Origin of the sequence: Psychrobacter sp. NPDC064578 (assembly GCF_044901245.1) — a bacterium.
Lineage (GTDB): Bacteria > Pseudomonadota > Gammaproteobacteria > Pseudomonadales > Moraxellaceae > Psychrobacter > Psychrobacter cibarius_C.
This window is the reverse complement of the sequence record NZ_JBJDPI010000001.1, coordinates 173,014-230,684: the sequence shown is the minus strand read 5'-3', so window position 1 is coordinate 230,684 and position 57,671 is coordinate 173,014. Positions and strand designations below refer to the sequence as shown.

The 57,671-nt window shown below is 42.9% G+C and carries 47 protein-coding genes; 19 read left to right on the top strand and 28 right to left on the bottom strand.

The features are described from left to right. Nucleotides 1-153: 153 nt before the first annotated feature. Both ACI2JM_RS00935 and ACI2JM_RS00930 read left to right on the top strand, forming a co-directional pair. On the top strand, nt 154-591 hold the full coding sequence (locus ACI2JM_RS00935) for a YeeE/YedE family protein (protein WP_193009234.1): 438 nt from the start codon (nt 154-156) through the stop codon (nt 589-591). Nucleotides 592-690: 99 nt separating this feature from the next. Next, a complete protein-coding gene (locus ACI2JM_RS00930; RefSeq protein ID WP_404641447.1) occupies nt 691-1,110 on the top strand; it encodes a DUF6691 family protein in 420 nt (139 codons plus the stop codon). A gap of 128 nt (nt 1,111-1,238) precedes the next feature. Here the strand turns inward: ACI2JM_RS00930 and ACI2JM_RS00925 are convergent, their stop codons facing one another. Next, nucleotides 1,239-2,903 (bottom strand): AMP-binding protein, encoded by a 1,665-nt coding sequence (locus tag ACI2JM_RS00925; protein ID WP_404641445.1) that lies wholly within the window; start codon nt 2,901-2,903, stop codon nt 1,239-1,241. Between the two features lie 433 nt (nt 2,904-3,336). Here ACI2JM_RS00925 and ACI2JM_RS00920 point away from each other — a divergent pair, with 433 nt between their 5' ends. Then, complete coding sequence (locus ACI2JM_RS00920) at nt 3,337-5,472, top strand: FAD-dependent oxidoreductase (RefSeq protein ID WP_404641443.1); 2,136 nt, start codon at nt 3,337-3,339, stop codon at nt 5,470-5,472. Nucleotides 5,473-5,609: 137 nt separating this feature from the next. Here the strand turns inward: ACI2JM_RS00920 and ACI2JM_RS00915 are convergent, their stop codons facing one another. The 11 genes from ACI2JM_RS00915 to ACI2JM_RS00865 form a co-directional block, all read right to left on the bottom strand. Then, a complete protein-coding gene (locus ACI2JM_RS00915; RefSeq protein ID WP_404641441.1) occupies nt 5,610-6,365 on the bottom strand; it encodes a lysozyme inhibitor LprI family protein in 756 nt (251 codons plus the stop codon). Between the two features lie 61 nt (nt 6,366-6,426). After that, nucleotides 6,427-6,996: a hypothetical protein gene (locus ACI2JM_RS00910; RefSeq protein WP_404641439.1), complete on the bottom strand. Its 570-nt coding sequence runs from the start codon at nt 6,994-6,996 to the stop codon at nt 6,427-6,429. Nucleotides 6,997-7,267: 271 nt separating this feature from the next. Next, complete coding sequence (locus tag ACI2JM_RS00905) at nt 7,268-7,630, bottom strand: hypothetical protein (protein ID WP_404641437.1); 363 nt, start codon at nt 7,628-7,630, stop codon at nt 7,268-7,270. Nucleotides 7,631-7,720: 90 nt separating this feature from the next. Next, nucleotides 7,721-7,990, bottom strand: coding sequence for a PAAR domain-containing protein (locus ACI2JM_RS00900; RefSeq protein ID WP_404641435.1), 270 nt, complete (start codon nt 7,988-7,990; stop codon nt 7,721-7,723). Nucleotides 7,991-8,026: 36 nt separating this feature from the next. Next, on the bottom strand, nt 8,027-8,821 hold the full coding sequence (locus ACI2JM_RS00895) for a tetratricopeptide repeat protein (RefSeq protein ID WP_296240908.1): 795 nt from the start codon (nt 8,819-8,821) through the stop codon (nt 8,027-8,029). A gap of 62 nt (nt 8,822-8,883) precedes the next feature. Continuing rightward, a complete protein-coding gene (locus ACI2JM_RS00890) occupies nt 8,884-9,453 on the bottom strand; it encodes a hypothetical protein (RefSeq protein ID WP_296240910.1) in 570 nt (189 codons plus the stop codon). Nucleotides 9,454-9,456: 3 nt separating this feature from the next. Next, nucleotides 9,457-10,794 carry a PAAR domain-containing protein gene (locus ACI2JM_RS00885; protein ID WP_404641432.1) on the bottom strand — a complete coding sequence of 446 codons (1,338 nt, stop codon included), beginning with the start codon at nt 10,792-10,794 and terminating at the stop codon, nt 9,457-9,459. Between the two features lie 220 nt (nt 10,795-11,014). After that, nucleotides 11,015-12,019: a lipoate--protein ligase gene (locus ACI2JM_RS00880; RefSeq protein ID WP_404641430.1), complete on the bottom strand. Its 1,005-nt coding sequence runs from the start codon at nt 12,017-12,019 to the stop codon at nt 11,015-11,017. Nucleotides 12,020-12,455: 436 nt separating this feature from the next. After that, complete coding sequence (locus ACI2JM_RS00875) at nt 12,456-13,316, bottom strand: hypothetical protein (RefSeq protein WP_404641428.1); 861 nt, start codon at nt 13,314-13,316, stop codon at nt 12,456-12,458. Then, complete coding sequence (locus tag ACI2JM_RS00870; RefSeq protein WP_404641426.1) at nt 13,303-14,700, bottom strand: AAA family ATPase; 1,398 nt, start codon at nt 14,698-14,700, stop codon at nt 13,303-13,305. The genes ACI2JM_RS00875 and ACI2JM_RS00870 overlap by 14 nt, the downstream gene beginning before the upstream one ends. Before the next feature lie 314 nt (nt 14,701-15,014). Further along, nucleotides 15,015-16,613: a GMC oxidoreductase gene (locus tag ACI2JM_RS00865; RefSeq protein WP_404641424.1), complete on the bottom strand. Its 1,599-nt coding sequence runs from the start codon at nt 16,611-16,613 to the stop codon at nt 15,015-15,017. A gap of 416 nt (nt 16,614-17,029) precedes the next feature. Here ACI2JM_RS00865 and trpB point away from each other — a divergent pair, with 416 nt between their 5' ends. From trpB to ACI2JM_RS00850, 3 genes are all read left to right on the top strand, one after another. After that, on the top strand, nt 17,030-18,256 hold the full coding sequence (gene trpB / locus ACI2JM_RS00860; protein ID WP_404641422.1) for a tryptophan synthase subunit beta: 1,227 nt from the start codon (nt 17,030-17,032) through the stop codon (nt 18,254-18,256). A 218-nt stretch (nt 18,257-18,474) separates the two neighbouring features. Further along, nucleotides 18,475-19,377 (top strand): DMT family transporter, encoded by a 903-nt coding sequence (locus ACI2JM_RS00855; protein ID WP_201540872.1) that lies wholly within the window; start codon nt 18,475-18,477, stop codon nt 19,375-19,377. Nucleotides 19,378-19,718: 341 nt separating this feature from the next. Next, on the top strand, nt 19,719-20,822 hold the full coding sequence (locus ACI2JM_RS00850; protein WP_270894634.1) for an alkene reductase: 1,104 nt from the start codon (nt 19,719-19,721) through the stop codon (nt 20,820-20,822). 138 nt (nt 20,823-20,960) lie between these two features. On the opposite strand, the gene ACI2JM_RS00845 is transcribed toward ACI2JM_RS00850, so the two are convergent. Next, entirely contained in the window at nt 20,961-21,920 is a 960-nt protein-coding gene (locus ACI2JM_RS00845; protein WP_404641419.1) for a pirin family protein, read from the bottom strand. 301 nt (nt 21,921-22,221) lie between these two features. Continuing rightward, nucleotides 22,222-23,538, bottom strand: coding sequence for an NAD(P)/FAD-dependent oxidoreductase (locus ACI2JM_RS00840; protein ID WP_404641417.1), 1,317 nt, complete (start codon nt 23,536-23,538; stop codon nt 22,222-22,224). 536 nt (nt 23,539-24,074) lie between these two features. On the opposite strand from ACI2JM_RS00840, the gene acs reads away from it, so the two are divergent. The 7 genes from acs (at nt 24,075) to ACI2JM_RS00805 (ending at nt 31,161) form a co-directional block, all read left to right on the top strand. Further along, complete coding sequence (gene acs / locus ACI2JM_RS00835; RefSeq protein ID WP_404641415.1) at nt 24,075-26,036, top strand: acetate--CoA ligase; 1,962 nt, start codon at nt 24,075-24,077, stop codon at nt 26,034-26,036. 230 nt (nt 26,037-26,266) lie between these two features. Continuing rightward, nucleotides 26,267-27,460: an NAD(P)/FAD-dependent oxidoreductase gene (locus ACI2JM_RS00830; RefSeq protein ID WP_404641413.1), complete on the top strand. Its 1,194-nt coding sequence runs from the start codon at nt 26,267-26,269 to the stop codon at nt 27,458-27,460. 79 nt (nt 27,461-27,539) lie between these two features. Beyond that, nucleotides 27,540-27,968, top strand: a complete 429-nt coding sequence (locus tag ACI2JM_RS00825) for an MgtC/SapB family protein (protein ID WP_055123559.1) — start codon at nt 27,540-27,542, stop codon at nt 27,966-27,968. A 133-nt stretch (nt 27,969-28,101) separates the two neighbouring features. Beyond that, nucleotides 28,102-28,353 carry a hypothetical protein gene (locus ACI2JM_RS00820; protein WP_404641411.1) on the top strand — a complete coding sequence of 84 codons (252 nt, stop codon included), beginning with the start codon at nt 28,102-28,104 and terminating at the stop codon, nt 28,351-28,353. 132 nt (nt 28,354-28,485) lie between these two features. After that, nucleotides 28,486-28,722 carry a hypothetical protein gene (locus ACI2JM_RS00815; protein WP_227675952.1) on the top strand — a complete coding sequence of 79 codons (237 nt, stop codon included), beginning with the start codon at nt 28,486-28,488 and terminating at the stop codon, nt 28,720-28,722. 779 nt (nt 28,723-29,501) lie between these two features. Continuing rightward, nucleotides 29,502-30,173: a CDP-diacylglycerol--glycerol-3-phosphate 3-phosphatidyltransferase gene (pgsA, locus tag ACI2JM_RS00810; protein WP_055123738.1), complete on the top strand. Its 672-nt coding sequence runs from the start codon at nt 29,502-29,504 to the stop codon at nt 30,171-30,173. 214 nt (nt 30,174-30,387) lie between these two features. Further along, nucleotides 30,388-31,161, top strand: coding sequence for a hypothetical protein (locus ACI2JM_RS00805; RefSeq protein WP_404641409.1), 774 nt, complete (start codon nt 30,388-30,390; stop codon nt 31,159-31,161). Between the two features lie 105 nt (nt 31,162-31,266). Here the strand turns inward: ACI2JM_RS00805 and ACI2JM_RS00800 are convergent, their stop codons facing one another. Further along, the gene (locus ACI2JM_RS00800) at nt 31,267-31,761 is read right to left on the bottom strand and encodes a pyridoxamine 5'-phosphate oxidase family protein (RefSeq protein WP_404641407.1); all 495 of its coding nucleotides are present in this window, start codon (nt 31,759-31,761) and stop codon (nt 31,267-31,269) included. A 455-nt stretch (nt 31,762-32,216) separates the two neighbouring features. Between ACI2JM_RS00800 and purL the strand changes: the two genes are divergently transcribed. Then, entirely contained in the window at nt 32,217-36,227 is a 4,011-nt protein-coding gene (purL, locus tag ACI2JM_RS00795; protein WP_404641405.1) for a phosphoribosylformylglycinamidine synthase, read from the top strand. A 111-nt stretch (nt 36,228-36,338) separates the two neighbouring features. Here purL and ACI2JM_RS00790 read toward each other — a convergent pair whose 3' ends face one another. Next, nucleotides 36,339-36,959, bottom strand: a complete 621-nt coding sequence (locus tag ACI2JM_RS00790; RefSeq protein WP_404641403.1) for a glutathione S-transferase family protein — start codon at nt 36,957-36,959, stop codon at nt 36,339-36,341. Between the two features lie 86 nt (nt 36,960-37,045). Here ACI2JM_RS00790 and ACI2JM_RS00785 point away from each other — a divergent pair, with 86 nt between their 5' ends. Next, nucleotides 37,046-37,444: an ACT domain-containing protein gene (locus ACI2JM_RS00785; RefSeq protein WP_404641401.1), complete on the top strand. Its 399-nt coding sequence runs from the start codon at nt 37,046-37,048 to the stop codon at nt 37,442-37,444. 198 nt (nt 37,445-37,642) lie between these two features. On the opposite strand, the gene ACI2JM_RS00780 is transcribed toward ACI2JM_RS00785, so the two are convergent. The 11 genes from ACI2JM_RS00780 to ACI2JM_RS00730 all read right to left on the bottom strand — a co-directional run bounded on the left by ACI2JM_RS00780 (nt 37,643) and on the right by ACI2JM_RS00730 (nt 51,813). Beyond that, a complete protein-coding gene (locus tag ACI2JM_RS00780) occupies nt 37,643-40,729 on the bottom strand; it encodes a DEAD/DEAH box helicase (protein WP_404641399.1) in 3,087 nt (1,028 codons plus the stop codon). A 135-nt stretch (nt 40,730-40,864) separates the two neighbouring features. Further along, nucleotides 40,865-41,056, bottom strand: a complete 192-nt coding sequence (locus tag ACI2JM_RS00775; protein WP_404641397.1) for a hypothetical protein — start codon at nt 41,054-41,056, stop codon at nt 40,865-40,867. Nucleotides 41,057-41,175: 119 nt separating this feature from the next. Further along, nucleotides 41,176-42,201, bottom strand: a complete 1,026-nt coding sequence (gene tdh / locus ACI2JM_RS00770) for an L-threonine 3-dehydrogenase (protein ID WP_404641395.1) — start codon at nt 42,199-42,201, stop codon at nt 41,176-41,178. 77 nt (nt 42,202-42,278) lie between these two features. Further along, nucleotides 42,279-43,469, bottom strand: a complete 1,191-nt coding sequence (gene kbl / locus ACI2JM_RS00765) for a glycine C-acetyltransferase (RefSeq protein WP_404641393.1) — start codon at nt 43,467-43,469, stop codon at nt 42,279-42,281. Between the two features lie 94 nt (nt 43,470-43,563). Beyond that, nucleotides 43,564-44,310 (bottom strand): pyridoxine 5'-phosphate synthase, encoded by a 747-nt coding sequence (locus tag ACI2JM_RS00760; RefSeq protein WP_404641391.1) that lies wholly within the window; start codon nt 44,308-44,310, stop codon nt 43,564-43,566. A gap of 44 nt (nt 44,311-44,354) precedes the next feature. Next, nucleotides 44,355-45,230 carry an N-acetylmuramoyl-L-alanine amidase gene (locus ACI2JM_RS00755; protein ID WP_404641389.1) on the bottom strand — a complete coding sequence of 292 codons (876 nt, stop codon included), beginning with the start codon at nt 45,228-45,230 and terminating at the stop codon, nt 44,355-44,357. 211 nt (nt 45,231-45,441) lie between these two features. After that, complete coding sequence (locus ACI2JM_RS00750; RefSeq protein ID WP_404641387.1) at nt 45,442-46,215, bottom strand: MOSC domain-containing protein; 774 nt, start codon at nt 46,213-46,215, stop codon at nt 45,442-45,444. A 239-nt stretch (nt 46,216-46,454) separates the two neighbouring features. Further along, the gene (rsfS, locus tag ACI2JM_RS00745) at nt 46,455-46,868 is read right to left on the bottom strand and encodes a ribosome silencing factor (protein ID WP_045443355.1); all 414 of its coding nucleotides are present in this window, start codon (nt 46,866-46,868) and stop codon (nt 46,455-46,457) included. 141 nt (nt 46,869-47,009) lie between these two features. Then, on the bottom strand, nt 47,010-47,927 hold the full coding sequence (locus tag ACI2JM_RS00740) for a nicotinate-nicotinamide nucleotide adenylyltransferase (protein WP_404641384.1): 918 nt from the start codon (nt 47,925-47,927) through the stop codon (nt 47,010-47,012). Nucleotides 47,928-48,208: 281 nt separating this feature from the next. Beyond that, nucleotides 48,209-50,365, bottom strand: coding sequence for a phosphate acetyltransferase (gene pta / locus ACI2JM_RS00735; protein ID WP_404641382.1), 2,157 nt, complete (start codon nt 50,363-50,365; stop codon nt 48,209-48,211). A 215-nt stretch (nt 50,366-50,580) separates the two neighbouring features. Further along, the gene (locus ACI2JM_RS00730; RefSeq protein WP_055123535.1) at nt 50,581-51,813 is read right to left on the bottom strand and encodes an acetate/propionate family kinase; all 1,233 of its coding nucleotides are present in this window, start codon (nt 51,811-51,813) and stop codon (nt 50,581-50,583) included. Nucleotides 51,814-52,497: 684 nt separating this feature from the next. Between ACI2JM_RS00730 and ACI2JM_RS00725 the strand changes: the two genes are divergently transcribed. From ACI2JM_RS00725 to ACI2JM_RS00710, 4 genes are all read left to right on the top strand, one after another. Further along, entirely contained in the window at nt 52,498-52,782 is a 285-nt protein-coding gene (locus tag ACI2JM_RS00725; RefSeq protein ID WP_404641380.1) for a lipoprotein, read from the top strand. 93 nt (nt 52,783-52,875) lie between these two features. Continuing rightward, complete coding sequence (lysA, locus tag ACI2JM_RS00720; RefSeq protein WP_404641378.1) at nt 52,876-54,231, top strand: diaminopimelate decarboxylase; 1,356 nt, start codon at nt 52,876-52,878, stop codon at nt 54,229-54,231. Between the two features lie 262 nt (nt 54,232-54,493). After that, complete coding sequence (gene dapF / locus ACI2JM_RS00715) at nt 54,494-55,381, top strand: diaminopimelate epimerase (protein WP_045443366.1); 888 nt, start codon at nt 54,494-54,496, stop codon at nt 55,379-55,381. A gap of 14 nt (nt 55,382-55,395) precedes the next feature. Further along, entirely contained in the window at nt 55,396-56,430 is a 1,035-nt protein-coding gene (locus ACI2JM_RS00710) for a tyrosine recombinase XerC (RefSeq protein WP_404641376.1), read from the top strand. Nucleotides 56,431-56,471: 41 nt separating this feature from the next. Here the strand turns inward: ACI2JM_RS00710 and ACI2JM_RS00705 are convergent, their stop codons facing one another. Continuing rightward, complete coding sequence (locus ACI2JM_RS00705; RefSeq protein ID WP_404641374.1) at nt 56,472-57,371, bottom strand: nitrilase-related carbon-nitrogen hydrolase; 900 nt, start codon at nt 57,369-57,371, stop codon at nt 56,472-56,474. Nucleotides 57,372-57,671 lie beyond the last annotated feature (300 nt).

The following is a 57,671-nucleotide window of genomic DNA, read 5'->3' as shown; positions in this document are numbered from 1 at the left end:
TCTCGTAAGATGTTTTTTAAGTAAAAAGAATACTGAGCCCTTGTAACGAAGGTTCAGTATTTTTTTACCTATTTATTATATTTTATAATATAATGTATTTATATAAATCGATATCCAAAACTGTTTTGATAAAAATTGGCTTAGGTAAATATTATGAGTATACAAATAGATTGGCAGGCCTTTACGCCAATTTCCTTGGTAGGTGGTCTGATGCTAGGCGTTGCAACGGTCATCTTGCTATTGGGCATTGGTCGTATTGCGGGTATTAGTGGTATTTTCTCAAGTCTTCTTAAACCCAAGCGCGTCGAGATGTGGCAGGTGTTATTCATACTTGGTCTTGTTATCTCGCCATTATTTTATGGTCTAGTAAAACCGTTGCCCGATATAGAGATTAGTAGTTCTTTGCCACTGCTTATTGGGGCAGGATTACTGGTTGGTTTTGGGACACGTTTGGGTTCAGGTTGCACCAGTGGACATGGTATCTGCGGTAATGCACGACTGTCGCCACGATCGATGGCGGCGACGGTGACCTTTATGTTATTTGGTATTGTGACGGTTTATATTGGTCGTCATGTCTTGGGTTTGATTTAAAAACCACATAGATATTACGTTGCGAAGATAGCGATGACTATTGTTTATATCGGATAGTTATAACCGCTTGGATTAACACATTAGGTGCGAGAAAAAAAAATGCTAAAAAATATAATTGGATTACTGGCAGGATTATTATTTGGCTTTGGACTGCTGATATCAGGCATGACTGATCCTGTAAAAGTGCAGGGCTTTTTGGACGTCTTTGGTGCATGGGATATTTCTCTGGCACTGGTGATGGGCGGCGGTCTAATGGTAGCGATAGTTGGTGTGCAGTTGGCTAAGCGTCAAAAAACCAGTTGGATTGGGTCATCAATTGAGGTGCCAACCAAAACCACCATTAATAAAAAACTGCTGATTGGCGCGATGCTATTCGGCATCGGTTGGGGTTTGGTTGGTATTTGCCCAGGACCTGGTATTGTGCTGCTTGGTACAGGACAATGGCAGGCTTATGTCTTTATCCCAGCGATGATAGTCGGGATGTTGGTGTATCAGTGGCTAGAACCTAAGCTTAATTAACATTGGCTTGGTTTTTTTAGCACAATAAAAGGGTCAGCCTAAATGTATTAGACTGACCCTTTTTTTATCAATGATGCTTCATTAATATTAACGATACTTCCGTATTATTAAGGCTTGATGATAAAGTCTTACTTAGCGCTAGCCGTTACTTTTGGCGTTTCGTGCGCCAATGACTTGGCCGCTTGACGCAGCTCAAACTTTTGTACTTTACCGGTGCTAGTTTTTGGAATTTCAGCAAAGATAATATATTTTGGCACTTTAAAACCCGCCAAATGCTGCTTGCAATGTTCCATCACATGGTCGCGCTGCAAGGTGCTACCTTCATGAATCTCGATAAAGGCGACGGGCACTTCGCCCCATTTATCGTGCGGCGCGGCGACGACAGCGCAGCTTTGGATTTCTGGCATTTTATATAAAACGTTCTCGACTTCGATACTAGAGATATTTTCGCCACCTGAAATGATGATGTCTTTAAGCCTGTCCATGATTTTGATATAACCGTCAGGGTATTTAACACCCAAATCACCAGTACGGAACCAACCATCAGCAAAGGCTTCTTCGGTGGCTTTACGGCTTTTTAGATAGCCTTTCATCACCATATTGCCGCGCAATGCTAGCTCACCCATTTCTTCGCCATCCGCGGCAACTGGCTCCGTGGTGCCTTGTTTAAATAGCTCAAAGCCAGTCATCAAATGTGACGTTACACCCTGACGTGATTTCTTTTGTGCACGAGTAGCGACATCCAGTTCATCCCATTCTGCTTGTTCCGCGCAGACGGTGACTGGACCATAGACTTCGGTAAGACCGTAAACGTGCGAGATATGAAAGCCCATGGCTTCCATAGCCGCGAGCATGGTTTCAGACGGCGGCGCACCAGCGACCCAGCCCTTTACGTCATGGTTGATGGCGTCTTTATATTCAGGTTTACCGCCAGCAATCATATTGTGCACCACGGGTGCTGAGCAATAATGCGTGACTTTATGCTTGGCAATCAGCTGCAAAATCAAATCAGCATCAATCTTACGCAAGCAGACATTGACGCCCGCACGTTCGGCAATCGTCCACGGAAAGCACCAACCATTACAGTGAAATAATGGTAGCGTCCATAGATACATCGGGTGCTTGGGCATATCCCAATCTAAAATATTGGAGACAGCGTTGAGTGTCGCGCCGCGATGATGATAGACCACGCCTTTTGGCTTGCCAGTGGTGCCAGAGGTATAGTTGAGCGCGATAGCATCCCATTCATCGAGTGGCTTTTCCCAATTATCCAAACTGTCTGAGCTGGCGATTAATGCTTCATAGCTCATTTGTCCAAAACGATCGATATCGAGCGCAGCATCTGTCGCATGAATCACGATGAGATTAGGAAATGCTTCGTCGATAATTTCAGCATGTTCAGCAAACTCGCTGTCTAGAATCAACATTTTGGCTTCTGAGTGTTGCAGACAAAAGGTAAGGGCGTTGATATCGAGGCGGGTATTCAGTGTGCAAAGTATGCCACCTGACATCGGTACACCAAAGGCGCATTCGACCATCGCTGGGGTGTTTGGCATCATGACGGCGACAGTGTCATTTTTATCGATGCCTAATTTGCGTAGCCCATCCGCCAATTGACGACAACGGTCATAAGTCTGTTGCCACGTTTGCATGAGGTTATTGTGTTCTAAATCGTCATAAATGATGGCAGTTTTATCGGGATAGACCTGAGCACTACGGATAATAAAGTCGATAGGGGTAAGCGGTTGATGGTTGGCAGCATTTTTGCTGAGACCTGTGTGGAAGTCTGTCATGGGGATAGTCCTTTATCTTGCTGTTATAATTCGGTGAATACGCTACAAACCTGCTATAAAGTTGGCTTCGTTATTTATCACGATTTGATAAGCCGTTAATATTTTTGCTGACCTTCCTTGTAGCAACTTGCCGATAGGTGACTCACGGTAAATATTTGTTCGTCCATTATAGACAATGCTCTGTGAAAAGCGAGTATGTTTTTAGCGCTTGCTTATATTGAATCGCATGATCAATTAGTCTAATTCACATAGTGTTCACTCATCAGTCGCTTGTCTGCATAGCTGATGATAATAGCGGTGTGTTACGATACCAGTGATGTTAAATCCTATCGCTTAACTATTTCTAAAAGCCTCATTTTTAAAAATCTTAACTTTTAAAAAGCCCGGCTAGCTTTAATAAGCATTTCCACAAACCATTCATAAGGAAAATGATATGTCCGCCAGCCGCACTGCCAATACCATCGAGACTGCCAGCACCAACGAACACTATCCGCATTTATTTGAGCCATTAGACTTGGGCTTTACGACGCTTAAAAACCGCATGGTGATGGGCTCAATGCACACGGGGCTTGAAGACCGTTTTTATAACTATGGTAAGCTGGCAGCGTATTTTGCTGAACGTGCCAAAGGCGGCGTGGCGATGATGATTACGGGCGGTATTTCACCCAATCGCGAAGGCTGGTTGCTCCCTGCTGGTGGCACGATGAATAGCAAAGCGGACGTGATTAACCATCAGCGTGTGACTCGTGCGGCGCATAAATATGACAGCAAAATCATCATGCAAATCTTGCACAGTGGTCGTTACGGCTATCATCCGTTTGTCGTCTCCTCTAGTCCAATAAAATCACCAATTTCACCATTTAAGCCGCGTAAGATGAGTATTAAAAACATCGAACAAACGGTAAAAGATTATGCCCGTTCAGCTAAACTTGCCAAGCAAGCGGGTTATGACGGTGTGGAAATCATGGGCTCAGAAGGTTATTTGCTCAATCAGTTTTTATCGCGTCATGTGAATCAACGTACCGACGAATACGGCGGTGATATTCAAGGTCGTATGAAGCTGGCGGTTGATGTCGTCAAAGCCGTACGCGAAGCTGCCGGTGAAGATTTCATTATCTTATTCCGCTTGTCAGTGATTGATCTGGTCAAAGACGGTAATGTGATGGAGGAAGTTATCACCGTTGCCAAAGCGCTAGAAGAAGCGGGCGTGACCATCATGAATACGGGTATCGGCTGGCATGAAGCGCGTGTACCGACGATTGTCACCAGCGTACCGCGTGCCGCTTTTGTAGATTTTACCGCTGAAATTAAAAAGCATATTAATATTCCAATGATGGCGGCCAACCGTATCAATATGCCAGAAACTGCTGAAGAGATCGTCGCCAGTGGTCGGGCGGATATGATTCAAATGGCGCGTCCATTCTTAGCCGACGCCCATTGGGTCAATAAAGCTAAAAATGGTCAAGCCGAACGCATCAATACCTGTATTGCATGTAACCAAGCTTGTCTCGACCATACTTTTGAAAATAAACGCTCAACTTGTCTGGTCAATCCACAAGCGTGTTATGAGACAGAATTGGTTTATAAGAAGACCAAAAAACCTAAAAAAGTCGCCGTTATCGGTGGCGGTGTTGCTGGTATGTCAGCCGCTCATGTTGCCGCCTTGCGTGGTCATGAAGTGACACTATTTGAAGCAAAAGACATCTTAGGCGGGCAGTTTAATTACGCCAAAGTCATCCCTGGTAAAGAAGAATTCTTTGAAACCATTCGCTACTATATCAATGAGCTTGAGCACTTAGGCGTTGAGATTAAACTCAATACCAAAGTCGATAAAGCCATGCTCGAGAAAGCCAAGTTCCATCATGTCATCGTCGCTACAGGCGTTGTACCTAGAAGCTTAGCTGGCAAACTGGAAGGCGCGGATTTGCCGCAAGTAATGAGCTATGCTGAATTACTCTCTGGCGAAAAATCTGTCGGTAATACCGTTGCTGTCATCGGTGCTGGCGGTATCGGTTTTGACGTCAGTGAATATCTGACCGCCAAACATGGTCAGCCATTAGATGAGCTAGGTCCTGAACTTTTAAAAGATCCAAGCTATCGTCCAAAAGCACAGTCTATCGAAGAGTGGCGTGAAGAGTGGGGCGTGACTAATGATACTAACTATCAAACTGAGGGTGGACTGATTAAGCCTGAAGCCATCAAACCTATCCGCCAAGTGTACTTGATGCAGCGTACCAAAGGTCGCTTGGGTAGTGGGCTGAATAAAACCTCGGGCTGGGTACATCGTGCTCATGTTAAATCACACGGCGTCATCCAAGTCTCAGGTGCTCAGTACGATAAGATCACTAATGAAGGCATTTGGATCACCAATAACCAAGGTCAAAGCCAGTTGCTACGTGTCGATAGCGTCGTGGTCTGTGCTGGTCAAGAGTCGGTCGTAGAGCTGATGCCAAATGTTGGTGATGCACCAGATGCGCAATACCATCTAATCGGTGGTGCAAAACTTGCTGCTGAGCTGGATGCTAAGCGTGCTATAAGAGATGGTGCTGAGGTTGCGGCTGCGATTTAGGGCTTAGTTCAGAAGTAATGAGAGCGGCAAGATAGATTATCTTGCCGCTTTTTTTGGTTTGGTAGATTTAGTTTCTTGTAATAGAGCTTCAGTTCAGCATAATATTGCTTCAGGCAATATTAAGACACTCGGCTCACTTACTGATGTTCTAATATAATACTGTCAAAATAGCCGCGCACTCCACAACGCCCTGAGCTAAATTGATAATCAACGTCTCTTAATAGTAACTGATTCTTACCTTTATAAGGTGCAGGATATAACCTTAGCCTAACTTCTTTATCTTGGCTATTATCATAAATCACCCAGTGATTTTGTGACCATGTTGCAATGCTTCCTTCAATCTCACAGGTGTGTAAATTATTAAAAATCAGGATGCTTTCAATTACAGAGATATGAGGTTTATTATCAACCTTATTAATCGATAAAGTATTCGTTGCATCTTGAAAAGTATTGTTGCGTTTGCCGTCTACGTTATAGACTGAAATCTGGAAGTTTTTAGAAAACTCTCCAAACGCATTTTTATCAGGTAAATCAGAAGAGCCTAAATCATCGTTCCATTCAGAACCTGTCTTTTCTCCGATATGTTCTTCATACTCACGTATAAGGCAATTGGTATCTTTACAACTATTCCGTTGAAAATTTAACCATAACTTTTGATCTATAATCACATTGTTTTTGTAGATTTCGCTGTCTTCGTCGTTAGCTGCATTATTGAGATCGCTTCTATATTTTTTTGCCATCGCCTTATCAAGCTTAGATAGCTCAGGACTTTCGCAAACGGTTTTTTCTACCCAAGTAGTCGCTTTTTTACAATCAAAACTGGCTGAATTTGCATAAGTGGATAATAGGGAAATACTTAAAATACTGATTGTGGCTAAGGGTAGTTTTTTCATAGAGTTCTCATTGCTTTCAGCTAGTAGGTGTTTGATACATGACTTTATACTTAGTCTAATATTAATTATCCAACTCTATAGCAATAGAATTATCATGTTTTTTTATATTCAAGTCATAACAAGATAAACTGTAATCATACTTAAGTTCTACCAAAGTACGAGCTTTAAATAAATCAATAAGATAATCATTTTGCATTTCGGTCATATACATAAAAATGGTAGCTTTATCCTTACATAGAATACGGACACGTTTGGCTGTTTTATCAGATCTACTTGAGGTATTAGCTATATAATCGTTTTCGTCAATTTTATCAGTCATATCTACCCAGCCTTCTTTGAGAAGAAAGCCATGTAAATGTAACAGTCTATTCTTGTCAAACTCGGGGCTTGCATATCTGGATGTGTACCACACATCCCTATTAGAATAACTATGATCGCTTACTTTGAAGTTCATAAACTTAGCAATTGTATCAAGTTCGGATATAAGCCAGCTTTCTTTCTCAACCAATTCTCGTTGGTATATTTCAAGCTCTTTATTTGGTTCTAAGTCTACAGTCCATACAAATAAAATAACAACGAATGCAATAAGTGAAATATCGGATAATTTATATTGTTTACCTCTTGTTTTCACTGATTACTTTCCTGTATATTCTATTATATTTTTTGCAGCGTTATACTTCATTCCCTTTGCTAATTCCATATTTGTAGAGTCTTGACTAGCGCCGAAAAAAGAGTTACTTCTCATGCTTTCTAAGTATAATTGTCTACCAACGCGAAAAGCGAATAACCCTAGTATAGTCTTAATCTCTCAGAATGTTGATTTTCTGGCAATACAGGGGTTATTCACTTTAAAAGAATAGATAATCTATATTATCGATAAGTTCATCGATAATATAGATTATCTATTCTGTAACTTTCATCTCAATGGTGTACTCTTTTTCAAAATATTTACCAGGAAAGTTAGTTCCATAGGTATTGCCTGATATATAAACTGTCATAGGATTAATAGTAGTGGGTAGGCCACTAATCGTTAAATTGTTATAGTCGTCTTGACCACTCTCCATGACTTCAGGAGTAGTTTTAAAACTAGCGTCTGAAAAAGTTGAATAGAACGTCAAGTCGTCAACTGCTGAATTTATTATATTTATATTTGCCTCATAAGGTTGATTCAGGTAAGCGTCGGGTAGTTTATTAGGCGTTACCTCAACACTGGGAGCACAACCTAATAGCAATGTTGCCACAAAGAGAGCTAAGTACTTATTCATTATATTACTTCTCTATTTTATTTTAGTCTTACCATCTCTCCAGAGTTCTGCTACCGCCTGCTCAACCCCGAAAACCTCAAAGTCCGACTACTAAAACGTTTGCTGACTAGCAATTAACTTAACTCCGCAGCTGGTCACATTACCGCCGCGTGCGATGGGTGCACTATCGACGATAAAGGATGGTTCACCACTAAGAAAGGTGGTAACCTTTTTACATTTTTTACAAATGACTTTATAGCCCTTACGAGCGACAGGGATAATGTTATGAATGGTATGCGGTGAGCCAGTGAGAAGGGTTCCATCACTGCTGGAATTTTTATATTTAAAATAAGGTTTGGGGTAGTATGCTAGTGAGGTCAAAGCTACTTTAGACAGAGTGATTAGGTAACTTATAAGTTATTGGCTCATTTTTTCAATATCGCCTAATGTAAGACCAGTTTCCTGTGTGCTATAAATGACGATATCTTTATCATCGATTTTACCATTCATAACCAATCTACCTATTCGATTGCTTGCTTCTTGGTTTCCCTGATCAGCAGCCTTTTTGTACCACTCAAAAGCTTTGTCATAATCTTGCGGCACGCCATAACCATGTTCGTAAAGATCACCGATATTAAATTGTGCTACATCTAATCCTTGATCAGCGGCTTTGGTATACCACTGCATTGCTTTTTTATAATCTTGTTCCACACCAATACCTTCATGATACATGACGCCTATATGATGCTGAGCGTCGGCGTCCCCTTGGTTAGCAGATCGTTGAAGCCATTTAAATGTTTTTAGATCATCTTTTTCAACAGTGATACCTTCATGGTACATAACACCGAGATTGAATTGAGCTTTAGAATACCCTTGGTTAGCAGCTTGTTGGAACCACTTAAATGCTTTTTTATAATCTTTCTCAACAGCAATACCTTCATAATACATAGTACCGAGATCATATTTAGCAGGAGCATAATCTTGATCAGCAGCTCTTTTAAATAGGCTAAAAGATTTTTCATAATCCTGAGGAACTGAGTTACCCTCATAGTAGGCAAGGCCAAGTTCGTATATCTCAGCAGGAGTGCTTTGATTTGACAGTATAGGAGTGTTTGATGACTCCGCTGAACAAGCAGAAACGATTAATATATTTGATAATAAAGTAGCTAATAGTAAAGACTTAATTAGAGTAGTAGTTTTTCTTTGATACATTAGATATCCTTTTAACAGTTTATTTTTTATATGTTCTCGTTATTAAATTTTAGAAAGTGATACTAATTATTTAGTTCTATATCGCTAGAATTCTCATACTGTTCTTCAATCAAATCATAACAAGGTGAACTATAGTCATAGAGAAGTTCAATCAGTGTTCTAACTTTAGTAGACTTGTAATCAGGGTCTTTTTGCATATCTGTCATATACAAAAGTATAGTGGCTTTATCATTGCATAAGATTTGGATATTTTTAGCTATCTCATCAGATTTTACTGTAACTAAAGCTGTATAATCGTGCTTTTCCATTCGATTAGTCATATCTGTCCAACCTCTTTCGATCAGACTATGTTTTAGCCTTAATAATTTACCTTCATTAAAGTCGTAACCGTAATACCAAGAATAAAACCAAACCTCACGGTTAGTATAATCATACTCACTTTCATCAAAGTTTAGAAAGATCGCGATTTTACTCATTTCGGAAAGCAACCAACCTTCCTTCTCTGTTAGTTCTTGTCGATATACTTCAAGCTCTTTGTTCGGTTCTGTTTTAATAGATAATATGAAGAAAACAAAAACGAAAGCAATAAATAAGATATGGGATAACTTGTATTCTTCACCTCTTATTTTCACTGATTATTTTCCTACATACTTGATTATATTTCTTGCAGAGTTGTATTTCATGTTAGTTGCTTCTTCCATATTTGTAGAGCCTTTACTAGCACCAATAGAAGAGCTGCCATTAGAACCTTTAATGGTCCAACCTTTACCAACACTACCGCTTGCTGCAAAGGTCGTACCATCATCAGTCGTTTCAATGGCAGCAGTTGCTGGACCAACTTCAATAGAATATGAATGTCCTTTACCTGATAGGATGGCATCTGTAGCTCTAGCGTCATCTTTAATGTTACTACTTATAATACGTCCAACCCCTACCTGAACACTAATGGATGGCGCCTTATTAGTATTGACATTAGCATTTGCGATTGCAGGTTCATATACTTTTCCGTTATGAACGTTTACAGACATTCCTATATCAATACCAAAATGTTTAACGCCTGCGCCACCTGCTATATATACAAAGTCTACGTTCGATCTTTGACCGAATCGTAGCATGGCAGTTGCTGCCGAGGCCTTAGTTCTTTGGGGAAAATCCTTTAATCCAGCTTCTATAATACCAAGATTAATAACCATGGCATTTTTAGTGTGCTTAGCAACACCAACTGTGTCTTTTACTAATTTATTTCCTCTATCTTTGTACCCTTCTGCAGTTGAATTTAAGCTTTCAGATATGCCTTTACTAACTTCATCTGCCAGTGCCATTGCTTTGTTTTGATTACCTTCTTGTTCATACCAAGGAAGATTAGAGTTAACGCCATTGCTCTTAGATTTTTGCTTTTTAGACATCATCCGATTTTCAGTGGAATCCCACTGCACATTAGGGTTATGGGGGTTATAATCTCCAAATCCTGAGATATTTGCTGATAAATTACTCGGGTTATCTGCTAAGTTGTAACTACCTAAATAGTTGCCTTCACTATCAAACTCATCGACTTTGATATTGCTAGCGTTATTTTCGGAATAGAGCTCAAGGACTTCAACAGCAAAGTGAATCTCTTCAGGTTCTTCCTCATCATTCTCTACAAATGAACTACTCATATCCGACTTCGGAAACACCAAAGGCGCTTCCTGCGCAATACTACCCACATCAAAGTCAGACTCCGCAAACGACTGCTGACTAGCAATCAGCTTAGCGCCGCAGCTGGTGACATCGCCGCCGCGAGCAATAGGCGCACCATCGACAATAAAGGAGGCATCACCACTAACAATAGTGGTGACCTTTTTGCATTTTTTACAGATAACTTTATCACCTTTACGCGCGACAGGGATGCCGTTATGAGTGGTGTGCGCTGAGCCGGAGATGACCGTCCCACCGTGAGAGGTCTTTGCGCCGACGGTGATATAGGCTGCCATAGTGCTACCTTGCTTAAACGTTTAAAGTTTGGATTGTTATAGCGATTCTATTATTTGCATCACATTATAGATGGCAAAAGCGCAAAATATCAAACTTAAGTTTGTCTAAAGTCATGATTTATACGGCAAGCTCAGTCAGCGTAAAGCATAAAAGCGTTTGAGCAATTGGATACAAGAGGAAATTGAGTCTCTTTATTCATTATTAATAACAAGCAAAAATCTAACCCTCCATCTCCCCAAGTAACCACACAGACACGTCATCAATCTGTGCTGCCAACTCAGGATGTGCTCTACCTAATTCATCAAGCTTTGTTTTGATGTCGACTTGATTGTATTTAATGTCAGTCAGCGTGTTTTTTAATAGCTCAATTAATTCAACGTTTAGCGCATCAGAAAAGATGACAACATCGCGTATCACTGCTTGCTTCACATCAAGGTGCAAATCAATAATGCCCCAATCAAAGCGTGTCTCAATATGATGGGTAAATTCAGGAGTTTTGCCAAAGCGCCAATCCCAATCTGCCATTTGCTGATAGTATTTGTTCAACGTTGGTTGCTTGGCGAGACTGGCTTCATCCAATTCTTCTACCGGAGCAGTATCGCCATAATACTCGCAAAATGCCTCGATAATCGCCTCGGATAAGGTCTCGTGATTAATCGACTCGTTAAACTCTACTAAGTTAGCGACGCGAGCACGCACCGATTTAATACCTTTGGCTTTGAGCTTAAGCGGATGCGGATTGAGATAATCGCCGAGCTTCTGCATGTTAGCGTTCACTAGTAATGTGCCATGATGAAAGCTACGATCAGCCGCGTGTTTAAAGGCGCTACCTGATATTTTCTTATCACCGACTTGCATGTCATTACGACCAGACAAGTCCGCGTCTATGCCCAACTTTTTTAGCGCATTGATGATGATGGTAAAGTTCGCTGCTTGATCGTAGTCGGCTTTGGGTGATAAAAAGGTAAAGTTGGTATTGCCTAAATCATGAAATACCGCGCCACCACCACTCTGACGCCGCGCCAAAAACACCTCGTCGGCTTCCATCTTATCGATTTTGCATTCTACCCATGGGTTTTGCGAGCGCCCAATGACCACGGTCTCGCTATTGCGCCATAAGAATAGTGTGTGCGAGTCTGGGTCGAGTGCTTGGAATATCCAATCCTCGGTGGCGAGATTAAACCAAGGGTTGGTCACGGCAGATTTTAAGATGCGCAGTTTCATTATTTGTCCTTTTTCTTGAATAATTATTCTAGATTGAGTGTTATCAATAAATACTGTCATTGTTGCCGATGCGTGGTTGGAATTCAATGGGTGTGTGGTAGGGAGGAGAGTTTTAGGAATTCAAATATTGTGATGTAGCAGGGAGTTTTGGTTAGATTTTGAGAAGAGGGTTTATAAGTTTTTGATGGATGGTTAGTTGTTGGAGCTAATCCTGCTATCCGCTTGTATCTAACTTGTCGATGTCGTGCGGACTGGTTTGTTTGGTGGCATTCCAACATTCGAGCGAATACCTCCAGCCATAGTCCGCAACGCCATCGTCTGCGTTAGGATACCGCTGCTATCAGGGCTAAAACGCTCCTCAAGTTGACCATTAATGATTCTGTCAAAAATTCGAACCTAGCATAAAACACTTAGTGCGCAACAAAGGCTCTATTAATTATTTGTTATTGATATATTTTTTAGCAGCTACATGCATTACTTTTCTCCAATTATTTGCTGCTAAGTTAGAATTAATAACTGGATTCACTAATACCTCACAAGTCGTATCCGAGCTCATACCCATTTCTTCCATTGTTTTTATTTGTTCTAATAAAATGCTAAGCTCATCTGCTGCTAGTCTAGAAAATCTATTCTTTAAATTAAATGACATGAAATGTGTTTTAACACGTTCTTTCTGAATGGGTTGCCAGTCAATTGGTGGTTTCACGCTATATTCAACAACTATATAGTCGTCTCCTCTATCTAAAAACTCAGCATATATCCATTGTTGATCGAAATAAAAGTCAGCATCTAGGTATGGATGTATTATCTGATTTCCTTGTTCCGCTGCATAATCGCTACCTTTGCTTCCTACGTTACAATCTAGACAAGCAGGTACTAAATTTAAAGAAGTTATAGAAAACTGAGGATAATATTTCTTAGGTAAATAATGGTCTAGATGCTCTGGATTTCCGATTCCACAGTAAGGACACTCTCCTAATGCATTGGCTTTAATTTCATCATAGATCTTTCGAGCTGGCTTATCTAAGTAGGCATAAAAATTTGAATATATCTTTGTAAGTTCGGAATGTAAAAGTTTCGAAGTGACTAATGGGTCTGTACTACTATTCTTTATATATTTCTTCAAAGTATAAAGTTCTTGAATAGTACCTAAATCTCTATACTGCTGTTCTAAATGATGAAAATCGACTGTAGCATCTATTAGGCGGCCTTTTAAATCTACATCTTTAACTATCCCTTCGCAACATCTTCTAATCACTAATCTGCTCGAAGGTAGCGCTGTTTTAATCTTTCTCATTTATTAACTCATTATCTCTAGAATGGACTAGAGACTTCAAAAGTAACCTTCCTTCCATGCCAAGCTGGTTATTGTATTCTTCTAAGATACTTTGATACGAACCGCCATTTGATACTGATTTGTCTAACAAGTTGTAAAAACCAGATTTAGTGACTTCTAAACCAAATACGTCTCTTGTTAGAATACCAACATTCTCGCCGAAGGTTTCAATCTCAGGACGAAAGCATCTTGTAACTTCACCTGATCTTATTATTTTCAATACGCAAGATTTTGGTACCTCTTGGAGTACAACAGGCGAGTGCGTTGCAATTATGGCTACACCATTTTGGTGAATCAATAGATCTGAAAGTGTTCTAATAAAAGCAGATAATAAAGGTGGATGCAGATGACTTTCAGGCTCATCAATCAATACTAAGGTTTTTTCTTCTACAGTAGCTAATAAACGCGTTAAAGTAATTAAGACAATGGCATGACCAGAGCTCATGCCTTTAATCTTCTCTAATCCTATTTTTTCTATCTCACTACCTGTGTAATTAACTAGGTCTTTTAAATTCATTTCAGAGAAATTGTTGTCGGACTCTAAGGTCTGAATAGCACTTAACCACCGGTCCTTTTTTAAGTGAATACATACTTTTAAGGCTTTAATAAACTCATCATGTAACTCATTGATCTCTTTGAGACCTTCTTTATCGTTACTTTTTAAACCTATATAGCTGTAACAGGTGCCTTTTGTAGGATCATCCTGCTCGTCATAAGGTCTGAAAGGATCGAAAGCACTAAATGAGACTGAAACCATTCTACTAAAGTAATCATTAGGAATATCTACTTCTCCCAAAAAGAGGTTTTCAGTGACAAAGCTAACAGATTTTTCTTCACTTCCTATGACGGCATCAATCATTCCATTTAATATAGTAGTTTTACCTATCCCGTTTCTACCAATTAGTACATGAATATTCGTATTAGGTTTAGACTCAGGATATATTTCAAACTTAAGGTCGATATCAGAAAAATCTTTTGAATTTTTGCGCTTAAATTCAAATATAAATTCAGTTAAAGGTGCTCCACCTTTAAGCACCCTAACATATTGGTTCTTTATTGTGGTTAAGCTAGCATCTCTTAATAATGAGTTTTTAACAACATCCTCGTCTAGTATGGTATCGATAATGTCTTTGTTATAAACCATATCATTCAGAGATTTCAGTAAAATATCCCTTAGGTCTTTTGGTAAGTGGCTTACTTTTCTATAATATTCAAGGCTTGCCCCTAGAGAAAAATATTCGCTGTCTAAAACCTCAAATCCTTTTCCAAGTTTTGATGAAGCATGTTCTGACTCTCCTTTTTTCTGATTCGTATAAGCTATTCTTAAAAGCCCAATATCATGCAATTTTCCATTTTATCAAATACTATTAAGCCGAAAGTAGTATAGAATCCATGATCGTTCCAATTATTTTTTACGAGAAAAATAGTATTTACAGCACTTGATGGTACTTCCCAAGGGCGACTTACAATATTTATGGACATTATTCATCTCGTTCAATTTATGAAACATGATTGATAGTATCAAGAAAGTAGATGTTGCAGCTAGTTCTAGTTGAGGTATATAAGATATGGGAGTAAAGCAGGAAATAGCCCCATAAAAGCCAAAGAACGCTCATTGAGAGCATTTTCTATATATCTATATTCTATAGGTTCAAAAACCTACCCAAAATCTTCCTTCAAAATACTTGCCAAATTACGCTCAGCAAGCCCAGTAATAAACACGTACGGATTGACGCCAGCGCTACCGGGGATTAATGCACCATCTTGCACGTAGATATTTTCGTGCCCTTTGAGGCGTCCCACTTCATCAGTCGCCTTACCCAATACGCAACCGCCAAGCGGATGATAACAGAAGTTATCGCCGAAGCCTTTGGTAAACAGTAAACTTGAAGTTGATCCACCATTTACTTTGGCGAGCTTTTCTATCAGCTCTTTAGCAGCATTCACCGAGTATTCGTTTTGCTCGCGTTTCCAGTTCAGCTTGACGGTTTTGCTGGCTTTATCATAGTAATAGTTGCCGCGTTCTGGATTGTCAGTGATGGCGAGATATAGCGTTGTCCACGTTTCAAGTCCCAATGGTAAGGGCGCAAGTTCGGCAAAGATTTTGTACTTTGAGCCACCTCTATCGCCGTCCCACATATTGATGCCTTTGACCGGAATGGTAGATTGGGTGGTGCCAGCAGCATGGACGAAATTGCGCCCTGTCATGATGTTACCGTTGGGTCCCCAATGTTTGCCGATGTGTTCGTTTAGGTTGTTTAGCTTCCCTTCGGCTTGGCTTTTGAGTAGCAGCTCTGAGGTGCCAGTACTGCCCGCATTAAGGAAGAGCTTATCGCAAGTGTAATGCTCAATTTTATCCACGCCGCCAGTTTTATTGATGACATGCACTTCTAGGCGCAGTTGGTCGTTATCGAGCGCTTGAATAGTATTAACTTTGTGCAAGGTTCTGACCGTGACATTGCCCGTGGCTTCAGCGTCTTTTAGGTAGGTTAAATCCAGTGAATACTTGCCAGCGTTATTGCCATAGATAACTTCACCGCCGAGCGCTGATTTATAGACTTCGCCGCGGGCTTCTTTTTGCATATAGTCAAAATCGTAGCTATTACCGAAAAACTCTGTTTTTAGTCCCGCTTTTTCGGCTTGGCGTTCAGCTGAACGAGTAAATTCGTAATGCTCGGACTCATTGAAAAACGACTCAGGAATTTGGCTGACTTTTAATTCTCGCATAGCACGCGGGAAGTAAGTGTCGTACATCTCATCAGCATCAATCCAAGGGAACGTTTCTTCAAAGTGCGAGCGTCTGGGCTGAATGGCAATCGCGCCATTGACGATAGAGCCGCCGCCGTAAGCACGCCCAGCGAAGACTTTCATATTTTCATATTCGATTAAATCTAAAACTCCAGGATATTTTCTGATAGGAATGGGTATCGGAATAGGAGCGTTTGGCATATTGCTAAACCAGCTTGAGCGTTTATCAGCGTTAATCATTTTGCAAAAGGTATTATATTCGCGGCTTCTATCCCAGCGCATACCCATCTCAAGTATCAACACTTTATGACCTTTTTCGCTCAACCGTAGCGCCGATACCGCACCGCCGTAGCCACTACCAACGATGATATTAGGAAAATGTCCAGCTTGAGTAATTTTGCTTGGTAGTTTTGGCTGCTTGGCAAGCGTTTGGCAACCACTCACTGCAGCGGAGGTGCTAATAGCGCCTAAGCTTAAACCCATGGCTTTAATCAGTTGGCGTCGTTGCATGGTGTATCCTAATTTGATATTTAAGCTAAAAAGCCCGTATGAAATAATATTAGCTTTAGACTGCAAAGGTGCGCTAAGTTAAGCGAGCATCATATTAGCAAACATAGGTTGCGTTATTATTTCAGTCACACGATTGCTGTAATACTTATAGATAAATCAGGCTTTCATTCAACGATTATTCTTGCCAGATTTTAGTCAATGTCTTAGCCAGTCACTTAGTCACTTAGTCACTTAGTCACTTAGTCAATTGTTTTTAGAGTGACGTGTAAACTTGACCGAATAGAGAATTTCGCTTATTATCTTGTTTCAATGTACTAGAACACAAATACATTCAATTATTCTTGTCCTTAAAAAAGCTAAATCATTTGGCAAAAATGCCAATACTAATACTCCATTTAAAACGATAAGGCTTAACTATGACAACGCAAAATACCGCCACTGGCTACGGTTTACATCAATCAATTTTGCCCAATGACGATGGTTTATATGGCGAGTTCGGTGGCAAAATTGGTCATCCTGAGCTGGCCAAAGCCATGGCAGAAATCGAAGTGGGTTTTCGTGAAATCATTAAAGACGATGATTTTATCGCTGAGATGAAGCGCTTGCGTGAGACCTATGTTGGTCGTCCAAGTCCTATTTATCATGCGCAGCGTTTGACGAAGCATTGCGGCGGCGCGCAGATTTATTTTAAGCGTGAAGATTTAAATCATACGGGCGCGCACAAGATTAATCACTGTTTGGGTGAAGTGTTATTAGCCAAGAAATTAGGCAAAAAAAAGGTAATTGCCGAAACGGGTGCGGGGCAACATGGCGTAGCGTTGGCAACGGCAGCGGCCTTGATGGGTATGGAGTGTGAGATTCATATGGGTGTTGTCGATATTAAAAAGGAGCATCCAAACGTCAGTCGTATGAAGATTTTGGGTGCCAATATCGTACCAGTCTCGCGTGGCGCTGGTACGCTAAAAGAAGCGGTCGATAGCGCCTTTGAGACTTATTTGAATGAGCTTGATAGCAGTATGTTTGCGATTGGCTCGGCATTGGGACCAGCGCCATATCCTGAAATGGTCAGTTATTTTCAATCGGTGGTCGGACATGAAGCACGGGCGCAGTTCCTAGCGACGACGGGTAAGCTGCCTAATAAAGTGGTCGCTTGTGTTGGCGGCGGCTCGAATGCTATCGGTATGTTTAGCGGCTTTTTTGATGATAAAGATGTAGAAAAAATAGGCGTGGAACCCGCAGGCGAAGGTCTGGATACTCCTAATCATGCGGCGACGATGTCGCTCGGCGTCAAAGGCGAGATTCATGGTTTTAAATGCTATGTGCTGCTCGATGAAAAAGGCGAGCCAGCTCCCGTACATTCGATTGCTTCTGGTCTAGATTATCCAGGGGTTGGACCACAGCATTCGCATCTGCGAGATTTAAAACTGGCTACTTATGAGTCGGCGACTGATGCTGAATGTCTAGAAGCGTTTATGGCATTGTCGCGCCTTGAGGGTATTATTCCTGCCTTAGAGTCGGCACATGCCATCGCTTATGCGATGAAAATCGCCAAGGATATGTCAGCGGATGAGACGATTTTGGTCAATTTGTCAGGGCGCGGCGATAAGGATATTGACTTTATTTTGGATAAAGTGAATTTGTAGAAGAAATCAGCGATAAATACAGAAAATACAACATCAATCGAGCAATTAAAAAGTTATCATCGAGGTTTTTTTATCACACGATACTTTTTACGACTGAGCCTTTTATAACTGCGTTTTTATGATGAATTTATTGATAATAATCATTTCATAACGAGAAGTTCATAAATAGCCATTTTATAAGTAGGGAGCAATCGTCTAACGCTTGATAGGATCACCCCATGTCTAACCGCGACCTCATTATTTTTATCACCTTATCTTTTATGTGGTCGCTGTCTTTTATTTTTTATCGTATCGGCGTGCCTGAATTTGGCTCGTTAGCTTTTGCGAGTCTTCGTGTGGTCTTGGCTGGACTGACCATGCTGGTTTTTGTTTTGATCAGCCCAAAAAACAGAGAGGGTATACGGGATAATTGGAAAGTGTTGACGCTGGTTGGATTATTTTCTGCGGCTATTCCCTTTATCCTGTTTGCCTTTTCAGCGCGCTCGGTAAACGCAGGGGTGTTGGCGGTGCTTAATGCGTCTGTGCCTATGATGAGCGGTTTCATCGCCAGTACATTTTTTAAAGACAGACTGTCAAGAACACAAATTCTCGGTTTAGTCATCGGTGTTATCGGTGTGATTATTTTGATGAGTGAAAACTTATTTGGCGGTAGCGGGCAGGGCGCTGAGTCAAGTTCAGGGTTGCTACCAATGGGCTATGCGTTATTGGCTTGTGTCGGTTATGCTGTCGGTGCCAATATCACCAGAAACTACTTATACAATGTATCACCAGTCGCTATTACCGCAGGTTCGCTCATCATTGCCAGTATTATCATGCTGCCGATAGCAGTCTATGAATTCCCGTATGGTAAAAGCATTAGCCTTACTGCTTGGGTTTCTGTCATTTGTATTGGCGTGTTTTCAACCGCCATTGCCTTGATTTTTATGAATCAATTGATAAAAAGTATTGGTCCTATGCGCGCAACCAGTATTACCTTGGTGATTCCGATTTTTGCGATTATATTGGGTTACTTATTGCTTGGTGAAGCATTGGACACACCTGCGATCATCGGCTCGATGGTGATATTGTTTGGCACTTACTTGTCTTTAGAGTTGTCCATTAAAAAGATGCTCAAATTGTAAAAATCTCGATTGGGTCATCGTTCAACACGCCCTAAGTAGACTTTTGACTGAGAGGTTATGAGTACAGGTTATTGATAAATAATGTTATTTTGCTATTTATGTTTTTCAATGATTAAAGCCATTCGCTTAATAGGCTGATAAGAGGCGTTGAATAATGAGTATTATCAATACCGATATCATGCCATATTGATATTTTTGTTGGTCATTTTTCCTTGGAATTATCACGTTTGCCCCCTATAAAGACTACGGCTTATAAATAGCGTATTGAAAAACGAGCGCGCTATTTATTCATTAATAACAAACCAATCATTATGGTTTTATAACAACAAATAAGGCTTTTTATGGCACACGATAATTTATTTGAACATGTAAAAATGGGTACGCAAACCCTAAAAAACCGCATCATCATGGCACCGTTGACACGTCTGCGTTCGATCGAACCTGGTGATGTACCGACGGCACTTGCTGGAGAGTATTATTCACAGCGTGCGAGTGCTGGGCTTGTTATTACTGAAGCGACGCAGGTATCTTTTCAGGCAAAAGGCTATGCTGGCGCGCCGGGTATCCATACCCAAGATCAAATCACTGCGTGGAAAACCATCGTTGATAATGTCCATGCCAAAGGTGGCAAAATTGTCGTACAGCTATGGCACACAGGATTGGTCGCGCATGAAAGCGTGCAGCCTGATGGTAAAGCGCCGATCTCAGCGTCTGATGTGCATGTCGGTGTGCGTACGTCATTGCGTGATAGCAATAACCACGCCATTCGCGTTGAAGCGACCACGCCACGTCCAGCGACACTTGATGAGATTAAGCAAGTCATTGCTGATTTTGCCCAAGCGACCAAAAATGCTAAAGAAGCAGGCTTTGATGGGGTAGAGATTCATGGTGCACACGGTTATCTATTGCATCAGTTTTGGGTTGAGCAAACCAATCAGCGTGATGATGAGTATGGCGGTAGCCGTGAGAATCGTGCGCGTCTGACTCTTGATGTCATCGATGCTTGTGTTGATGCGTGGGATGCTGATCATGTGGGTATTCGTATCTCGCCACTTGGCACGTTTAACAATGTAGAAGCAGGCTACAACGAAGACGAAAACATCTGGCTAGTTGAACAGATCAACAAGCGTGGTCTGATGTATTTGCATCTCTCTGAGCCTGATTGGGCAGGTGGTACGCCTTATAGTGATGCATTCCGTCAGCGTGTCCGTGATGCTTTTGACAATATGATCATCGCTGCTGGTGGCTATACTGCTGAAAAAGCGGAGAAAAACATCAAGGAAGGCTATATCGATGCGGTTGCTTTTGGCCGTGATTATATCGCCAATCCTGATTTGGTTGAGCGTATCCGAGAAGGGGCGGCGCTCAATGAGCAGCATCCAGAGAGTTTTTATGGTGGTGGTACTGAAGGCTATACCGATTATCCATTCCTTAACCAAGCATAATGGATAATCAGCTGCCCTTATGATTAGCTAACCTTAAGGTGTGTTAAAAACACCCTCAGCGTTAGCCGATACATAAGCACATAATAAAAAGCCACCTGACGCAGACTGTCAGGTGGCTTTTTGATGCCTGTATTTTAACTATTTAACAAAGTTGCCTGTTTGGTAATCCCGAAACGTTTGGCGGAGCTCTTCTTGGGTGTTCATTACAAAGGGTCCATAACCTGCGACTGGTTCACCGATAGGTTCGCCGCTCAATAGTAAAAGCTTGACTGGTGCTTGCTCGCCATTTTCGGTAGCAGGATAATGCAGCTCAATGGTATCGGTAGCCAGTGTTTGCCCATCAGTGCGGTGCTGAGTTGGCGCATCAAATTGAATCAAATTGCCAGCACTGACTGACGTACCATTGACCAGTAGTTCACCTTCTTGTACTAGCAGTAGTGTATTGTGGGTGTTGGGCACTTTTAGCGTCGTCGCGCCCGCAGTATGCAGCTCAATATTCCATAAGTTAATCGGAGTAAAGGTATTTGCCGCGCCTGTGATTTCTTGCCACGCACCAGCAATGATAGCCGCCTTGCCAATCGTCGTTTGGTGGTTAGGGTTGCTGCTGTCGATCAGCTCGACGAGAGGCAGATCTGCCCGTTTGATGCTTTGATAGTTTGGGTCGGTCAGTTTGTGCGCACTTGGCAAGTTAACCCACAGTTGCACCATACTAAAGACGCCACCGCGTTGACCGAAAGCCTCCGAATGAAACTCTTCGTGCATGATGCCACGACCTGCGGTCATCCATTGCACATCGCCTTTTTGAATAATCCCTTGCCCACCTACTGAATCGGCATGACTGATTTCACCTTCGTAGGCGATAGTGACGGTTTCAAAGCCTTTGTGTGGATGCTGTCCGACTCCATGCGGCTGTGTTTTATAATTGGGGTTTGGATCAAAGATTGTTGGTTTGCCATAATCGAATAATAAAAAAGGGTCGGTATGGATATAATTAAAATGAGGATTATCGTCAAGATGGTTGATTAAGGTCTTTACATAGAAGCCGTCACCTACCCAGTGCGGCGCTTTATCACCATGAATATTTTTAATAGGACGCATTTATTACCTCGTCAGACGAAACATGTTTTTTAATAAAAAAGTTCTGTTAAGTTAAGCTACATTTATAGCTACCTATATTGTGTTTATTTTAATAATTTATCAAGGACTAATGTTGATAAAAGGCAACTTAAGTAGAATAAAAATAGGGATATCTCGTTAGGGCGTGGTAGCCATGACACTGTTTATAAATGCTGTCTGTAAGTGCTGTCTGTAAGTGCTGTCTATAAGCGCTATCTGTAAGCACTGCCGATGTAGCACTGCTTATGATTAAACAATGCTACATCGTTATGATTAAATGAGGTTAAACCACTTCACCGCAGACAAAGCCACTGGCCCATGCCCATTGGAAGTTATAACCGCCAAGCCAACCAGTAACATCCAGCACTTCACCGATAAAGTATAAGCCCTCCTGCATGTTGCTTTGCATGGTCTTTGAGGAGACTTCATCAGTTTTTACGCCGCCGCGGGTCACCTCAGCGGTACGATAGCCTTCTGTACCAGAGGGTTTGAGCTGCCAGCCATTCAAAGTCGCGCCAAGCTCCGTCAGCCGTTCATCTTTAATATTGGCAAGTTCGGTGTCTTTGATATCCTCCCAAAGGTGCGTTTGTAGCGCGGCAAGCAGCTTTTTTGGTAGCTTATGACTGTCATCGCCGCTATCGGTATAATCCGCTACGACCGTCCGAATCAGTTGCTTTGGGTGTGATTTTTTGTGCGCAAGGAGCAGCGCTGTCATGTCGATATTTGGCAGCAGGTTGATACTAATGGTCTCGCCAGTGTGCCAATAGTTTGATAGTTGTAGCATAGCAGGGCCTGAGAGCCCGCGATGGGTAAACAACATAGGCAATTTAAAAGAGATTCGCTCATTGCTAGCGATGACTGGCAAACTAATACCAGCCAAAGATCGAATCAGCTCACCCGTTTTATCCGTAAAGGTAAAGGGCACTAAGCTGGCATCGGTTGCAATCAGCGTGTGCCCAAATTGCTGCGCCAATTCATATCCTAAACCACTGGCTCCCATCGTTGGAATAGACAGTCCGCCCGTGGCGACCACGAGTGACTCACAGCGGTAGCCTGTTTGCGGCAGTTTGGTTTGATTGGCGGATTCTTTTCTCTCTTGCTTTTCCTTTTTGCTAAGCTGCTTGGTGGTCAGTAATTCAAATTTGGCGTTCTTGTCATTTTCGATAGCTTGCACACTGTCAATCTGCGCATTCAGCTTTACTTGTACACCAGCTGCCGTACATTCCGCGAGGAGCATGGTCAAAATATCTTGCGCTGAATCATCACAAAATAGCTGACCGTGTTCGCGCTCATGGTAAGGGATGTTATGTGCTGCCACCATACCGATAAATTCCCAGCTGGGATAACGACTAAGCGCGGATTTACAGAAATGCTGATTGGCACCGATAAAGTGCTCAGGCTCCACATAATAATTGGTAAAGTTGCAGCGTCCACCACCTGACATGAGGATTTTTTTGCCCGCTTTATTGGCATGGTCTAATACCAGTACGCGGCGACCACGGCGACCCGCTGTGAGCGCACAGTATAGCCCTGACGCGCCAGCGCCGATGATGATGACATCATAGTGGGTGTATTGTGATGCATTGCGGTGATTGCTCATGGTCGTCTCATAAAATAATAGGTTTAAAAAACCAGCCACCAAATCCGTCATCGAATCAACAACGCCGATTGCTTATCTTTATAGCAGCAGGTCAATAAGAGGGTTTGGTGAAGGGTGTATTTTGGCGTCGTATCTCGCGTGTAGCTATTGTCCATATTTCATACAAGGTTACAAGGATTAAATGTCATATCATTATCTGATATCTGGACGGTGATGCCTTTATTTGTGCCAAAATCAAAACATGTTTTAAATTGGCCAATACCAATACCAATACCAATATCAATACCAATACCAATAGTAAAAGCGAGTAGATGTAAAACCACACCTCGTCAATAAATTTTATTATGGGTGATCAAGTATACCGCTATATAGGCATATTGTTATGAATGGCTGTTGATACCTTGCAACCGTTCTGCTTATTTGTCAAACTAACCGTGAGTGTCACACATTATGGAAGATGACTCTTATCACCTGTACAGGCAGTCGTTTTCGACCGTTATGCGTGCAGGTCATAATAATTAAAAAGGACAAATACGATGACTCAAAAATCATTCCCTATTGCGGCCGAATTTATCGCTGCTGCCAATACTACCGCTGAACAATACCGCGAAGACTATGAAAAATCTATCGAATCACCTCAGGCTAATGATGCTTTTTGGGCGAAGCGTGCCGAGCTGATCGATTGGATAAAAAAACCGACCAAAATCAGCGACGTTAACTATGATTTGGATGATTTTCGCATAAAATGGTTTGAGGACGGCGAGTTGAATATCTCTGTCAACTGTCTCGACCGACATGTCAAAAAAAATCCTTACAAGCCTGCCATTATTTGGGAGGGCGATCACCCTTCACTGCACAAAATCATCTCCTTTAAAGAGCTACATCAAGCGGTCTGTCGCTTGGGTAATTCCATGCGTAAGCTTGGGGTTAAAAAAGGCGATCGCGTGACCCTATATATGCCGATGATACCTGAAGCAATGATAGCGATGCTGGCATGTACGCGTATTGGCGCTGTACATTCTGTGGTCTTTGGTGGCTTTTCTGCTGAGAGCTTGGGCAATCGCCTGATAGACAGTCGCTCAAAAATCATCATTACGGCTGATGAAGGCTTACGTGGTAATAAGCATACGCCGCTCAAAGCCAATGTCGATCGGGCACTAGATATGGATGGCACTGACAGCGTCACCAACGTCATTGTCGTTCATCGTACGGGTAATTCTGTACCGATGAGTGGTCGCCGTGATGTTTGGTATCATAACTTGGTCGATGGCGAGTCAGAACATTGCGAGCCAGAAGTCATGAATGCCGAAGACCCACTATTTTTATTGTATACCTCTGGCTCTACTGGCAAACCTAAAGGTGTGCTGCATACCACGGGCGGCTATATCACCTATGCTCTTTCTACTTTTCGAGATGTGTTCGATATTAAAGACGATGACGTCTACTGGTGTACTGCGGACGTAGGCTGGATCACAGGTCATACCTATGCAACCTACGCACCGCTTGCCAATGGTACGACGACGGTGATGTTCGAGGGTGTACCAGAATATCCCACATGGGCACGCATCGGTCATATTATCGATAAGCACGATGTGACCATTCTGTACACTGCACCGACGGCGATTCGAGCGATGATGAAGGAGGGCGATGTCTTTGTGCGGGAGTCTGATCGTTCAAGTTTGCGATTACTCGGAACAGTCGGCGAGCCGATCAATCCCGAAGCATGGGACTGGTATTATCATGTCGTCGGCGGCGGCAAGTGTCCGATTGTAGATACTTGGTGGCAAACTGAGACAGGCGGCATCCTCATGGCACCGATACCGGGCACGGTCGCCCTCAAGCCGGGTGCAGCGATGAATCCTTTGTATGGTATCAAACCAGAGATTGTTGATAGTGACGGTACTATGCTAGAAGGCTCTGCTGAAGGAAACCTAGCAATTAACAGCAGTTGGCCGGGGCAAATGCGTACTATTTATAATGACCATGAGCGTTTTTTACAGACGTACTTTAGTGAGTATCCCGGTTATTATTTCACTGGTGATGGGGCGCAGCGTGACGAAGATGGACATTACTGGATCACGGGTCGCGTCGATGATGTGCTTAACGTCGCAGGGCATCGTCTGGGAACAGCAGAAATTGAGAGCGCCGTGGTCGCGCATCCTGCGACAGCGGAGGCCGCCATTGTCGGAATGCCGCACGAGATTCGCGGCATGGGCGTTTGTGCTTTTATTATTCTAAAATCGGGTGAACAAGAGACAGAAGCGCTAAAAGCTGAGCTGAATCGACATGTTCGCGCTGAGATTGGTCCGATTGCCAATTTGGATGCTATTCATATCGTTGAGGCACTACCCAAAACCCGCTCGGGCAAAATTATGCGCCGGATTTTACGTAACCTTGCAGCAGGTCAGTATGTTGGTTTGGGTGATTTGTCTACTCTTGCGGATAGCTCGGTGATTAATCAGCTGGTTGAGGTAGTCAAAGCTGCGCGAGGAGAGTAGGCTAAAGTATCGATTTAAAGCACGTTCAGTAAATAGATGACTAGAGTTCAGAAAAGTCATGTTATGAAAACTAGCATGGCTTTTTTACGCAGACGATATTGATATCAAAAAACTTTAAAGGTTCAATACTTTCGATAACCACCTTATCTAACGATAGCTATATTATCTAAAACATTCCTACTATTATCACTCCCTTTTTTATCCAACATTATATGAGGCCTGCTGTCATTATGACCAATCACTCTTTGCCCGCTGTCGCTACAGAATCACCAAAAATCGCTATCATTGGTGGTGGTTTGACGGGGCTGTTTACCGCTACATTATTAGAGCGCGCCTTTGCTCAAAACATAGCACAAGATAGTGCGCAAAGACCCTTACCGCCAATTACTGTCTTTGAAAAGTCACGTAGCGTAGGGCGTTTAGCCACTCGATATCGTACTGATAGCCCCACTGGTAAAAACTGGCAATGGGCATTTGGGGCGCAGTTTTTTACGGCTAAGACGGCAAGTTTTAAGCAATTTATTACGCCTTGGTTAGAGACGGGATTGCTACAGCCATGGTGCGCGCAGGTGATCGATTTAACGCCAGCGAATCATGATACTCAATCGCCTGATATCCAAGCGCCCGATATTCAGAGTAAGGAGCAATGGAACACCACGCAAGCCCGCTATATCAGTACGCCAAAAATGACCAGTTGGGGACGTACACTGGCTGATGAGTTGCAGTACAGCACCATAAAATTTAAAACCCGCGTTGCGCCATTGGCTCAATTTGACAGGTCTATAGCGGCAAAGGTTGAAAAAAAAACTGAGCTATTTGACGAGACTGGTGCGAGTCTAGGTCACTTTGACTGGGTGATATGCACCGCGCCTAATGGTCAGACCATAGAGCTAATGGCAGAGAGCGGCTTTGCTGAGCAAGCCAAGATTTCTAAGCCAAAAATGCTGGCGTGTTATACGCTGATGCTGGGTTGGGATAATTTTGATACATTACCAAAAATGTTAAGCGCTCAAGCAGCGCCACGCTGGGATGTGGCTTATCTCAATCACTCTATACTCGATAGAATATTTATCGAGCATCAAAAACCTGCTCGCGATGACCTGCTACCCAGTGTCACTATTCATGCGCGCAACGACTGGTCAGAGCAGCATGTCGATGACGATATGGAGACGATCAAAGCGCAGTTATTAACAGCTGCCAAGCAAGCATTGAATTGGAATGATGACCATGCTCCTAGCCAAATAGATTGCCATCGTTGGCGTTATGCCGCCACTGTTTCTGATAGTGATAAAGAAGTATTAGGCATCTTGATAGACGAGTCTCATCAATGGATTGTCAGTGGTGATTGGTGCGGACAAGGCAATATCGAAAGTTGCTATCAAATGGCGCAACAGACGGTTGAGGCAATCAACAAAGCAAAATAATGGCGAAAGTTTACTTAGCGACTGCGCTATCCGAAACTGGACTTTAAGGGTGTTTTCTTAATATGAAAAGGTGATAACGATGTTTGGATTCGACATAGATTTAGAGCTGATGGGCTATCATTTTTTCCAGTTGGGCATCGCCTTTATATTGTCATTACCGATTGCCCTTAATCGTGAGATGAAAGACAACGGCGCGGGGTTAAGGACGTTTCCACTGGTAACCATTGCGTCATGCGCGTTCATGTTGGTTGGTATGGATATTTATGATGCTACTGGTGAAGCGAGAATCATGTATGCCATCATCACAGGTATGGGATTTATCGGTGGTGGGGCGATTTTTAAAAATGAAAAAGGCTCAAAGGGCACTGCCACGGCAGCGAGCTTATGGAATACGGGTGCCATCGGTATTTCGGTGGCTTACGGTCGTTATGAGATTGCCATTATATTATCGGTCGTTGGCTTTTTGATTTTACAATTCTCAGAGCCCTTTAAAGTTAAAAAACACTAAGCGATGGGTGCGACGAGTTAACCTGCATATACACTTAAATACTAAAGAGACTATAAATAAATACTATATAGTATCTCTATATCTATATGATATAGCAAGAAATCTATAAATTGTTGAAAATAAAGGATAGTTTATGAGTACCAGATTGAGAGGAAGTGGGCTGACTTGTGCCATGCTCGCACGAGGGGATAAGCAGGTTTTATGTGCGGTCAGTAATGAGAGCGACGAGCAGGCGATGGCTAGTATCGATAGCGCTGAATATGATTCGCTAAGGCACATTATTTCTTTTGATAACGATAAATTCTCCTGTAAAGAAGGCGTTGAATGGCAATGCGCCATACCAGTAAAAAAAGTAGAACTTTTTTATGATGATATAAATCTATAGCCGCTTATAACTGAAAGTTTGTATATTAATTTGTAATACTTTAATTGAAAATAAAGCTGTCCAAATTGCTAAGAAACAGTTATATTCGTATAACATAATATACAAAATAGTACGAAGTTAGAGGTGAATATAGTGCTTAGAGGAAGTGAGCTGACTCGTGTAATGCTTGAGCATGGCTGCCATGAGATATGGTGTGCGGTAGATGATAATAGTGATGAAGAAGCTATGTGTGATCAAGATTCAAACGATTTTACTGCCCAAATCGTGTCTTATCATAATAACAGATTCTATTGTACTGCTGGTACTGCGTGGCTATTCGCTGTGCCAATCAAAATAACGGCGATGACACTGAGTGATGTAAAGCTCTAAATATTTTTATTTGTTTTATTAAGCCCTTACAGCTTTATCATTTGTATTATAAAAAGCCCACCTTATGGTGGGTTTTCCATTAAAATTAACATGCCGTTTTTTGAGATTAGTGATCAAGGGATACAGATTTCTGCAGATAGTCATACTTGTATATGACAAAAACCTTTAACCAAGCACAAATTATAGACAAAAAAAGAGCCCACAGAGGAGGAACTGTGGGCCGAGGAAAACTGATCGTGTAAAGGAACTACAGAGGCAGTGGTTGTGACCTATTGTTATTATGAGTTTTGCTATATTAACTAATATTAGGGTGGTGGTGCTTAATTCAATAACTGCATATATTTACTTACATATTTAAGTGTACAAGTGTTTTTATCAGAATCGCTATCATAGCGCAATTGACAGCGGTTTGGCTATTTTGGTTACATGACATTACGTTTAGAGCTTATGAGAGAGAAAATTAACGTCGTATTTCATCTACAATAGATGAGTCTTTTAGTCGTGTCATATCTAACATTGAAAAATGCGTAGCAGAGTTTTGTAGTTATATATGAAAGATTGATTAGTCTTAATAGTATAGTCATTCCACTATAAAAATATTACTGCGTTAACCTCGCTTGAAGTATTAAAGATACATCTACACTCGGTTGTCTTGTACTACTTTTAAATTCAACCGACATCATATCGATAACTGAATAGCTAAAGAGATGGCATGACGACCTGCGTGAAAAATGCTAAGCTATCTACCATTAATATGTTTATATAAAACTGGGTTTGCCATGACTGAGAATACGCATTTGCATACGCAGGAGCCGCAAAATACCAAGAGTATTTTTAACTTGCCTAATAACCTTACTATCGCGCGGATTTTAATGATTCCGCTGTTTGTCGCGATTGCTTATTGGCCACCTGCTATGGGAATTGGCATGCCTGCCATCTCAGACAATGTGATTGCGCGGGTCGGTATGAGCGAGTTTAGTGATAGCTTGTTACGCCATTTACTTTTGACTAGCGTTTTTATTATTGCAGCGATTACTGATTGGCTTGATGGATATTTTGCCCGTAAGCTTAATGTTATGTCAGCCTTCGGTCGTTTTTTAGACCCTGTCGCTGATAAGTTAATGGTGGCAGCGGCGCTTATTATCTTGGTGCAATGGCATCCCAATATTATTATGGCAATCGCCGCGATTGTGATTATCTCGCGTGAAATTGCGGTATCAGCGCTGCGTGAATGGATGGCAGAGCTGGGCAAAAGTACCAGTGTGGCGGTGTCGTATGTCGGCAAGCTAAAAACGACGTTTCAAATGGTGGCTATTACGGTACTTTTATTAAACTGGGAGTCGCTCGAAACGATCGGTTATGTGCTGATGGTTGCTGCTGTTATTTTGACACTATGGTCGATGATGATTTATCTCAGAGCGGCGTGGCCATACTTAAAGCAAAGCGGATAAGCCCTAATGTTGATTGTCAGGTCATAATGTTTAAGAGAACGCCAGTCGCATTTGCCACTGGCATTTTTTATGGTCTGCTTTTAACGCTATGATATAGCTCTTTTATTTTAAACTGTGATTGTGCATGCTGTTGCTATATACTCAAAAACAGTAAACAAAATACAAGAAAATTGGTTGAAGTGTGGCCAAATGTCATTTAAATAGGGAGATAGAGATGACGTTACATCAAAAACAGTCAGGTGCTGCCGTTTTATTACTGGCGTTATTAACGGGCTGCTCTTCAGGGCCAAGCATGCAGGAGTCGTCCACCTCAACGATTCAGCAAGACAAGTCTATGCAAGCAGAGTCGTCTAAAATGTCGGCCACTCAAGACACGGCAGATTCAGAACGTTTGGGTACCAAATGGGGTGATGATGTTGATTCATATGTAACTGAAATCGATTTGCGTCGCATGAGTAGTCAGCCTATCGAGCAAATGCAGGTGCGTTATGCTGACAAATCTTACAAAGGACGTGCGGTTAATAGCATGTCTCTGCTGGCAGGGAAGGTTGATTTTTCGATAGAGACGGATACGGGTGAGCTGTCACTATATCGCGACTCAGGCAATTATTATGTGCAAGGTCAAGCAGGGCAGGCCTATCGTTTGGTGTACAACAATAACAGTGCCAATACGTATGAAATCGTGGCTAGTGTGGATGGTATAAACGTCATCGATGGTAGTGCTGCCAGTCGTCAAGATAATGGATATGTGCTACGTCCCAATGATGATTTGGTGATTGAGGGTTTTCGCAAGAGCCAAAGCGCGGTGGCATCCTTTATATTTAGCAAGCCTGCGAGTGCTTATGCTGCCAATACCAGCTCAGGCTCTATCAATAATACTGGTATAATCGGTACAGCCATTTATGGGCTGTATGATCCTTCTAAGCCCAAACCAGCGCAGCCACAGGCTTATCCAGCAGACAATGGCTATGCGAAACCACCACAGTAATGTGTATTAATAGATAGTAGATAACTTATATAGATAACGTATAAAAAAACGCCAGTCGCATAAGCCACTGGCGTTTTTTATTCTGCTATTTCTGATTTGGGTAGCTTATAACGTCACTGAGTTGTTTTCACCCAAATTCGTCGCTTTTTTGCCATCCATAACTGCAGCGGTGGTCATCTTAAACATATTGACGACTGAGCTACCACTGAGCCAGTACTCTGCACCGTGTGGTACGACTTTGATCAGCTGTACATTTGGATCTTCTTTACCCTGCTCATAAAAAGCATTGTAAATCGGTGACCACAGCTCATCGAGCTTTTCTTGGTCATCGACCAGTTCGGCCTTACCATTGATGGATACATAATCTTTTGCATTTTGGCTGACATAGGCCAGATTTACTTGTGGGTCTTTTTCGATGTCACTGACGGTTTCAGTGGTCTTATCACCGATGAACCAAATCTCTTTTGCGCCAATGCTCGTCTCACTTGTTGTCATTGGACAGGCATGTAGATGGCCTTCGTGCGTACGAGTGGTCATCATGGCAAACTTCACTTCTTTTACCAGTGCTTGTACTTTATCGATATGGTCTTGTCTGCTCATAATTGATTTCCTTTTCTTTTTAATAGTTAGGCGTTTAATGGTTTGCAGTAATCATTTTTTTTCGGGCTGTGCGTCTTTGAATTATTAAGATTTAAAGAATCAAAGTATCAGAGCACTCTTTGCCTCAACAACTGAGACTAGAATACCGAGTTGTGACCCTACATTTATATAGGTGCCCAGTAATGCGATGTGAGTGTTTGTAAGGAGTATAAGGGTTAGGTAAAAAGTGTGATGCTATGTATTTCTGCTGTCTGTTTTGTCAGCACAAGTTAAAAATGATGATGAATAGGAAGCAATGAAAGCTGGTTATTTGGCAGATATCTAGCATTAGCAGAGCACAAGTGATCAGTAATTTATATCGGTTTAGACCTGCTTATTACAGGGCTTCTTGTTATAATACGCAGACCATTTACTTAGCATGGCAGAGATGCCTTGATCTTACGGATTATGCCTTTATGATGACCATCGCCGGACAACCGTTTCTTACCGATTTTCAGACGCAGCAACTCATCAGTCAGTTTCAGCAAAAAACCGAGCTCAATGTCAGCCAAATCAATACCCAGCAAGTGTATGTGTTATCACGCAAGCTCGAAGGTGATGAGCATAAAAAAGCGCTAGACTTACTTGCTGTCGATAGTAGCACTGTCCTTGCCGACCCACAGGCCAATCAATTACAAGTCATCGTTGGTCCACGTTTTGGCACGATTTCGCCATGGGCAAGTAAAGCGACTGATATCTTTAACAACTGTGAAATTGAGCTTAACCGTGTTGAGCGCGTCGTTGTTTATACCCTGACAATCGACGGTGAAGCAGGCGAAAAACTACCAGTAGACGCTGAGCAGGTGTTGTTTGACCGTATGACGCAGAGCTTGGTCTATGACTTGAGCGATGTCAGTAAATTGTTCGACGATCAAGCGCCAGCATCACTGAATCATATCGATGTCATCGGACAAGGTCAGTCAGCACTAGAGTCTGCCAATACCCAGTTTGGTTTTGCATTATCTAGTGAAGACATTGATTATTTGATGAATGCTTATGTCAATGAGCTAAAGCGCAATCCAACGGACGTTGAGCTGATGATGTTTGCACAGGCGAACTCAGAGCATTGCCGTCATAAGATTTTTAACGCTGAGTGGACGGTGGATGGCATTGTGGCGCCAAAGTCACTGTTCCAAATGATTAAAAATACCTACCAGTCTAATCCACAAGGTATCTTATCTGCCTATAAAGACAACGCTGCTGTAATGGCAGGGTCTGACGGTATGCGTTTTTACCCCATTCCGACCGATGCGATGGACGCAAAATCTGCCCATCCTTATGACTTCTATCAAGAAGCAATCGACATTCTGATGAAAGTCGAAACGCATAACCATCCAACGGCTATCGCGCCGTATGCTGGTGCAGCGACAGGTGCTGGTGGTGAGATTCGTGATGAAGGCGCAACAGGCCGTGGCGGTAAACCAAAAGCAGGTCTGACAGGATTTCACGTATCACACTTGCATATCCCAGAGCTTGCGGAGAAGTGGGAGCAGTCAGGTCAGTTGAGTACTCAGGCTTATGGCACGCCAGATCGTATGGCAACCAGTCTTGAGATTATGACTGAAGCGCCATTGGGTTCAGCCAACTTCTCAAACGAGTTTGGTCGTCCTAATCTATGCGGCTATTTCCGTAGTTTCCAGTTGGACACCTCAGCGGCAAAAGATGGTAGCGAGATGCGCGGCTATCATAAGCCAATCATGCTGGCAGGTGGTTACGGCAATATCAAACGCAACCTCATTGAAAAAAATACCATTCAACAAGGTGATTTGTTAATCGTTCTTGGTGGCCCTGCGATGCAGATTGGTCTTGGCGGTGGTGCAGCATCTTCAGTCGATAGTGGTTCACTTGATGAAGGCTTAGACTTTGCCTCAGTCCAGCGTGACAATGCTGAGATGGAGCGTCGTTGCCAAGAAGTGATGGATCGCTGCTGGGCACTAGCCGGTAATGATGTCGATGCGAGTAATAATGGCAAAGACGGCAACCCTATCGTGTCATTACATGATGTGGGTGCTGGCGGTATCTCTAATGCGATGCCAGAATTGGTCAATGACCATGAAATGGGTGCGGTACTAAACCTGCGTAAAATTCCATCGTTAGAAGCTGGCATGTCGCCAATGGCCATCTGGTCAAACGAAGCGCAAGAGCGTTATGTCCTCGCGATTCGCCCAGAAAGCGAAGCCCAGTTCGATGCCATCTGTGCGCGTGAGCGTTGCCCGTATGCCATCTTGGGATCAGCCACGGATGTGCGTCAGCTAGTCGTTGATGATACATTGCTCGCTGAGCAGCCTGTTGATATGCCGATGCAAGTATTGCTAGGTGGCACACCGAAGATGAAGCGTAGCTTTGAGCGTCATGACACCAGCTTGCCAGCATTAGATTTAGGCGACGTCAATTTAGCTGAGTCTATCAAAGACGTGTTGCGTCACCCAACGGTCGCTAGTAAATCATTCTTGATTAGCATTGGTGACCGTTCTATCACGGGTATGGTCGTGCGTGATCAGTATGTTGGTCGCTATCAAGTGCCAGTATCGGATTGTGCGGTGACAGCGTCAGGCTTGATCGCGCTAGATGGTCAAGTGATGAGTGGTGAAGCGATGAGTATCGGTGAACGTACGCCAGTTGCCCTAATCAGTCCACAAGCCTCAGCACGACTTGCAATTGGCGAAGCGATTACCAACATCGTTGGTGCGCGTATTGCTCAGTTGTCTGATATCACGATGTCAGCGAACTGGATGGCAGCTTGCGGTGATGATGCAGAAGACGCAGCCTTATTCGACGCTGTATATACCGTCGGCGAAGAGCTGTGCCCAGCACTTGGTATTGCTATCCCAGTCGGTAAAGACTCGCTATCGATGCGTGCCAATTGGACTGATAACGACAATGGCGACAGCCAAGACAAATCAGTCGTGTCACCAATGAGCTTGGTGATTACGGCATTTGCTCCTGTGGTTGATGTGGCAAAAACGCTAACGCCTGAGCTAATCAATGGCGATAGCGCGTTCTACCGTATCGATTTGTCTAAGGGTAAGCTACGTCTAGGCGGTTCAATCCTTGCGCAAACGCTGAGCCAACTCGGTAACGATTGCCCAGATTTGGCACAGCCAAGCGACTTGGTCGACTTCTTCAACTTTGTCCAAGCAGGTAATGCACAAGGCGTCATCAGCGCCTATCACGATATCGGTGATGGTGGTCTACTAGCGACCATCGCTGAGATGCAGTTCACCAGTCGTCAAGGTATCAAGCTGTCATTGACGGATGATAACTTACTCGGTCAACTGTTCAGTGAAGAGCTGGGTGCAGTCATCCAAGTATTACCAGAAAACGTCGCGGCGCTAATGCAATTGGCAGAAGAGTTTAACGTTGCTGATATGCTGAGCCTTGTTGGTCAAAGTTCGGAAGAAGACAGCTTACTTATCCAAACGCCAATGCTCATGGGTGATGACACTCTTAGCTTTAGCCGTACTGAATTGCAGCAAGCGTGGACTCAGGTCAGCTATCAAATCGCTCGCCGCCGTGATAACCCAGCGTGCGTACAGCAAGAGTATGACTTGATTGCTGATGCGAGCCATAAAGGCCTGATCGCTGCGCCAAACTTTGATCTGAATCAAAAAATTGAAGAGCCATATCTAAACAGTCGTGCTGATTCTGATAACAGCAAACCAAGAGTCGCTATCTTGCGTGAGCAAGGCGTCAATGGTCAGACAGAAATGGCAGCAGGCTTTACCCAAGCGGGCTTTGAAGCAGTCGATGTACACATGAGCGATCTACTCAGTGGCCGTATCAACCTACGTGACTTCGACGGTTTGGTCGCTTGTGGTGGCTTTAGTTATGGTGATGTACTCGGCGCAGGCTCTGGCTGGGCGAACTCTATCCTGTTCCATGATGAGCTACGCATGCAGTTTGTCCGCTTCTTTGCCCGTCCTGATACCTTCTCACTAGGTGTCTGTAACGGTTGTCAGATGATGGCTCAGTTAAAAGACCTCATCCCAGGTGCAGATAACTTCCCTCGCTTCATCGCCAACCAATCGGCTCGTTTTGAAGCGCGTACGGTCAATGTAAAAATCGAGCGTACCAAGTCTATCCTATTCAAAGGCATGCAAGACAGTATCTTGCCAATCGCTGTGGCACATGGTGAAGGCTATGCCACACTAGACAACAACGAAATCGACGGTATGGCAAAACACGGTCAGCTTGCGATGCGTTATGTCGATAGCCAAGGTCATCCAACTGAGACTTATCCGCTCAATCCAAACGGTTCTGTCGGCGGTGTCACGGGTCTGTGTAGCACTGATGGTCGCGTCACTATCATGATGCCGCATCCTGAGCGTAATCTAAAAGCGTATAACCATAGCTGGAAACCAGAAGAGTGGGATGAGGACGGCGCGTGGATGCGTATGTTCCGTAACGCTCGTGCTTGGTTGCGCTAGGAAAACTTGAATTAATCTTAGATAATAAAAAAGGTGGGCTTCGGCTCACCTTTTTTGTGTTTGACGTTCGGATGTTTAAGAAGCAGGAGAGCTGATCCCCAAGGTGGCTATTTATAGCCTCACAAAATTGGGCAGTGATTCGATACGTTTAAGCCAATTGAGTAAGTTTTTATAAGGCAATAACTCTAGCCCACCTTCCTCTGCATTATGTGTATAGGCATATAAGCTAATATCTGCAAGACTCATATCATCTCCTAATACGTAGGTTTTATTTTGAAGATGTTCGTTCAAATAACTCATAATCTCTTTTGACTTCTCAAACTTCTGCTGATATTCGGCCAGTCTACTGGGCATCATATCCTGGAATTTTTTAATAAAACGCACAGAGGCTATATTAGGTCGAACCTCGGTTTGTTCATAGAGTAACCATTGCCACATTTCTGCATATTTTATGGCAGCGTTTGGAATAAGTGATGAACCATCCGCCAAATATCTGATAATGGCATTAGACTCTAATATTTTGGTAGGTTTGCAACCAATAGATGAGTCGTCAGGTTCGATTAATAAAACTGGTACTTGGCCTAATGGATTGATTTGTAAGAATGTCTCTTGTCGGCTTTCTTGCGTCAATATATCGACCTCAATCCATTGGTAATCAATGTTTAATAACTCGCAAGTTAGGCGCGTTTTATAGCTATTTCCAGATATTTTATTACCGTATAAGGTGTACATGGCTTATCCTTGTTATGATAATCAAGTGGTAATATATCTATCATTAGCATTGAATACTAGGGTTAAGTACATTTAGGAGTCATACCATGTCAGGAATTACAGATATCAATGAGCTATTGAGTTCGATGCAGCCCGCACTGGTTGATGAATTATTCGTGTTTTGTACCGTAAAAGGTGAACTAGTAGAATACGTAAACCTAGCACCAATCGCGACATTTATGGAGAAAGAAGGGTTGACTCTGGTTTTGACAAAAGACAAAGCTGATGAGGCAGGTTTGCAGTATGAGGGCGTATTTCGGCAAATCACTCTAACGGTGCATTCAAGCTTAGAAGCGGTAGGTCTAACCGCAGCCGTGTCAACCAAACTGACCTCAAAAGGTATCAGTGCCAATGTGATCGCTGCCTATTATCATGACCATATATTTGTGTCGGCTGATAAGGCGGAGCAGGCGCTATCTGCGTTAAAAGAGCTGAGTAATATATAACGTTTTTTATAAGTAAGTGAGCTATTTCCCGCCTTACGCCTGTATCTGCCAATCTGGGCGAGGCGGTGACACAAGTTGAGATGTTGCTGTTGCCTCGACACCACCTCAATCTCTAGCCACCGCAACTCGCCCAAATCAGCAGGATATGGATACAGTCGGGGCTAAACCGCGCTTTCGAATAACCATTATGATTAAAATCTAATCAGATACAAACATCTTTAAGTCTACATCATAGTTCGATAGAGTGGTTAACCATGTCTCAATGAGCTGATAAGCCTGTTTACTTTCGTCTGAAGCATTAGATATATGTTTCATTTGTTTAGTGAAATGACTATTTGAAAAAGCATTTCCAATTACAAGCCAGACTTCTTTTTTTACTAATACATCTTTGCGACGTTTATCAATCTCCTCAAAAACCTCATCTAGTGTATTGGGTTGTTGAAACAAGTTTAAATCATATTTACCATTGTACAATCTGATGCGACTATCTAGTTCTACTTGATTAGATTTATTAGAAGATACCTTCCATTTATTTCTTAAATTAGTATCGTTAGCATAACGTTCAAATTTTTGACTAACTAGAGTGTGTAAGTTTTTTACAGCTTGACTACCAACTTCGTATATTGCCCCAGCTGATGATTTTGGACTTTGCGAAGCTTTTCCACATTTCACATGTACCATAATTAATTTATCTTTTGATGATAAGATAAAGTCTGCTGGTTCTGTACCCATGTCTGTGCACAAAATCAGGTCTACATTTGGTAAGTATGGATGAAAGTCTCCTAAGCTTTCTAACAATGGTTTGTCGTTTTTAATATTTGACAATTTATCTATTTGATAGAATATCGAATCTATTCCGAAGTTGCTAGAAGTTGTAGCCCCTTCGTCTTTTTCTGATAAGTCGTCTTTCAAAAGGCAGTCTAATGAGATAATCTTGGATATAAGGTTCTTATTGAGTACTCCACTACTAGTAGGCATTTGTAGTTCAAAAAACTCCCCTCCTAAAAAGGTTATACCATTGGAATACAAGAGCTTAATAGTATCTTTATTTAAAACTTGGTCAGGCTCCAACAGTGTATTATTTTTATGAAATTCTAATTTATCGCTAATATCTAATATGAGCTTGCATTCACTATCAAAAGATAATCGTACTGTTACATTTTTTGAATGCCTTTTATCCAAACAAATTTTAAAAACTGTATTTGGTACAATAGCTTTAAGTGTAAAAGTATGAATAAAGCTTAAAGTGCAAATATTTATAAGTGAAAAGCCTTGGTTATATTCTTTGTATATATAATCATTATTGATTTCGTATTTTACATCATCATAACTAAATGCTAGATCGTCAAAGTTAGTAAAATCTAACATACATGCAGAAGGTTCTTCCTCTGGAGCAGAGTCAGCAAGCTTAGCAAATGAGCGTACAAAATCACTTTGTAATGTATTACTAGTTTGAAATCTATTGTGTATTGCATCTAGCCAATCTATAAATTCGTGATAACTAAACCTACGTTTTTTTTGGTCAGAAACTCTTCCAGAGCCTACGCCTAAATAAAATGAGTTATCAATTTTATTTTTTACGGTATCGATGCTATTAAAAATTCCAGTTCTAATCGCATAGTTTGAATTAGTTGCAGGGTGATTGACAGCCTCTAAATTTCCTATATAGGAAATACCCTCAGGTCGATGATCGCTTTTCTGTAAGGCCCTAGTGTTTGCTTGCTTCGTTTGGATGGTCTTGTTAGCTTCGGAAATCACTTTAAATAGTGTATCCATATCTATGGCTCTTCCAATCCCTAAATTCTCATTATCACTAAATTTTCTTCCTTGGCTATCAAAAATGGCTACATATTCATGACCAAGCTCTCTTACTACCATGATTTCTAATGAAGGTTCAAAAAATAGACTATCTTTCAGAAATTTTGAGTTGTTAAATAATATTGATGTTAGTACCCCAAGTTCAGAATCGTATTTAGATAGAGCACCTTGACGGTCAAACTCCCAACGCAATTTATCCAAACAATCTGCTAAATCAAACTCAGGTTTTTTCTTATAAAAGCAAACAGATGCTAACGGAATCTCAAGAGACTCAGTAGGATTAAAACTTTTAAAATCAAACTTTTTCTTAAAACCAGATTCATGATAACTATACTCAGGGAATTCATTTATATAGCTTTCAATCAAAATGGCTGTATCTAGCGTCTTAATAAACTTCTCAGCAGTTTTCGAATTAGTTAGATAATCATCAAATTCTCTAAAATTATCCCATAGCTTCAGATTATTGTTATTATTATCGAGTCCTATAACATAAGGCTTATAGTCTTCATATATTCTTACAACTCTTCCTACTGTTTGGACTAACTCTCTGCCACTACCAATACGATAAGTTAAAATAAGTATTTTAGCCTGAGGCAAGTCAACGCCTTCATCTAATTTCTTTTGATGGATAATTACTTCATAATCTTTATCACTAATATTCGCCGGTACGTTTTGTAATGTATTGTCATTACTCGATTTTGCATACTGTTCATGAATAGCGGCAGTATTGAACTCTGTTTTCATTAAGTCAAAATACTCTTGAACATCTGAAAATTCTTTACATTTTATTATGCAGACTGAGTTAGGTTGTGATGCTTTTATCTCTCTGATTTTCTCAAACAATCTATCTTTATCAATTACTTCAAAAATTGGTTCTAAAATATCCTGATTCTCAACTGCTTTTTTAAATGTATATATGTAATGATGTTTTACATCAATATCAAAGCTAAATAAATCATTTCTATAAGGTGTGGCTGTAACAATTATTTTTTTACACTTAAATTTTCTGACAGCTTTACTCCATTGTGAAGCTGGTTCGGCGTGACCTTCATCAAATACTACTAAGTCGATCTTATCTTTGATTGAGTCTAACTCGGATTCAGAAAGCATTGTAATCATTTGGACTGTAGTACAATAAACACCTTCTTTTTCAAAGTTGTTAATGCTTTTAAATACTGTTTTAAGGTTTGATATATCAGCTGCTTCGCCTAGGATTTTTTTATAAAAATCACCTTTCAGTTGTTTTGCTAGCTGATCGCAGACAGCTCGTCTATGGGTGAGAATTAATACTCGTTTAGATCTAGAGCTATGGCTAGTTACACAAATCACGCCACTTTTGCCGGCTCCAGTTGGTAAGCTGATTAGACAAGCCTTCTTACTCCGTGAGTTAAGGTATGTAGATACAGTATCTATGCTTTTCTTTTGACAATCTCTCAATCTTGAAATAACGTCTTCACTTATATTCATAGTAGCCCTTTTAAACTAATGAGATTACTTACATTATTCGAGATTTTTATTAAGTTTACTACAAAAAAAGAGCCAATCTATAAGAAGAGTGACTCTTTTCTTTACTGAAATTAAGGACGTCAATTCATTTAAAGTCTAATCATTTTTTAAATCACTATCTTTACCTTCTTTCCGAGCCTCAGCAATCAATTCATGAATCTTAGTACTTTCCTTTAGCACACAAGCATCATAAGCAGAAAGGGGCTCAGACTCTAGTTCTTTTTCCTGATCTTGCCTGACTTTTTCTGCTAAATACTTTTCAAGTTTATCTGCTTCAGAATCACCCATAGCTTACCCTCCGTATGATTTTTACCACATATAAAACGGCACTGAAGTCAGTGCCGTTTTATCAGTCGTGACAATCTAAACCCTAACCACAACTTCTCAAATACTGACGCAGCACATTATCAATCCCAGCTTAAAATCACCTTACCGCATTGCCCACTTTCCATGATATCAAAGCCTTCTTGAAAGTCATCAATGTGCATACGATGGGTAATGATGGGCGACAGATCAATACCGCTAATCAGCATTTGCTCCATCTGATACCACGTCTCCCACATCTCGCGGCCATAAATACCTTTTAGGGTTAGCGCCTTAAAAATAATCTTGCTCCAATCCACCGTGGTGGTGTTAGGCAAAATACCCAAGAGTGCAATTTTAGAGCCGTTATACATATTGCTAATCATCGAATCAAAAGCCTGAGGCGAGCCTGACATCTCAAGCCCGATGTCAAAGCCGTGCATTTTTAACTCATCAATGGCGCCTTCGATGGTTTCACCTTTGGCTGGGTTGATGGTCATCGTCGCGCCCATTTTTTTGGCAAGCTCTAAGCGATAATCGCTGATATCACTGACCACGATATTACGCGCCCCAGCAAAGCGGCAAATCGCTGTTGCCATGGAACCAATCAGCCCCGCACCCGTAACCAGTACATCTTCACCAAGGACAGGAAATGAAAGGGCAGTATGAGTAGCATTGCCAAAAGGGTCCATAATGGCTGCCATTTCATCGCTGATACGCTCATCGAGTTTGATGACATTATCGGCAGGTATCACCAAATATTCGGCAAATGCGCCATCGCGGTCGACGCCCACGCCGATGGTGTTTTCGCACACATGTAGCTTACCACGGCGGCAGTTACGGCAATGCCCGCAAGCGATGTGTCCTTCGCCAGTGACTCGATCACCTACTTCAAAATGCTTCACGCCATCGCCCATTTCGCTAATGATACCGACGTATTCATGTCCGATGATCATCGGCGTCTTGATGGTTCTTTCTGACCACTCATCCCACTTATAAATGTGCAAATCTGTACCACAAATAGCGGTTTTCTTAATTTTTATTTTAACGTCATTGATGCCAACCGTAGGTTCTGGCATGTCTTGCATCCAGATGCCTTTTTTGGCATGGGCTTTAACCAGTGCTTTCATACTTTTCTCTTATTTAACGGTGTTGTGCTTAATGGTTGAATCTAGCGAACAAATACTGAACAAATACCGAACGACGCTTAATCAATCACCTTCATTTGCTTGGAGACTTTGATAAAGGCAGTGATACACTTGTCTATCTGCTCGCGAGTATGGGCGGCAGAGAGCTGGACACGGATGCGAGCCTCGTCTTTGGGTACGACAGGGTAGAAGAAGCCGATCACATAAATGCCTTCTTTAAGCAGTGCCTCTGCCATTTGCTGGGAGACATTGGCGTCATAGAGCATCACCGCACAAATTGCCGATTCGGTGGGCTTGATATCGAAGCCCGCGTCTTGCATTTGCTTCACAAAATAGGCGGTATTTTCATGCAATTGGTCTTGTAAGGTATTGTCTTGCGACAGCATTTCAAACGCTTTTACCCCAGCGGCAGCCACCATAGGAGGAATAGAGTTGGAAAACAGATACGGGCGTGAGCGTTGACGCAGCATCTCAATCATTTCTTTTTTGCCTGTCGTAAAGCCGCCAATAGCACCGCCAAACGCCTTGCCTAAAGTACCCGTGATCAGCTCAATGTCACCACGTAGATCAAACAATTCAGTCACGCCGCCACCAGTGCGACCGACCACGCCTGCTGAATGCGACTCGTCAATCATGACCATGGCATCATATTTTTGTGCCAACGCATAAATCTCGTCCATTGGCGCCACATTACCATCCATTGAAAACACACCATCGGTGACAATCAAACGAAAACGCTGAGCTTGCGCCGCTTGTAATTGAGTCTCTAAATCTTGCATATCCGCATTGGCGTAGCGATAACGCGCGGCTTTACACAGGCGCACACCATCGATGATTGAGGCATGATTTAGCGAATCAGAAATAATGGCATCTTCGCTGGTCAATAGTGGCTCAAAGGCACCGCCATTGGCATCGAAACAGGCCGCATAAAGAATCGTATCTTCGGTATTAAAAAACTTAGAAATTGACGCTTCTAATTGCTTATGCAAATCTTGCGTACCACAAATAAAACGCACCGATGACATACCATAACCTGAGTTTTCGATGGCCTCTATAGCCGCCTTTTTGATCTCAGGGTGGTCAGACAGTCCAAGGTAATTATTGGCACAGAAGTTAAGCACTTCACGGCCATCGGCAATCTTGATGAGCGCATCTTGTGGGGAGGTGATAACGCGCTCGTTTTTATACAGTCCTGCTGCGCGTATGTCGCTGATTTCTTGTTGTAGGTGTTTCTGAAAGTCTTGATACATAAAGATTCCTTTTTTTAATATTATTAGCGTTTGTATTGATAATGCAGATATTAAGACTACTAATAGAACCAAACTATTTGCGTATTAATACGGGTTAACCACAAATTGCTAAATACTGACGCACGACATTATCCATGCCTTGTTCCAATGATTCAATCGTAAAAGCATGACCAATCGACACCTCAGCGATATCACTAAGCGCGAGCAGATCAGCCAAATTATCCAAATTCAAATCATGACCCGCATTGACGCGGATACCGTTTTGATTGGCTAGATTAATACAGTCGCTAAAGCGTTGCTTGACCTCATCGAAATCAATATTGTCATCGCTCTTACCCTTACTGTAGGCGCGCGCCCATTCTTCGGTATACATCTCGATCGTCTGTACATCACTCTCGATGACCGCTTTGATTTGTTCGATATCAGGGTCGATGAACACCGCACAGCGCGTACCAAAGGCTTGCAGCTCTTTGCTTAACGTTGATAAAAACTCATGATGTGTGATGATATCAAAGCCATGATCGGAGGTCAGCTGATCGTCGCTATCTGGTACGAGCGTACATTGATGCGGCTTTACTTCACGGATAATCTTTAAAAACTGCTCGTTTGGATTGCCTTCGATATTGAACTCAATCTCTGGATAGTCCTTTAAGAATGCACTGATATCATAGACATCTTGGTATCTGATATGACGCTCATCTGGTCTCGGGTGTACGGTAAAGCCTTTGACCCCTAGGTCAATCAGCTTCTTCACAAAGGTCAACAGGTTAGGGTAGTCAGTGCCGCGCGAGTTACGGATTAAAGCCAATTTATTCAAATTTACGCTAAACAATGTGCTCATAAAATTCCTTGTACAGCTCGTTTATTATTGATGACATAAAAGGGTTAATAAAAATCGTTGGTATCAGCATACTTCTTATTCAATGCCTTTAAAATAGCATAAGTCTCTAAGTCTACCGTTCCTGTTGGGTTACGGGGTCTAAAGTGCAGCTGAAACGCATAGACGACATCACGACTGGCTTTATCCCACTCGTCGCTACTGTTAACCTGATAGCCATAATCACGAAATTGCTGCTTAAGCTCAGGTATCGTTGCCGCTGCAAATGCGTCTATGTCCATAAAAGCAATCTTATCAGCGTCATCATACCAAGCGCCGATACCATATTGCTTATACAGTTGCTGCCAAGGGAACTTGGCACCGGGGTCTATCTTGCGCGAGGGTGCCATATCAGAATGACCGATGATATTCTTTGGTGAGATGTCATATCTCGCGGTGATATCTTGTACCAACTCCGCGATTTTTTTAATCTGCCACTCGTTAAAGGCCACATAATGCTCATAAGGGTGATAGTTCATGTCGCCATTTTTGAGCGCATTTTTATATTGGGGTTGAATCCCTGCATTGACGATCTCGATACCGATTGAGGTATCGTTCAAGATGGTTCTACCTGCAAAGCTGCCATCACCTGCATGCCAAGCGCGCTCGTTTTCTGGTACGAGATTATAGATTTTATCATCGTCATTATCTAACACTAAATAGTGCGCGCTGACCTTGCCTGTGGTCAGTGTTTTGATGGATCGGTCATTGTCTGACACCGTGTAGTGCAAGACGATGGTTTTGATGCGTTCACTTTTGCCAGTGGCTTGGTAGGTTTTACTGTCCACGATGTAGCTTTTGGTCGTCGCTACTGGAGAGCTTGTGGTCACGCAGCCAAACAAGGGCAGTGTTAAGCCAAACGCTAAAAAGATATTTTTTACCATGAAATGCTCTGTGTGAATAAAGGTAAGCTTTGATATAGTCGTTTCAATATGATTTGGATACAAGGAAGGCGAGCGAAAGTACTACAAATAGTAGACTAAGCGAGCCTGACACCGTATCTGATTTATATAGGATTGACTATACTTGCCTTTATTTTTTTATTGATAGTAGATAGATGAGATCGAGATATCTTTGAAAGTTTTTTTAATCCTTTTAAACCTTCTTCGCCAACACTTTCTTCCAACTGTCTTCCAAACACTCAATCGCAAGCCACGGCTCAATCACCTCAGCATCGTATTTCTCTTTAGAATTGGCCAGCTGCCACAGCTTCTCTAACGTGGCGAATGGATAAGGGCGTTCTATCAAGTAAACTGGTAAATCTGCATTAATCAAACCATCACGTACGACTTGAAAGTACCAGCCAGAGATGCCTTGTTTACTGACCCATGTCGCGATATTTGGCACTTTGGTAAACTGTCCGATTTGGTCGTTGATTTTGTAGCAGGGGCGGCGTGGTTGAACGATACGCAGTTGTAAATTATCAACATCATCCGTACTAGTAGCCGTATCACCGTACTCAAAAACGTCACCAATGCAAACCGTAGACTCAGTCATTTCAGGTAGACCGTTGGCGGCTTCGGTCGTGAGGTTTTCACCCAATGTACCAACGCGCACCTTTAAACCAAACTCTGCATTGATTTTCTCATAAGTTGCAGGTGCCAGTTGATGTACGGCTTTTAGTGGGCCGCCATGATGCTTGCGATCGGCTTGTTCGTCAGTGGTTAATCCCATAAAGTTGACCGCGACAGGTGCGTTAATCGGTGCTTTATCAATGGCGCTCAGCTGTTCACGGGTGAACGGCATGGATTTGCCCGCACGCACACAGGTTAGGGTAGCAATATGTAGCGGCAGGGTTTGGTTAAAGTCGGCTACATTTTTTGGGGTAGAAGATGTTAGCGTTGCTATATTTATAGGTTCTAAGCTCATAGGTTTTCCTAATCTATAGGGATTTATTAGGGGAGAGGCTACTTTAATACTGGTATTAATAATGCGTATTATCTTAGCTTAATCACTCATCTAATGCTAAGCATTCAGCCGCTTAAAATTTAGCAGTAGGTGAAAGGGTATTAGAACGGTAAATTTTAGACAAAAAAAGACCAGAATAAGCATCTGGTCTTTTTAATGGTACATTTTTTAATTTTGAACGAGTATCGTAATCAACAATCTTATTTGTTTTTGTTACGACGACCAGCAGTTTTCTTTTCACGCGGTACAGCGACCAGCTCAGCCAATTGCTCAGGTGATGACCATAGACCTTCTAAGTCATAGAACTCACGGGCTTGTGGCGTCATTACATGCACGACGACAGCGCCCAGATCAATCAATGTCCAGTCAGAGTCGATACCACCTTCGCGACCAAGTGGCATAAAGCCCGCTTGTTTCGCTTCAGCGCCGACATTGTCAGCCATCGCGCGTACATGGCGCTTAGAAGTACCGTCAGCGATAACGATGCGTTCGGTTACGTCAGTCAAATCTTCTACATTCATTACGGTGATGTTCTTCGCTTTCATATCATCTAGAGCGGTCTCAACAACGGCTAAGCATTCTTTTAAGCGTTCTTCAGTCATGGTGTTGGTCATAAATTTTGATCTCTTGAATCGTCAATATTAAAAATAAAAAGGTAAATCGTCAATTTGCATGCATTGGCATTGTCGAATGGACTAGATGTCGCCAGTCAGCTGTAGAGACTGGATGGGCAAAATGACAAAGATAAGGCGATTTTAACGGAATTGAGCAGCAGAATATAGCTGATGGGCGATAATATATTGATAAACAGCAGGATTTAGCCATTTAGCTAATGGATTGGGTGCAGTATTGTCTATGATATCATCTATTGGCGCGATAGATGTCATTTGCCTTGTCGCTGCGGATATTATATTCGATCGATTGTCTGTCGGCTGCAACTGTTGGCGTATCTGTGTACTGGATATCGTGGCGATAGGACGCGAGTCTATATAAATGTGGCCTTGATGGGTGTTTTTCAAGAGACGGCTATCGGTCGATGCTTGAGAGGTGGGCTGTAATAAATCAATAGGCGCATCGATGCGTAAAGATTGCAGCTGCGCAGGTAATTGGGCGTGCAAGTTCATCGCATCCTGCGCGACTAACGTTTTGTTCGCGCAATGAGTCGTGGTTGCCAACAGGCGATTATTTTTATTATTATTAATATCAGACAGGTTCTCACGATTAAACACCCAAAGATTGACATAATCCGTAAGCTCTAAACCGTTTTTCCATTTGCTCAAACTCAGCGCGCTATCCATACCGATGATGAATATTAGACTGTCATTTGGATAATGCTGGCGCAACGTGCGTACACTATCGATGGTATAAACAGGCGGTGTTTGCCACAGCTCAAGCTCATTAATTTGTAGCGGTGTATGGAGTGTCGCAAGCTTTAACATCGCCAGACGGTGTTTAGGATCTGTACTTTTTTCTTTAAAGGGAGAGCGTGCATTGGGTAATAGTGACACGTGCAGCGCGCGCTGTTGCTGCTTGGCTATCGGTAGCAAACGCTGATAAACAGTCATCGCCATTTGCAGATGACCATCATGTACGGGATCAAATGAGCCGCCAAGATAAGCACGGATGGCTGGCGCAGGTGTATTTTTTTGAGGATTTTTGCTGGTATTTGGCATAAATAAATGCGTAAAAATAGATAAGAGGCACGTTGTCGTTGATGCATATTACCCTTTTATCAGCGGACCTTTTTAGGTTAAATGCTTCGATGGTAGCGCTATTGTAGAGGGCAAGCGGGCATCTGTCATTAAAAGCGCTGAAATACTAGGTAAAATGAGCGCTTAGATATCCGTAATGAAAATTTTTTAGAAAGTCAGTCATAAACATAGCCAATAAAAAACCGACCATCATGTTGATAGTCGGTTACCTATAGCGCAATTAGTCCTACATTTTAATGCAATTAAATCGCGTCGCTATGAGCTTGAATAGCAGTAAGGGCGATGGTGTAGATAATATCATCGACCAAGGCTCCGCGAGACAAGTCGTTTACTGGCTTATTCAAACCTTGCAGCATTGGGCCAACACTCACCACATTGGCGCTACGTTGTACGGCTTTATAAGTGGTATTGCCCGTATTGAGATCTGGGAAAATAAAGACATTGGCTTGCCCAGCAACCGGTGAATCAGGCGCTTTTTGCTTGCCGACGCTCATGACAGAAGCGGCGTCATACTGTAGCGGTCCATCGACTTTTAGGTGTGGCGCACGCTCGCGGACGATTTGGGTCGCGCGTGTAACTTTTTCGACATCTGCACCAGTTCCTGATGAGCCTGTAGAATAGCTAATCATCGCGACTTTTGGATCAATACCGAAGGCGGCAGCAGACTGTGCTGATTGAATGGCAATCTCAGCAAGTTCTTCGGCATTTGGATCAGGATTAATGGCACAGTCACCGTAGACCACCACTTGCTCAGGTAGCAGCATAAAAAATACTGATGATACGAGCGAGTATTGCGGTGCGGTCTTAATCAACTGAAACGCTGGACGGACAGTATTGGCAGTGGTATGAATCGCGCCAGAAACGAGGCCGTCGACTTCGTCCATCTGTAGCATAGTCGTGCCTAGATATACGGTGTCTTTTAAGTATTCAGCCGCGACTTCTGCGCTGGTTTTACCTTTACGGCGTTCGACCACTGCAGCGATATACTTATCCATATCAAGCATGTCGGGGTCAATTATTTCAAGACCTTCAGGTAAAACTAAGTCGAGATTTTTAGCCACTTGCTCGACATCGCTACGCTTAGCGAGTAGTACACAGTTGGCGATACCGCGGCTTTGACAGATACAAGCGGCTTCAACGGTACGCGGCTCAGAACCCTCTGGTAGCACGATGCGTTTTTTGGCGTCTTGTGCTTTTTTAACCACTTGATGACGGAATGCAGATGGTGAGAGGCGCGGCTCATGATTTTGACTAAAATAGTCTTTAATCCAGCTAAGATCTAAATGGGCGGCGACATAACGGGCCACTTCTTCAGCACGTTCAGTATCATCACTTGGAATCTCTGCGCTCATGTGCATGAGGCTCTGTACGGTCTCATAGCTGTCGCTTTCGACACTCATGACAGGGATGCCTGTTTTGAGGGCAGATTGCCATAGCTCAGCGACGGTTGCACTCGGCTCGACGCCGCCAGTTAATACCAATCCTGCCAGCGGGATACCATTGATACAAGCCAAACCTGCTGCTAATAGTAAATCATCTCGATCGCCCGGTACGACGATAAGGGTGCCACGTTTAAACACCTCATCGACGCGTGCGACCGAGCGTGCGGTTAGGCTAATGCGGTTAATACGGCGTGACTTAGCTTCACCGACATTGAGCCATTTGGCATCAAGCTCAGTGGCGATATCCCAGGTGCGAGGCACGGACAGTGAATCACTGAATGGCACTACCCCGATTAAACGGAACGCATCAGTATTAAAATGCGGTGATAGGCGCTGGACTTCTTGCATAAAGCCGTCATCTAAACTCACAACCGCTTCACCAGGGGCAACGATTTGATTTTCTACGGTGCTTTGCGCATTTGGCAAGTCATGTACACGCATCAAAATCGCGCCGAGCGTGCGCTCATGGGCGATGCCGCCAAACTCACGAGCGTGAACGTCAAGTTTATCAGCCAGATAGGCCGGTTTACTGGTATCAGCAGTGCTAACAAAGATGATTCTAGCATCTAATGCATGGGCAATCGCCCGGTTGATTTGCGAGGCATAAGAGGTCTCTGTGGTCGGTACTAAGCCTTCACAGATCACCACATCGTAATCATCGCCAAGAGTATGATAATTGACGACCACTTCTTCCATCAAGTCATCAAGATTACCATCACCAATCATACGCTCGACACGCTGCCGACTGATAGATTTAGGTGGCGTCAGACCAAAAGCATGCATTGCTAACGCGCTTGAGCTGTCTAAACTGTTTTGCTTATCAAGTGTATCATCTTGCAAAAACGGCTTCATAAAGCCCGCTTTGATACCGTTGTAATCAAGAGCGCGGATCAATCCAAGCGCTGCTGACGTTACGCCGATACCACGGCTGATGGGAACTAGTAAAATGGTTTGCATAAAGTATCCTACGGTTTATTATATTTTTAAAGCTGACTTCATCCTTGCTGGAATGAGTAAAACGTCGCGCTTCTCATCATAGGCTATGTATAAGAAGCGCTGGGCAAAAAAATAACTTAACACGTCTAATGAATAAAAGCTTATAAGACGACTAGAAGCTTATGAGAAAATTACAAGTAACTTATAATATAAGCAACTTATAAAAAGTGTCGAGCTTAGAGTAAGCCCAATGCTTCACGTGTTTCTTGAGCAATACGGCACTCTTCATCAGTTGGCACAACCCATAGCTCGATGCTGCTATCGTCTGCGTGGAAGCTGCCTTCGCTACCACCAAACAAGCTCGCATTTTTGTCAGCGTCTACTTTTATGCCGAAATGACGCATCACTTCTAGGATACTGGTTCGGGTGGTGACTGAGTTTTCGCCGATACCACCTGTAAAGACAATGCCTGTGAATTCTGGCAGCGCGCAGCTTAAGCTGGCAAGATATTTACCGACGCGGTAACAGAACATCTCGATAGCGAGTTTGGCATCTGCATGACCTTCGTTCGCCGCTTGTTCGACGGTACGTAAATCATTAGACAATCCTGAGACACCCAATAGACCACTTTCATTATTGAGCATGGCATCAATCTCTTCCAAGCTCATACCGAGCTGGCGCTTTAGGTGTATGTGTAGACTTGGGTCAACATCACCACTACGCGTACCCATCATGAGCCCCTCAAGCGGGGTCAGACCCATACTGGTATCGAAACTTTTGCCATCATAAACGGCAGTCGCCGAGCAGCCGTTGCCCAGATGCGCTGTAAGCCAACCATGTGGGCCTTTAGACTCTGTAATTTCACTGGCACGCTCTGAGACGTAAGCATGAGACGTACCATGAAAGCCATAACGGCGGATTTTGTGTTCTTCGTACAGGGCTTTTGGTAGTGGGTAGCGAAAAGCAACAGGAGGCATAGTTTGGTGAAAGGCTGTATCAAAGACGACGACTTGAGGAATATCAGGATAAATCGCCTGTACCGCTTCGATACCTAAAGCATGGGCAGGGTTATGCAGTGGCGCGAGTATTTTTAAGCGTTTTACTTCGTCCAGTACATGCTCATCGACACGGACTGCTGCAGAGTACTCACGGCCACCATGAACCACGCGATGACCAACGGCGATGAAATGATACTGTTCTAATAGCTCAAGAATTTTTTGTAATGCTAACTGATGACGACCACCTGAGATAGAGATTTCCAGCTTATCACCATTTAACGTCGTGTGTTTGATACGAGCAGTATCGAGTCCTAAGTTTTCGGCCAAACCAGTGATACGAATAGAATTGTCTTCGCTAATCAGCGCGTATTTGATAGAAGAGGAACCACAGTTGAGGACTAAGGTGGGATTGATTAGGTTCGATGTTTCGGTGTTTTTGTCATCAAAAGTGGTGGTTAGGCTGGCGCTCATACTCTGTCCTTAGATTGTATTTTGTAAAGGGTGACTCATCACAGACGAGTACCGGTTGAATAAACAAAAACCAGCCGCATCCATGCCGACATAGGTCAAGCAAGTACATTGCTGATTCTGGTCACTCTTGGGCTGGCACTATTGATCAGTGCTTGTTAAGTCGCATGCTAGCGCCTCAACACAGTCGCAAGGTCTACACATAATGTACCATAGTTTTATGGCTATACCACGATAACTATAAGGGTTAAATCGATAGAATGTGGTATAGACAATACAACTGTACACCGAGTGTTGCTAGGGTTTGTCGGCTGCTACAGCGAAATATAATAGATAATAATAAATTGTAAGAAAATTTGTCTAAGTAAATATAATGGGCTGTTTTACCATTATAGCGATACATTAAGACCGCTAGTATTAACGCTCGCTTAGTAAATGGCAGTCGCACGGTCTAGTAAAGCTTAGCAAAACTTAGCAAAACCAAACTCGTCCAAATTTATTGATTAGGGATATTCAGTATGCACACAGCATTATGTAATAATGCTATTATCCAAAGCAGTCATATTGTCATTTTTTAGCGATGGCGATAGCTTTTATTTAGCTGTCTATAGGGTTTGATCTATCGCCTTTATGACTCGTGCTTTTTATCATCCTCATGCCATTGCAAAGTCACAGGTTCTCTATTCTATGTTTACTATTAACCGCTTTTCGAAAACTGAGCACACTAATGTCGCTGATCTTGGTCGCTGTGTTATCTCCACTTTTATTATCAGTGGGGTGATTATGATGGGTTTGACGGGTTGCGGTCAAAAAGGCAATCTATACCTCGCCGACGCTAGTAGCCAGACGGTTCAAGGAGCTACGGATAGCGCTGGCATACAGGGTAGTACCTATTCGACACAAGATGATGGTCATCAAGAAGTGGATGATTTTAAGCTACCGGAACCCAGTGAAGACCCTAATGATTATTGATTCTGATTAAAGAATCAATGCCGTCAACGAGATTTCGGTGTGCACCCTAAGATTTTTTTAACTTTGTAACCTGATGAAATTAGAGATGTTTATATGAGTCATTCTGAGCAACAAACTGGCGAATCTGTCACGATCCAAACTGAGCAAGGCTTGTATGTTAATCCTCAAGCTTTAACCGCCCATTTACCCGCGCTAGATTATCGCGATGGTGCATTGTATATGGAGCAGGTGAGTATTGATGATGTGGTTAAACACTACGATACGCCATGCTATGTGTATTCAAAGCAAGCCATTTTGGATGTCTATCAAGCTTATAGCGATAGCTTTGCCAGTTTAACGCACCAGATTTGTTATGCGGTAAAAGCCAATTCTAATCTTGCGGTACTTGGTATATTGGCGCAAGCAGGGGCAGGATTTGACATCGTCTCTCGTGGCGAGTTGATGCGCGTACTGGCGGCAGGTGGTGACGCTTCACGTGTGGTATTCTCAGGCGTCGGCAAAACCTATAGCGATATCGAGTATGCCCTGACCCAAGGTATTGGTTGTTTTAACGTTGAGTCAATCAGCGAGCTGACTTTGATTAATGATGTGGCACAGAAATTGGATAAACCTGCGCCAATTTCACTACGGGTTAATCCTAATGTCGACGCCAAAACGCATCCGTATATCTCAACAGGGTTAAAAGACAATAAATTTGGTATCACCCACGAAGACGCGGTTGCCGTCTATGAGCAAGCGGCGCAGTTATCCCATATCGATATTGTCGGTATTGACTGTCATATTGGCTCGCAGTTGACTGAAGTTGCGCCATTTATCGCGGCTTTAGATAAAGTGATTGAGCTAATACACAATTTACGTGATAAAGGTATCGAGCTGCGTCATATCGATTTGGGCGGTGGTTTGGGTGTGCGTTATATCGATGAGACACCAGTATCTATCGACGAGTTTGCTCAAGCGTTATTACCGAAACTTAGTGAGCTTGGCTTAACGGTATTCTTTGAGCCGGGTCGCAGTATTGTGGCAAATGCTGGGGTATTATTGACCAAGGTTGATGTGCTAAAACCAACGGAACATAAGAATTTTGCCATTGTTGACGCAGCAATGAATGACTTGATTCGTCCGGCGTTATATCAAGCTGAAATGGCAGTCATTCCAAGTGTCTTGCCTGATAATGGCATCGACACTGATGGCACACAGCCATGGGATATCGTTGGCGCTATTTGCGAAACGGGTGATTTTTTAGCGAAAGACCGTTTATTGTCGCTCGCGGCAGGCGATGTTTTAGCAATCACAGGCGCTGGTGCGTATGGCTTTACCATGAGTAGCAATTATAATTCACGCCCGCGTGCTAGTGAGGTAATGGTAGCCGATGATAGCCATCAACTGATTCGCAAACGCGAAACCATTGAAGCACTATATGCAGACGAAGTATTGTGGCAAGGTAAATAAATCGGTGACCAACAGATTTAGCCATTTTTAGCCCATTTAGGCGTTTTCGTTTAGATTGAGGGCATGCCCTAAATAAAAAGCCCATTGTCTTTATGATGATGGGCTTTTTTATGGCCTGCTCTAATGAGAGATATCAGTTTGGCTGTACAAGGTAGATTTAGCATCGTGTTAACTTAGTATTTGATAGCGGTGATAGTTATGATTGTATCTGACAGCGTGCTAATATAAGACATACATAAAAATAGGATAGGATAACAAGGATATGCTAATAGAATTTACGAAGATGCATGGTCTGGGCAATGATTTTATGGTCATCGATTTGGTGACTCAGCGCTTAGATTTGACCAAGGATTTGGTACAGTTACTGGGTGACCGTCATTTGGGTATTGGCTTTGATCAGCTGCTCGTCGTTGAGCCACCGATGCGTCCTGACGTTGATTTTAGTTATCGCATTTTTAATGCTGATGGGTCAGAAGTTGAGCAGTGCGGTAATGGTGCACGCTGTTTTGCCCGTTTTGTGCAAGCGCGTAAGCTATCGTTTAAGCAGCGCCTACGCGTTGAGACGGCGAGCGGCATCATTTCATTGACCACTGATCGTTATGGCTGGGTCGAAGTCGATATGGGTAAGCCTAAGTTTGAACCAAGCGAGATTCCTTTTACCCCAAGAGCCACGACCAAAATTCAAAACGCCTATCATCTCGATGTAAATGGCACTCCTGTACAGCTTTATGTTGCCAATATGGGCAACCCGCATGCCGTTATCAAAGTTGATAACGTGCTCGATGCCGACGTTGAAACCTTGGGCAAAGCCATCGAATCGCATCCCGCCTTTCCCGACCGCGTCAATGTCGGCTTTATGCAAGTGATGAATCAGCGTCATATTCGTCTGCGTGTCTATGAGCGCGGTGTCGGTGAGACGCAAGCCTGTGGTACAGGCGCTTGTGCCGCAGTAGCGGTTGGTATCCGCGAAGGTTGGCTCGATGAAGGCGAAGACGTGCGTGCGCAGCTTTATGGTGGCAGTATGATCATCAAATGGCAGCCGGGTTATTCAGTGATGATGACCGGTCCGACTGCCTTTGTTTACGAAGGCGTATTTAGCCCAGATGGTCTGATGGCACAAGCGGGCATCAAGCCCAATCCAGAAGGCTAATGGATAATAGGGCTATGTCTAATAAAAATAATCATACGATGGAGCCTACCTCAGATTCTGAGGCAAAAGCATGGCTATCAGTCGAGCACGCCGCGGCTATAGAGTTGGATGCTGCATTACGTGATTTGTTAGCGCCCGTGCATCGTTGGCTTAATGTCTTGTCGGTGCGTAACCATTCGCCGCATACGTTGACCGCTTATTTTGCAGGACTGAACCAATTGGCGCTATTTTTACGTGGGAAACGCCTGACGTGGACGCGCTGCGATAAGCGCCAATTAGCCCAGCATATCAGCCAACGCTTGGATGAAGACAAGCTGGCACTTGCTAGCGTCCAGCAAGAGCTGTCAGCCATTCGTCATTTTTATGGCTGGTTGATAGAAGAGAACTTGGCACGTATTAACCCAACGACTGGTTATCAGCTCAAGCGTAGTCCTCGACCGCTGCCGTCTATCGCTGATGTTGATTTGCTCACTCAGCTGCTTGACCAAGAGATGCCTGATACACCCGAACAAGCGCGCCTATGGCTGCGTGATAAGGCGATGTTTGAATTGCTATACAGCAGCGGTCTGCGCGTAGGCGAGTTGGTCGCGTTGGATATGGGCGATGTGGATTTGTCAGACCTGCGCGTGCGCGTGACAGGTAAAGGCAATAAAACGCGTTTGGTGCCGTTAGGTGTCAAGGCAGCAGAAGCGATTAGCCGTTATCTACCGCATCGTAATCTGTGGGTGGAGCAAATGGACAGCGCACTATTTATTAGTGAAAAACTAGGTACACGTTTATCGACACGGGCAGTGCAGCAGCGTCTCAAAGTTGCGGCTACGCGTGCTGGCATCGCACAAAATATGTATCCGCATCTATTGCGTCATTGTTTTGCCTCGCACATGCTGTCGGGCAGTGGCGATTTGCGCGCGGTGCAAGAAATGCTTGGGCATAGCGATATCAGCACCACGCAAATTTATACCCATGTCGATTTTGCTAAACTCACGCAAGTCTATGATCGCGCTCATCCGCGCGCGACTCATACACGGACCGAAAAAAATAACACCTAACACTCGATATTCAATACTTACTATTCAGTATTGAAACTGACTTACGCCAAACGATGACAATCAAAAATGGGCATTTTTTGGCGGCCTTGCTGTTGAGTCTGTTTATCTAAGGTTGCCAATACCATAGCATAATCTTGGTTTTTTTCGTTACCCGTGGTTTTATCTAGTGCACTCGCATCATAGCTGTTAATAATCGTTCCATCAAAAGCTGTGATAGTGGTATGCCCCCACGTTTGACGGATATCACCGTTTTTATAAACATGGTCGCCGCCTTGTGCTGCACCAATGACCATGCACTGACTGTCTAACGCCCGTGCGCGAAGTAACAGCGACCAGTGCGCTTGCCCCGTTAAATAAGTAAATGCCGATGGCGCACTTAATAGGTCAGCGCCTGCTTGACGTAAGCGCTGTGCCAATGCGGGAAAACGCAAATCAAAACAAACCATCATACCCAGTTGATAAGCAGCATGATCACTCTCTATTGTTGCAACTACAGTCTGTGTACCGGGCTCAAACGTCGCCGCTTCATTATAGCTGCCATGTTTATCTGCTACCGTCGCCGTGAATAGGTGAATTTTATCATAGCGTGCCACTCGCGTACCATCAGGGGCAAATAGCTGACTGACTTGGCGCAGTCTGCCATCAGGCACGATAACGCCATCAGGGCGATAAGGGCAGGGCAGTGAGCCTGCCAGCACATAGACACCGTAAGTACTGGCATAGTTTGCTATCGTCGTTGATAGCGCATCAAAGCGCTCTGCGGTGGCAAATTGTTCGCCCATGCTACAGCAGTTTTCTGGTAAGACAACAAGATGAGCACCTTGATGACTGGCATCGCTGATGGCAGCTTTTATAGCCGCTACGTTTTTTTCGATGTCTTGCTGGCTATTCATTTGAATCGCAGCAGTGATAAAGTGCGGTTTATTTGCTTGGTCATTCATCGTATTATTCTCGGTTAATGTTAAGAGTGATTCAATTTGCTCGAAGGTTTTGTGTCATGTACCTTGTATTTTTTATATAGCCTTATTATTATCAACAAGATTTGGTTGTTTGTTGTTTAGCGGTTCATGCTAAAACGGTCAAATTTATAGGACTTTATAAGTAGAGAGCAATAAGCGTATTGGGCCGTCTATAAATTATCATAGCAAAATTGCCACGAAAAATGCTATCGTCATGTCCTGATAACGTTAACTCGCTACTTTAAGTGGCAACATATATAGACTATCACCAGTATCGGAGTG

What these genes read in the sequence shown, in the direction of transcription:
- ACI2JM_RS00935 (WP_193009234.1), top strand. Translation starts at nt 154, where the DNA reads ATGAGTATACAAATAGATTGGCAGGCCTTTACGCCAATTTCCTTGGTA.
- ACI2JM_RS00930 (WP_404641447.1), top strand. Translation starts at nt 691, where the DNA reads ATGCTAAAAAATATAATTGGATTACTGGCAGGATTATTATTTGGCTTT.
- ACI2JM_RS00925 (WP_404641445.1), bottom strand. Translation starts at nt 2,903, where the DNA reads ATGACAGACTTCCACACAGGTCTCAGCAAAAATGCTGCCAACCATCAA.
- ACI2JM_RS00920 (WP_404641443.1), top strand. Translation starts at nt 3,337, where the DNA reads ATGTCCGCCAGCCGCACTGCCAATACCATCGAGACTGCCAGCACCAAC.
- ACI2JM_RS00915 (WP_404641441.1), bottom strand. Translation starts at nt 6,365, where the DNA reads ATGAAAAAACTACCCTTAGCCACAATCAGTATTTTAAGTATTTCCCTA.
- ACI2JM_RS00905 (WP_404641437.1), bottom strand. Translation starts at nt 7,630, where the DNA reads ATGAATAAGTACTTAGCTCTCTTTGTGGCAACATTGCTATTAGGTTGT.
- ACI2JM_RS00895 (WP_296240908.1), bottom strand. Translation starts at nt 8,821, where the DNA reads ATGTATCAAAGAAAAACTACTACTCTAATTAAGTCTTTACTATTAGCT.
- ACI2JM_RS00885 (WP_404641432.1), bottom strand. Translation starts at nt 10,794, where the DNA reads ATGGCAGCCTATATCACCGTCGGCGCAAAGACCTCTCACGGTGGGACG.
- ACI2JM_RS00880 (WP_404641430.1), bottom strand. Translation starts at nt 12,019, where the DNA reads ATGAAACTGCGCATCTTAAAATCTGCCGTGACCAACCCTTGGTTTAAT.
- ACI2JM_RS00875 (WP_404641428.1), bottom strand. Translation starts at nt 13,316, where the DNA reads ATGAGAAAGATTAAAACAGCGCTACCTTCGAGCAGATTAGTGATTAGA.
- ACI2JM_RS00865 (WP_404641424.1), bottom strand. Translation starts at nt 16,613, where the DNA reads ATGCAACGACGCCAACTGATTAAAGCCATGGGTTTAAGCTTAGGCGCT.
- trpB (WP_404641422.1), top strand. Translation starts at nt 17,030, where the DNA reads ATGACAACGCAAAATACCGCCACTGGCTACGGTTTACATCAATCAATT.
- ACI2JM_RS00855 (WP_201540872.1), top strand. Translation starts at nt 18,475, where the DNA reads ATGTCTAACCGCGACCTCATTATTTTTATCACCTTATCTTTTATGTGG.
- ACI2JM_RS00850 (WP_270894634.1), top strand. Translation starts at nt 19,719, where the DNA reads ATGGCACACGATAATTTATTTGAACATGTAAAAATGGGTACGCAAACC.
- ACI2JM_RS00845 (WP_404641419.1), bottom strand. Translation starts at nt 21,920, where the DNA reads ATGCGTCCTATTAAAAATATTCATGGTGATAAAGCGCCGCACTGGGTA.
- ACI2JM_RS00840 (WP_404641417.1), bottom strand. Translation starts at nt 23,538, where the DNA reads ATGAGCAATCACCGCAATGCATCACAATACACCCACTATGATGTCATC.
- acs (WP_404641415.1), top strand. Translation starts at nt 24,075, where the DNA reads ATGACTCAAAAATCATTCCCTATTGCGGCCGAATTTATCGCTGCTGCC.
- ACI2JM_RS00830 (WP_404641413.1), top strand. Translation starts at nt 26,267, where the DNA reads ATGACCAATCACTCTTTGCCCGCTGTCGCTACAGAATCACCAAAAATC.
- ACI2JM_RS00825 (WP_055123559.1), top strand. Translation starts at nt 27,540, where the DNA reads ATGTTTGGATTCGACATAGATTTAGAGCTGATGGGCTATCATTTTTTC.
- ACI2JM_RS00820 (WP_404641411.1), top strand. Translation starts at nt 28,102, where the DNA reads ATGAGTACCAGATTGAGAGGAAGTGGGCTGACTTGTGCCATGCTCGCA.
- pgsA (WP_055123738.1), top strand. Translation starts at nt 29,502, where the DNA reads ATGACTGAGAATACGCATTTGCATACGCAGGAGCCGCAAAATACCAAG.
- ACI2JM_RS00805 (WP_404641409.1), top strand. Translation starts at nt 30,388, where the DNA reads ATGACGTTACATCAAAAACAGTCAGGTGCTGCCGTTTTATTACTGGCG.
- ACI2JM_RS00800 (WP_404641407.1), bottom strand. Translation starts at nt 31,761, where the DNA reads ATGAGCAGACAAGACCATATCGATAAAGTACAAGCACTGGTAAAAGAA.
- purL (WP_404641405.1), top strand. Translation starts at nt 32,217, where the DNA reads ATGATGACCATCGCCGGACAACCGTTTCTTACCGATTTTCAGACGCAG.
- ACI2JM_RS00790 (WP_404641403.1), bottom strand. Translation starts at nt 36,959, where the DNA reads ATGTACACCTTATACGGTAATAAAATATCTGGAAATAGCTATAAAACG.
- ACI2JM_RS00785 (WP_404641401.1), top strand. Translation starts at nt 37,046, where the DNA reads ATGTCAGGAATTACAGATATCAATGAGCTATTGAGTTCGATGCAGCCC.
- ACI2JM_RS00780 (WP_404641399.1), bottom strand. Translation starts at nt 40,729, where the DNA reads ATGAATATAAGTGAAGACGTTATTTCAAGATTGAGAGATTGTCAAAAG.
- ACI2JM_RS00775 (WP_404641397.1), bottom strand. Translation starts at nt 41,056, where the DNA reads ATGGGTGATTCTGAAGCAGATAAACTTGAAAAGTATTTAGCAGAAAAA.
- tdh (WP_404641395.1), bottom strand. Translation starts at nt 42,201, where the DNA reads ATGAAAGCACTGGTTAAAGCCCATGCCAAAAAAGGCATCTGGATGCAA.
- kbl (WP_404641393.1), bottom strand. Translation starts at nt 43,469, where the DNA reads ATGTATCAAGACTTTCAGAAACACCTACAACAAGAAATCAGCGACATA.
- ACI2JM_RS00760 (WP_404641391.1), bottom strand. Translation starts at nt 44,310, where the DNA reads ATGAGCACATTGTTTAGCGTAAATTTGAATAAATTGGCTTTAATCCGT.
- ACI2JM_RS00755 (WP_404641389.1), bottom strand. Translation starts at nt 45,230, where the DNA reads ATGGTAAAAAATATCTTTTTAGCGTTTGGCTTAACACTGCCCTTGTTT.
- ACI2JM_RS00750 (WP_404641387.1), bottom strand. Translation starts at nt 46,215, where the DNA reads ATGAGCTTAGAACCTATAAATATAGCAACGCTAACATCTTCTACCCCA.
- rsfS (WP_045443355.1), bottom strand. Translation starts at nt 46,868, where the DNA reads ATGACCAACACCATGACTGAAGAACGCTTAAAAGAATGCTTAGCCGTT.
- ACI2JM_RS00740 (WP_404641384.1), bottom strand. Translation starts at nt 47,927, where the DNA reads ATGCCAAATACCAGCAAAAATCCTCAAAAAAATACACCTGCGCCAGCC.
- pta (WP_404641382.1), bottom strand. Translation starts at nt 50,365, where the DNA reads ATGCAAACCATTTTACTAGTTCCCATCAGCCGTGGTATCGGCGTAACG.
- ACI2JM_RS00730 (WP_055123535.1), bottom strand. Translation starts at nt 51,813, where the DNA reads ATGAGCGCCAGCCTAACCACCACTTTTGATGACAAAAACACCGAAACA.
- ACI2JM_RS00725 (WP_404641380.1), top strand. Translation starts at nt 52,498, where the DNA reads ATGTTTACTATTAACCGCTTTTCGAAAACTGAGCACACTAATGTCGCT.
- lysA (WP_404641378.1), top strand. Translation starts at nt 52,876, where the DNA reads ATGAGTCATTCTGAGCAACAAACTGGCGAATCTGTCACGATCCAAACT.
- dapF (WP_045443366.1), top strand. Translation starts at nt 54,494, where the DNA reads ATGCTAATAGAATTTACGAAGATGCATGGTCTGGGCAATGATTTTATG.
- ACI2JM_RS00710 (WP_404641376.1), top strand. Translation starts at nt 55,396, where the DNA reads ATGTCTAATAAAAATAATCATACGATGGAGCCTACCTCAGATTCTGAG.
- ACI2JM_RS00705 (WP_404641374.1), bottom strand. Translation starts at nt 57,371, where the DNA reads ATGAATGACCAAGCAAATAAACCGCACTTTATCACTGCTGCGATTCAA.